Source organism: Xanthomonas hortorum, assembly GCF_011305375.1.
Taxonomy (GTDB): Bacteria; Pseudomonadota; Gammaproteobacteria; order Xanthomonadales; family Xanthomonadaceae; genus Xanthomonas; species Xanthomonas hortorum_E.
In genome coordinates this window covers 57,672-115,342 of record NZ_VCME01000015.1, presented here as the reverse complement: position 1 = coordinate 115,342, position 57,671 = coordinate 57,672, and the positions used below count along the sequence as shown (strand labels likewise).

The 57,671-nt window shown below is 64.0% G+C and carries 46 protein-coding genes (2 of these 46 cut by a window edge); 15 read left to right on the top strand and 31 right to left on the bottom strand.

The genetic code is table 11. From position 1 onward, the window contains the following. A protein-coding gene (locus FFY45_RS14305) for an autotransporter-associated beta strand repeat-containing protein (protein ID WP_176340932.1) crosses the window boundary here: on the bottom strand, positions 1-6,575 show its 5' portion. It extends 4,462 nt beyond the left edge of the window; the window shows 6,575 of its 11,037 coding nt (coding positions 1-6,575); the start codon lies at positions 6,573-6,575; its stop codon lies off the left edge, out of view. 42 nt (positions 6,576-6,617) lie between these two features. Here FFY45_RS14305 and FFY45_RS14300 point away from each other — a divergent pair, with 42 nt between their 5' ends. Both FFY45_RS14300 and FFY45_RS14295 read left to right on the top strand, forming a co-directional pair. Then, complete coding sequence (locus tag FFY45_RS14300; RefSeq protein ID WP_217902582.1) at positions 6,618-7,127, top strand: hypothetical protein; 510 nt, start codon at positions 6,618-6,620, stop codon at positions 7,125-7,127. 201 nt (positions 7,128-7,328) lie between these two features. Then, positions 7,329-9,140: an EAL domain-containing protein gene (locus tag FFY45_RS14295; protein ID WP_176340966.1), complete on the top strand. Its 1,812-nt coding sequence runs from the start codon at positions 7,329-7,331 to the stop codon at positions 9,138-9,140. Positions 9,141-9,149: 9 nt separating this feature from the next. On the opposite strand, the gene FFY45_RS14290 is transcribed toward FFY45_RS14295, so the two are convergent. The 5 genes from FFY45_RS14290 to FFY45_RS14270 all read right to left on the bottom strand — a co-directional run bounded on the left by FFY45_RS14290 (position 9,150) and on the right by FFY45_RS14270 (position 13,459). After that, positions 9,150-9,740 carry a DUF1349 domain-containing protein gene (locus FFY45_RS14290; RefSeq protein ID WP_176340930.1) on the bottom strand — a complete coding sequence of 197 codons (591 nt, stop codon included), beginning with the start codon at positions 9,738-9,740 and terminating at the stop codon, positions 9,150-9,152. Between the two features lie 47 nt (positions 9,741-9,787). After that, the gene (locus tag FFY45_RS14285; protein WP_176340929.1) at positions 9,788-10,708 is read right to left on the bottom strand and encodes a M14 family metallopeptidase; all 921 of its coding nucleotides are present in this window, start codon (positions 10,706-10,708) and stop codon (positions 9,788-9,790) included. Positions 10,709-10,883: 175 nt separating this feature from the next. Beyond that, a complete protein-coding gene (locus FFY45_RS14280; protein ID WP_006451335.1) occupies positions 10,884-11,393 on the bottom strand; it encodes a ferritin-like domain-containing protein in 510 nt (169 codons plus the stop codon). Between the two features lie 482 nt (positions 11,394-11,875). Then, positions 11,876-12,133: a KGG domain-containing protein gene (locus FFY45_RS14275; RefSeq protein WP_023904015.1), complete on the bottom strand. Its 258-nt coding sequence runs from the start codon at positions 12,131-12,133 to the stop codon at positions 11,876-11,878. A 150-nt stretch (positions 12,134-12,283) separates the two neighbouring features. Next, a complete protein-coding gene (locus FFY45_RS14270; RefSeq protein ID WP_176340928.1) occupies positions 12,284-13,459 on the bottom strand; it encodes an NAD(P)/FAD-dependent oxidoreductase in 1,176 nt (391 codons plus the stop codon). A gap of 240 nt (positions 13,460-13,699) precedes the next feature. Between FFY45_RS14270 and FFY45_RS14265 the strand changes: the two genes are divergently transcribed. Genes FFY45_RS14265 through FFY45_RS14240 form a run of 6 tightly spaced genes read left to right on the top strand, consistent with a single transcriptional unit; the run spans position 13,700 to position 19,732 of the window. After that, positions 13,700-14,884: a glycosyltransferase family protein gene (locus tag FFY45_RS14265; protein ID WP_176340927.1), complete on the top strand. Its 1,185-nt coding sequence runs from the start codon at positions 13,700-13,702 to the stop codon at positions 14,882-14,884. Between the two features lie 56 nt (positions 14,885-14,940). Continuing rightward, positions 14,941-15,714, top strand: a complete 774-nt coding sequence (gene rfbF / locus FFY45_RS14260) for a glucose-1-phosphate cytidylyltransferase (protein ID WP_176340926.1) — start codon at positions 14,941-14,943, stop codon at positions 15,712-15,714. Between the two features lie 4 nt (positions 15,715-15,718). Continuing rightward, entirely contained in the window at positions 15,719-16,768 is a 1,050-nt protein-coding gene (locus FFY45_RS14255; RefSeq protein ID WP_176340925.1) for an NAD-dependent epimerase/dehydratase family protein, read from the top strand. After that, the gene (rfbC, locus tag FFY45_RS14250; RefSeq protein WP_176340924.1) at positions 16,765-17,346 is read left to right on the top strand and encodes a dTDP-4-dehydrorhamnose 3,5-epimerase; all 582 of its coding nucleotides are present in this window, start codon (positions 16,765-16,767) and stop codon (positions 17,344-17,346) included. The genes FFY45_RS14255 and rfbC overlap by 4 nt, the downstream gene beginning before the upstream one ends. Beyond that, on the top strand, positions 17,343-18,644 hold the full coding sequence (locus FFY45_RS14245; RefSeq protein WP_176340923.1) for an NAD(P)H-dependent oxidoreductase: 1,302 nt from the start codon (positions 17,343-17,345) through the stop codon (positions 18,642-18,644). The genes rfbC and FFY45_RS14245 overlap by 4 nt, the downstream gene beginning before the upstream one ends. Positions 18,645-18,688: 44 nt before the next feature. Further along, on the top strand, positions 18,689-19,732 hold the full coding sequence (locus tag FFY45_RS14240; RefSeq protein ID WP_176340922.1) for an acyltransferase family protein: 1,044 nt from the start codon (positions 18,689-18,691) through the stop codon (positions 19,730-19,732). 61 nt (positions 19,733-19,793) lie between these two features. Here the strand turns inward: FFY45_RS14240 and cobA are convergent, their stop codons facing one another. The 7 genes from cobA to FFY45_RS14205 form a co-directional block, all read right to left on the bottom strand. Then, positions 19,794-20,540, bottom strand: coding sequence for a uroporphyrinogen-III C-methyltransferase (gene cobA, locus FFY45_RS14235; protein ID WP_176340965.1), 747 nt, complete (start codon positions 20,538-20,540; stop codon positions 19,794-19,796). A 69-nt stretch (positions 20,541-20,609) separates the two neighbouring features. After that, on the bottom strand, positions 20,610-23,345 hold the full coding sequence (locus FFY45_RS14230; RefSeq protein ID WP_500692577.1) for a nitrate reductase: 2,736 nt from the start codon (positions 23,343-23,345) through the stop codon (positions 20,610-20,612). 59 nt (positions 23,346-23,404) lie between these two features. Continuing rightward, entirely contained in the window at positions 23,405-23,770 is a 366-nt protein-coding gene (gene nirD, locus FFY45_RS14225) for a nitrite reductase small subunit NirD (RefSeq protein WP_084217878.1), read from the bottom strand. Beyond that, a complete protein-coding gene (gene nirB, locus FFY45_RS14220; RefSeq protein WP_176340920.1) occupies positions 23,767-26,220 on the bottom strand; it encodes a nitrite reductase large subunit NirB in 2,454 nt (817 codons plus the stop codon). Before nirB ends, nirD begins: the two co-directional genes overlap by 4 nt. Positions 26,221-26,243: 23 nt before the next feature. Continuing rightward, complete coding sequence (locus tag FFY45_RS14215) at positions 26,244-27,413, bottom strand: nitrate/nitrite transporter (protein ID WP_176340964.1); 1,170 nt, start codon at positions 27,411-27,413, stop codon at positions 26,244-26,246. 900 nt (positions 27,414-28,313) lie between these two features. Then, positions 28,314-29,378, bottom strand: coding sequence for a CmpA/NrtA family ABC transporter substrate-binding protein (locus tag FFY45_RS14210; RefSeq protein WP_176340919.1), 1,065 nt, complete (start codon positions 29,376-29,378; stop codon positions 28,314-28,316). A gap of 4 nt (positions 29,379-29,382) precedes the next feature. Then, entirely contained in the window at positions 29,383-29,955 is a 573-nt protein-coding gene (locus FFY45_RS14205; protein WP_176340963.1) for an ANTAR domain-containing response regulator, read from the bottom strand. A gap of 82 nt (positions 29,956-30,037) precedes the next feature. Here FFY45_RS14205 and FFY45_RS14200 point away from each other — a divergent pair, with 82 nt between their 5' ends. Next, the gene (locus FFY45_RS14200) at positions 30,038-31,036 is read left to right on the top strand and encodes an NAD(P)-dependent oxidoreductase (protein ID WP_176340918.1); all 999 of its coding nucleotides are present in this window, start codon (positions 30,038-30,040) and stop codon (positions 31,034-31,036) included. Between the two features lie 28 nt (positions 31,037-31,064). On the opposite strand, the gene FFY45_RS14195 is transcribed toward FFY45_RS14200, so the two are convergent. The 3 genes from FFY45_RS14195 to FFY45_RS14185 are packed head-to-tail and all read right to left on the bottom strand — an operon-like array spanning position 31,065 to position 33,280. Continuing rightward, positions 31,065-31,427, bottom strand: coding sequence for a hypothetical protein (locus FFY45_RS14195; RefSeq protein WP_176340917.1), 363 nt, complete (start codon positions 31,425-31,427; stop codon positions 31,065-31,067). After that, on the bottom strand, positions 31,411-31,980 hold the full coding sequence (locus tag FFY45_RS14190; protein ID WP_176340916.1) for a molybdenum cofactor guanylyltransferase: 570 nt from the start codon (positions 31,978-31,980) through the stop codon (positions 31,411-31,413). The genes FFY45_RS14195 and FFY45_RS14190 overlap by 17 nt, the downstream gene beginning before the upstream one ends. Before the next feature lie 46 nt (positions 31,981-32,026). Continuing rightward, the gene (locus tag FFY45_RS14185; protein ID WP_176340915.1) at positions 32,027-33,280 is read right to left on the bottom strand and encodes a molybdopterin molybdotransferase MoeA; all 1,254 of its coding nucleotides are present in this window, start codon (positions 33,278-33,280) and stop codon (positions 32,027-32,029) included. A 194-nt stretch (positions 33,281-33,474) separates the two neighbouring features. Here FFY45_RS14185 and FFY45_RS14180 point away from each other — a divergent pair, with 194 nt between their 5' ends. Beyond that, entirely contained in the window at positions 33,475-33,750 is a 276-nt protein-coding gene (locus FFY45_RS14180) for a hypothetical protein (RefSeq protein ID WP_176340914.1), read from the top strand. Here FFY45_RS14180 and xth read toward each other — a convergent pair. Continuing rightward, entirely contained in the window at positions 33,743-34,723 is a 981-nt protein-coding gene (gene xth / locus FFY45_RS14175) for an exodeoxyribonuclease III (RefSeq protein ID WP_176340913.1), read from the bottom strand. The genes FFY45_RS14180 and xth overlap by 8 nt on opposite strands. 194 nt (positions 34,724-34,917) lie before the next feature. Further along, a complete protein-coding gene (locus FFY45_RS14170; RefSeq protein WP_043889779.1) occupies positions 34,918-35,133 on the bottom strand; it encodes a hypothetical protein in 216 nt (71 codons plus the stop codon). Between the two features lie 103 nt (positions 35,134-35,236). Between FFY45_RS14170 and moeB the strand changes: the two genes are divergently transcribed. Continuing rightward, on the top strand, positions 35,237-36,379 hold the full coding sequence (gene moeB / locus FFY45_RS14165; RefSeq protein ID WP_176340912.1) for a molybdopterin-synthase adenylyltransferase MoeB: 1,143 nt from the start codon (positions 35,237-35,239) through the stop codon (positions 36,377-36,379). A 158-nt stretch (positions 36,380-36,537) separates the two neighbouring features. On the opposite strand, the gene FFY45_RS14160 is transcribed toward moeB, so the two are convergent. The 8 genes from FFY45_RS14160 to ndk all read right to left on the bottom strand — a co-directional run bounded on the left by FFY45_RS14160 (position 36,538) and on the right by ndk (position 44,608). After that, the gene (locus tag FFY45_RS14160) at positions 36,538-37,758 is read right to left on the bottom strand and encodes a molybdopterin molybdotransferase MoeA (protein ID WP_168959510.1); all 1,221 of its coding nucleotides are present in this window, start codon (positions 37,756-37,758) and stop codon (positions 36,538-36,540) included. Positions 37,759-37,968: 210 nt separating this feature from the next. Then, positions 37,969-39,366 (bottom strand): ribosome biogenesis GTPase Der, encoded by a 1,398-nt coding sequence (gene der / locus FFY45_RS14155; protein ID WP_006448726.1) that lies wholly within the window; start codon positions 39,364-39,366, stop codon positions 37,969-37,971. Positions 39,367-39,376: 10 nt separating this feature from the next. Continuing rightward, a complete protein-coding gene (gene bamB / locus FFY45_RS14150) occupies positions 39,377-40,594 on the bottom strand; it encodes an outer membrane protein assembly factor BamB (RefSeq protein ID WP_074057500.1) in 1,218 nt (405 codons plus the stop codon). Further along, positions 40,594-41,232, bottom strand: a complete 639-nt coding sequence (locus FFY45_RS14145) for a YfgM family protein (RefSeq protein WP_176340911.1) — start codon at positions 41,230-41,232, stop codon at positions 40,594-40,596. The genes bamB and FFY45_RS14145 overlap by 1 nt, the downstream gene beginning before the upstream one ends. A gap of 70 nt (positions 41,233-41,302) precedes the next feature. Next, a complete protein-coding gene (locus FFY45_RS14140; protein WP_176340910.1) occupies positions 41,303-42,163 on the bottom strand; it encodes a RodZ domain-containing protein in 861 nt (286 codons plus the stop codon). Next, entirely contained in the window at positions 42,160-42,948 is a 789-nt protein-coding gene (pilW, locus tag FFY45_RS14135) for a type IV pilus biogenesis/stability protein PilW (protein ID WP_104549383.1), read from the bottom strand. The genes FFY45_RS14140 and pilW overlap by 4 nt, the downstream gene beginning before the upstream one ends. A 10-nt stretch (positions 42,949-42,958) precedes the next feature. Then, positions 42,959-44,164: a dual-specificity RNA methyltransferase RlmN gene (gene rlmN / locus FFY45_RS14130; RefSeq protein WP_439333537.1), complete on the bottom strand. Its 1,206-nt coding sequence runs from the start codon at positions 44,162-44,164 to the stop codon at positions 42,959-42,961. 18 nt (positions 44,165-44,182) lie between these two features. After that, positions 44,183-44,608, bottom strand: coding sequence for a nucleoside-diphosphate kinase (gene ndk, locus FFY45_RS14125; RefSeq protein ID WP_006448732.1), 426 nt, complete (start codon positions 44,606-44,608; stop codon positions 44,183-44,185). A 219-nt stretch (positions 44,609-44,827) separates the two neighbouring features. Between ndk and FFY45_RS14120 the strand changes: the two genes are divergently transcribed. The 3 genes from FFY45_RS14120 to FFY45_RS14110 all read left to right on the top strand — a co-directional run bounded on the left by FFY45_RS14120 (position 44,828) and on the right by FFY45_RS14110 (position 49,269). Further along, the gene (locus FFY45_RS14120; protein ID WP_006448733.1) at positions 44,828-45,460 is read left to right on the top strand and encodes a TetR/AcrR family transcriptional regulator; all 633 of its coding nucleotides are present in this window, start codon (positions 44,828-44,830) and stop codon (positions 45,458-45,460) included. Positions 45,461-45,485: 25 nt separating this feature from the next. After that, a complete protein-coding gene (locus tag FFY45_RS14115; protein WP_176340909.1) occupies positions 45,486-47,906 on the top strand; it encodes a 3-hydroxyacyl-CoA dehydrogenase/enoyl-CoA hydratase family protein in 2,421 nt (806 codons plus the stop codon). A gap of 157 nt (positions 47,907-48,063) precedes the next feature. After that, positions 48,064-49,269: an acetyl-CoA C-acyltransferase gene (locus FFY45_RS14110; protein WP_176340908.1), complete on the top strand. Its 1,206-nt coding sequence runs from the start codon at positions 48,064-48,066 to the stop codon at positions 49,267-49,269. A 98-nt stretch (positions 49,270-49,367) separates the two neighbouring features. Here the strand turns inward: FFY45_RS14110 and crcB are convergent, their stop codons facing one another. The 5 genes from crcB to FFY45_RS14085 form a co-directional block, all read right to left on the bottom strand. Continuing rightward, positions 49,368-49,769, bottom strand: coding sequence for a fluoride efflux transporter CrcB (gene crcB, locus FFY45_RS14105; RefSeq protein ID WP_176340907.1), 402 nt, complete (start codon positions 49,767-49,769; stop codon positions 49,368-49,370). Positions 49,770-50,075: 306 nt separating this feature from the next. Next, complete coding sequence (locus FFY45_RS14100) at positions 50,076-51,365, bottom strand: replication-associated recombination protein A (RefSeq protein ID WP_217902588.1); 1,290 nt, start codon at positions 51,363-51,365, stop codon at positions 50,076-50,078. A 159-nt stretch (positions 51,366-51,524) separates the two neighbouring features. Continuing rightward, positions 51,525-52,196: an outer membrane lipoprotein periplasmic chaperone LolA gene (lolA, locus tag FFY45_RS14095; protein WP_162498276.1), complete on the bottom strand. Its 672-nt coding sequence runs from the start codon at positions 52,194-52,196 to the stop codon at positions 51,525-51,527. Between the two features lie 64 nt (positions 52,197-52,260). After that, positions 52,261-54,186: a DUF3857 domain-containing transglutaminase family protein gene (locus tag FFY45_RS14090; protein WP_176340905.1), complete on the bottom strand. Its 1,926-nt coding sequence runs from the start codon at positions 54,184-54,186 to the stop codon at positions 52,261-52,263. 282 nt (positions 54,187-54,468) lie between these two features. Beyond that, positions 54,469-56,826 carry a DNA translocase FtsK gene (locus FFY45_RS14085; protein WP_006448849.1) on the bottom strand — a complete coding sequence of 786 codons (2,358 nt, stop codon included), beginning with the start codon at positions 56,824-56,826 and terminating at the stop codon, positions 54,469-54,471. A gap of 282 nt (positions 56,827-57,108) precedes the next feature. Between FFY45_RS14085 and trxB the strand changes: the two genes are divergently transcribed. Then, on the top strand, positions 57,109-57,671 hold the 5' portion of the coding sequence (trxB, locus tag FFY45_RS14080; RefSeq protein ID WP_115038962.1) for a thioredoxin-disulfide reductase. 406 nt of this gene lie beyond the right edge of the window; the window shows 563 of its 969 coding nt (coding positions 1-563); its start codon is at positions 57,109-57,111; its stop codon lies off the right edge, out of view.

Sequence of the window (57,671 nt, the reverse complement as noted above, 5' to 3'; positions counted from 1 at the left end):
AACACACCCGTGTTGCTGGGTGTGCCGAGGAACGCATCGATGCTGGCATTGGGCGCCAGGTTCAACATGCCCGTGGTCAACACCGCACCGCTGGTCACCACCAGACGGCCGCCATCGTTAACGGTGACCGGTGCAGCGACCTCGCCGCTACCGCTCAGCGTGCCGCCCGTTGCGACGGTCACACCGCCAGTGCTGGCCAGAATGCCATCCACATCCAGCGTCCCTGCAGTGATCTGCGTGGCGCCGCCGAGCGTGCTGGTGCCGGTGAGCTGCACCGTGCCCGTGCCCACTTTCTCCAGATTGCCGGCATCGCTCAGGCTACCTGCAAAGGTGCTGCTGACGTTGTTGACGCCCAGCTGCAGCGTATTGCCGCCAAGGATCGCAACATTCCCCTGCCCGGTCAGCGCACCCAACGCCGTGTTGCTGCCCAACGAGAGCCCGGCGCCTGCCGCGACATCCACTGCGCTGGCATTCCCCAACGCACCAGGTGCAGCGGTCGCCAGCACACCGGCCTGCACCGCCACCGGGCCGGTGAAGCTGTTGGGGCCGGACAAGGTCAGTGTGCCCAACCCGTTCTTGGTCAACGCACCGGCACCGCTGATGGCGCCGGCCAGTGCCAGATCGTCTGCACTGGCAATGGTCAGATCGGCACCGAGATTGACTGCATTGCCCAAGGCCAGCGCAATCGCGTTGCTCAAGGTGGAATTGCCCAGCACAGACAGGCTGCCGACACCCAACGCGCTGTTGCTGCCAACCGCCAACGTGCCTGCGTTCAACACGCTGCCGCCGACATAGCTGTTGGCGCCATCCAGCGTCAGCGTGGACGCACCGTTCTTGATCAGACTTCCCGCACCGCTGATCGCACCGGACAAGGTCAGATCGTTACTGCCAACCAGATTGAGCGCACCGCCTAGCACTACCGCATTGCCCACTGCCAATGCTTGATTGCTATCGAGGTTGGTGCCGGCTGCCGCAGTCAACGTGCCGGTGCCCAGTGCCTGCGCGTCGCCGAGCACCAGGGTGCCGCCGCTGAGTGCCGTACCGCCGGTGTAGCTGTTGGCCGCGTCGAGCACCAGCGTGCCGGTGTCGAGTTTCTCCACGCCACCAACGCCGGAAATCGCGATGTCGATCGTGGCAGTTGCACCCGGGTCCACACGCACTGCGGTCAACGGTGCGACCACGTCCAGCGCACCGGCGCCGGCATCGGTCAACTGATACCCGTCGGTGACGAACTGCAGGCCACCGATACTCTGCGTGCCCTGCACGCCCACCGCACCTGCGGTACCGGCAAACACCGCAAAATCGCCCTGCCAGGTGCTGTTGGCGGTGCCATCCTGACTGGTCCAGTTGGTGGCCGCGCCCCAGGTGCCGGCGCCACCATCGACCGTGCCATTGGCCGTGGTCTGCACGCCGTCCCAGAACTGCACGATGCTGCCCGGCGCGGTGACCACCAGATTGAGCTGCTGGCCGATGGCGGTCTGCAAGGCGAGCTGGCTCAGATCCACGCTGCCGGGAATCACGCCGAAGGCCAAGCCGTTATTGGTGAGCAGGCCGGTGTAATCGATCAAGCGATACACGCCGGTGCCGAAGCCACCGATGTCGGTGATGTTGAGCGTGCCGTCCAGGGTGAGATCGCCGTTGACTGCGAGCAGACGCGTGTTGCTCGGCGCGGCCAGTGCGACATCGAGAAACGCACCCGATGCCAGCGACAAGCCACCCACGCTGAGCGAGGAGCCACTGGTCAATGCAAGCCGGCCGCCATCGCCGATGGTCACGCCACTGGCCACACTACCGTTCGTGCCGGTGCCCGTCAGCGTGCCGCCGAGCGCCACGTTCAACGCGCTGGTGCCGAGACTGCCGATCACATCCAAGGTGCCGCCACTGACTTGCGTGGCACCACCGATCGCACTGGTGCCGAGCAAGCGCACCGTGCCCGCGCCGACCTTGTCCAGATTGCCGCCACCGCCCAGGCTGCCGGCAAAATCGCCGCCGCCCAATTGCAGCGTGCCGCCGGCATCGGTGTCGACATTGCCGGCACCACTGAGTGCGGTGATCAGGCCGCCGTTGGTCAGATTCAACGCTGCGCCCGCCGCGACATCGACGTTGCTGGCATTGCCCAGCGCCGCGCCGGTGCTGGCCACCAGCGTGCCGGCCTGAATCGCCAACGGGCCGGTGTAGCTGTTGCTGCCATTCAAGGTCAGGGTCCCGGCGCCGGTCTTGATCAAATCGCCTGCACCGCTGATGTTGCCGCTGGCCAGCATGTCTGCGCCGTTGTCCACGGTGAGCGCTGCGCCAAGTGCGATGTCGTTGCCCAAAGCCACCGCAATCGCATTGCTCAACGCCGCGTTGCCGATGACCGACAGGCTGCCGGTACCGAGTGCATCGTTTGCACCGACTGCAATGGTGCCCGCAGCCAATGTGGTGCCGCCTGCGTACGTGTTGCCTGCATTGAGCGACAACGTGGTGGCGCCATTCTTGATCAGGCTACCGGTGCCGCTGATGGCACCGTTCAACGTCAGATCGTTGCTGCCGATCAGGGTGAGCTGATCATTCAACTGCACCGTGTTGCCCAGCGTCAGCGCTGCATTGGTATCCAGTTCCGCAGCGCCGCCGACCAGCAGGCCACCTACCCCCAACGCAGTGTCGTTACCCAGCACCACACGCCCTGCATCCAGCGCAACGCCGCCGCTGAAGCTGTTGGCGTTGTTCAAGGTCAGCGTGGCCGCGCCTTGTTTATCCAGACTGCCGATGCCGCTGATCACGCCATTGAGCGTGGTGTCCTGCGTGCCGGGCAGCGTCAACGCGCCGTTCAATGCGAGCGCATTGCCCAGTGTCACTGCGGTGGTGGCATCCAGCGTGGTGCCAGCTGCCGCAGTCAGCGTGCCTAATCCCAGTGCGGTATCGCTGCCGACCAGCAACGCGCCGCCCTGCAATTGCAGGCCGCCCACCCAGGTATTGTTGCCAGTGAGGGTGAGCGTCTGGGGGCCGTTCTTGATCAAGCTGCCGGCGCCATCGATCACACCATCGAGCGTGAGGTCCTGGCCATCGATGCCGAGTTGACCGGCAACGTTGAGCGCGTTCTGCAACGTCACTGCAGTGCTGGCAGTGAGTTGCGTCCCATCGGCAGCAGTGAGTGCGCCGGTGCCCAGTGCAGTGTTGCTGCCGACCACCAAGGTGCCGGTGTCCAGCACAGTTCCACCGGTGTAGAGATTGTTGCCGGAGAGCGTAAGCGCACTAGCACCCTGCTTGATCAGGCTACCTGCGCCACTGACGATACCGGTCACGCCAAGATCGTTGTTGCCGGTAAGCGAGAGCGCGCCGTTCAGGGCGACATCGTTGCCGATCGTGGTTGCGGTGGTGGCTTGCAGTTGCGTGCCATCGGCTGCCGTCAGCACGCCGCTGCCCAGTGCAGTAGCGTTGCCGATCAGCAACGCGCCTGCATTGAGATCCACGCCGCCGGCAAAGGTGTTTGGTCCACCCAGGGTGAGTGTGGCGCCGCCGTCCTTGATCACCCCACCCACGCCGCTGACAACGCCGTTGAGCGCAAGATCCTGGCTGCCGCCGAGTTGCAGATCCGCTTCCAGTGCCACGTTGTTATCGACGATGCGTGCTGCGGTGCTATCGAGCAGACCGCCGCCGATGGTCAGGGTGCCTGTGCCCAACGCCGTATCGCTGCCCAGTACCAGACTGCCTGCAGACAAGCGCGTACCACCGGCATAGGTGTTGTTGCCGGCCAATGTCAGACTGGCCGGGCCGAGCTTGTCGAGACTGCCGGCGCCGGTGATCGCACCATTGAGCGTCAGCGCATTGCTGCCACCCACGTTGACCAGGCCAGCCAGTACAATCGCATTGGCGAGCGTGCTCACCGTGGCGTTGTCCAAGGTGGTGCCGGCGGCAGCGCTGAGTGCACCAACGCCGAGTGCGGTGTCGCTGCCCACCGTGAGGCGACCGGCACCGAGCGTGGTGCCGCCGGTGTACAGACTGTTGCCGCTCAATGTCAGGTCGCCACTGCCGGATTTGATCAGGCTGCCCGCACCGCTGATATCGCCACTCAGGGTCAGTGCCTGCGTGCCATCGAGGCTGAGCGCGCCGGTGGTCAGCGCAATATCGTTGGCCACCGTGGTAGGCACCGTGCCCTGCAGACTGGCATTGCCGGTGACGGTCAATGCACCGCTGCCGAGTGATCCGTCATTGGTCACCTGCAGGACGCCGGCATTGAGCAGCGTGCCGCCGGCATAGGTATTAAGCCCACCGAGCGTGAGTGTGCCGGTGCCGAGTTTGTTCAACGTACCGCTGCCGCCAATCGTGCCCGTCAAGTTCAAGGCAGTGCCGTTGCTGCCCACGCCCATGGTGTCGGTCAACGTAATGGCATTGCCTAGCGTTGCCGCTGTGGTCGCATCGAGTACGCCGCCACTGGCGGTCAGCGTGCCGGTGCCCAGCGCCGCGTTGGAGCCGACCACCAGCCGCCCGGTGCTCAGCGTGGTACCGCCGGTATAGGCATTACTGTTGGTCAGCGTGAGGTCGCCCGCACCGCTCTTGATCAAACTGCCGCCGCCAGTGATGGCACCGCTGAGCGTGAGCGCCTGCGCGCCGGTCCAGTTCAACGGACCTGCGAGGTTGATGCCGTTGGCCACCGTCAACGCAGCGCCGGTGCTCAGGTTGGCCGGGCCGGTGACATTCAATGCGCCCGTTCCCAGTGCGGACGCCGTGCCGAGCTGCAACGCGCCCGACGCCAGCGTGGTTCCGCCGGTATACGTGTTGGTGCCGTTGAGCGCGAGCGTGCCGGTGCCGGTCTTGTTGATGCCACCGGCACCGGCAAGCGTGCCGTTCAAGGTCAGCGCGTTGCTGCTGGCACCCAGGCCCAGGGTGTTGGTCAGCGCAAATGCATTGTTCAATGTCAGCGGAGCAGTGGTATCCAGTAACCCGCCCGCTGCGGTCACCGTGCCGGTGCCGAGCGCACCGGAGGTTTCCAGCAGCACGGTGCCAGCACCCAGCGAGGTACCACCGGCGTAGGTATTGGTGCCGCCAAGGGTCAGCGTGCCGGTACCGACCTTGGTCAGCGCGCCTGTTCCGCTCACAACACCGCCGAGCCGCACGTTGTTGGCACCACCGATGCTGACGTTATTGCCGAGTACGAACGCATTCGGCAAATTGACTGCAGCACTTGAAAGCACGCTGCCGCCGGTTGCGTTGACGGTGCCACTTCCCAGCGCGCCGTTGTTGCCGACGGTCAGCGCGCCACCGAGCAGGTTCACGCCGCCGGTAAAGGTATTGGCACCGGTCAAACCCAAGGCGCCGGTGCCGGTCTTGGTCAGCGCGCCGGTGCCGGTGATTGGGCTGGCGACGGTCAAGCCGTTGGCGCCTTGCAAGGTCAATCCACCTGCACCCAGCGCGATGCCGCCGGTGGGATTCAGCGTCAACCCTGCGGCGGTGGCCTCCAGTGCACCGCCATTGGCAGCGATGCTGGTGCCGAGCTGGGCAGGGTTTGCGAACTGCAGCACGCCGCCATTGAGCGCGCTGCTGCCGAAGTTGCTGCCGCCACCGACCGACCAGGTACCGCTGTTGACGCGCAGGCTGCCGAAATTGATGTACTGCGCCGTGCTGAGCGATCCAACACCGGTACTGCCAGTGCCGGTGCCGGTTGCCGAGTTCTGCAGGATCAGCGTATTGGTGCCGCCTGCACCGCCATCCACCACGCCGGTCTGCGCGAAGCTCAGCAAGCCGCCGGGACCCAGCAGTTCAAGCGCCAGTCCACCGCTGCTGTTGACGCTGCCGCCCGTCACTGCAGTGAAGCTGTTGGTGCTGCCGGCCCCCAGCGACACGCTGCCGTTGATGGTGCCCGAGTTGACGAAGGTATTGCCGGTGGCCGAACTCTGGAAGCCCACACGTCCGTTGATGGTGCCCGTATTGACCGCATTGACGGTACCGCCACCGCTGACCGCAATCACCGGCGTATCGGAACTCAGGACCGACAGATTCAACAATGCACGGCTATCGATCAGGCCTGCGTTGTTGATCTGCACAACGCCATTGCTGGCCGAGGTGATGCCCAGCGCCATGCCGTCGAGATTGAGCAGGTTGGCACCAAGCAGGCCGCCGGTGCCGTATATCGTGCCGGTGCTTAGGTTATTGGCAGTGACCAACGTGGAACTGGCATTGCCCATGGTGACGCCGGTGCTCAACACCGACAACAAGCCAAGCACGGAAGGGTCGACCGTGCCGCCATTGTTGAGCGTGGCATTGGTACCACTGAGCGCGATGGCGGTGCCACCGAGCAACCCGGCAGTCATTTGCGTGCCGGCTGCGACATTGACCGTCAAGTTGTTTGCGCCGCTGGCAAAACTATTGCTGGTGATCGGCAATCCGGTGCAGGTGACGGTTGCGCCCGCCGCAGGTAGCGCCGGTGTACATGCTCCCCAGGCCAGAGCGGGTGCGGCGGCCCCCACCGCCAACACAACCAGGCTCGACAAACAACGACGGGTTGCCCCGGACTTGCGCCGCCGACGCACCAACTCATGCGTTACGACCCAATTGCCAATCGCCGCGTTCCAGACCAGCGCAAATGCACGATTCATTTCATTTTCCCCTGATTGCCGTACAGAGACCGGCGTGTGCCCATGCACGCGCCTTCAAAGACGAGAGTTGACCAATGGTTGAGTCGGTTTAAAACAGGACGTACTGCTTCAGACCTGGGTAGTTCAAGCGTGAAGGAGATTAATACCAATCCCGATAAAGAACATGCTGCGATTAATAGGCGAAGCGGCACGGCTGAAACTGTGCGGAATATCACTAACCATAAACTCATCCGCTACACAAACAAAATCTGTCGACTGGTTTGCTCGGGCTCGCTAGAGGTAGTGACGTGCCTCATCCGCATTGGCGCACGCTCCATGCACCACCCGCTTCACCGTGAAAATGCGAATTTATCCACGATCTATGCGGAATATGATTGGATGAGCCTGGTAGTTAAAAGCAGACAGATGCGCGCGCACGGCCTTGCTAGCGAACCGAACAACAGGCATAGAATTTTATTAAAGGATGCTGCGATGCAAAAATTCGTATATGCAGCCGGCAACCAAGAGACTTGTATTGCAATCGTTTGGAGAATCACTACAATCGTTTTCTAGATTAATACCAATGAACATTGCCCTCAGAACTCAGCCGAACGAGTATCTCCAGCGAGCGAAACTTATTGAAACAACGCTTGCAGATCCTGCTGATGTGATACCGTTTTTTCGTGCATTACATCGGGCATGGGATGTGGATCAGATCCCAGATGTTCGTCACCTGCCGATGACTCCGGTTTGTTTCTAGTAGCCATGCAGTGTGTGATCTTCAACACGGACTCTGATGACATGACGCTTGCTCTGGACAACAAAACGCAGGAACGGCATGCCGACTGGTCAGGAGTGCCGATCGACCTGGGCGGGATGGAGCCGCTCGATCAAATCGCACGCCTGGTCTGCCATGCATTGGTAGCGCCCGCTGCTGCGCTGACCATTACCGAAGGCGGCCGCTTGCGTGTACTGGCGGCGCGCGGCATCAGCATCGGCCATGTCGAACAGGCCATCGCGTCGTGCTGCCAGGTCAATGCCGCCGCCAACGGCGTTTCGGAGTTGATCGGCCACTCCGCGCTGGCACCGATTCAGCTCGGCGATGCAGCCTTCCCAGGATTGCCTGCGCGCTTCATCGCCTGTGTGCCGGTCGGCACGCCGCAAACCGGTGTCTCCGGCACGCTGTGCGTGATCGATACGCGTGAGCGCCATCTGGCCAGCCAGGAGCATCAGCAACTGCTGATGTTCGCCAACGTGGCGGCGGCGCAACTTGAATTGCAATTCGGCGCCGGCCGTCGCGAGCCGCATAGCGGCCTTCTCAATGCGCGTCAGCTGCAATCGGATCTGGATGCCCTCGCCTTCGGCAGCCACTGCGTGCCGACCATCGCCTCGTTCATCGAGGTCTACGACACCCAGGCCGCCAACGAAGCGCGCCAGGCGCTGGGCATGCAACCGTTGGAAGAGCTGATACGGCACGCCAGCTACGTGCTGACCCGCGCACTGCGTGGCAAGGCCACCGTGTATCACGTGGCACCGATGCGGTTTGCGTTCTTTTTGTTGAACTCTGCGCCCGACGAGATGGAAGACCTGTTGCTCGATCTGCGGGACATGCTGCATCAGCCGATGGATGCGGCCGGCGTGCCGATGTCGTTGACCTTTCACGCCGGTGTTGTGCGCTTTGCACCGCAGCAACCCGACACCAACGATGTCATGCGCAAGGGGCTGGTGGCGTTGGGCGATGCGATCAACAACCACGCCATCGTGTGCTGGTACAGCGCCCTGCACGACGATGCGATTCAACGCTCTTACCGCCTGGCATTGGACGCAGAACGTGCATTGGACGCCGGCGATTTCCGGCTGGTGTTTCAGCCGCGCATCGACCTTGCCGACCTGTCGGTGACCGGTTTCGAAGCACTGCTGCGCTGGCACCACGCCAGTCTTGGCCCGATCGGCCCGGACGAATTCATTCCGCTGTTCGAAAAGACCGCCTTGATGTGCACCGTCACCAACTGGGTGATCGAAACTGCGCTGGTGCAGCTGGCCAAGTGGCGGGCGCAGGGGCTGGATTTCTCGATCTCGATCAATCTGTCCTCACGCGATTTCGGCAACCTCAATCTGGCTGCGGATGTCATCAATCGCTGCAGGGAACTGGCGATCCCCACCTCGCGGATCGAATTGGAAATCACCGAAGGCCGCTGGTTGCGCAGCAATGTGGAAGCAGTCCCTCGGCTACGCGCACTGCGCGATGCCGGCGTCAGCGTGGCCATCGACGATTTCGGCACCGGCTACAGCAACTTCGGTTACCTCACCGAGTTGCCGGTCAACGTGCTCAAGCTCGATCGCTCGCTGGTCACCGGCATTGCCACCAAGGCCGGCATGCAGATGCGCGCCGAGGCGGTGGTGCGGCTGGCCAATGCGCTGGGCTACCGCACCGTGGCCGAAGGCATCGAACATGCCGACGAAATCGCGCTGTTGCGTAGCTGGGGATGCGACGAAGCGCAGGGCTATCTGCTTTCCCGCCCGATGGAAGCGCACCTGGTGGCCGCTTACGTTGCGCAGGCGCTGGCCGCGCAGCGACTGCCGTGAGCGCAGCGTTCAACTCAGATCGTGCAGCGCCTTGCCCAATGGTGGACCCAGCGTCCAGTCGGAGAAGCGCACCTTCAACCCCGCGCGCTCCGGCGTGCAGCACATCGGCCCGACCCGATAGGCGTCGGCCACCGGGAACGGGCAGAGCCTGATCAACGGCCAGCTGCGTCCATCGGCAGAGATCTGCAGCCGCAACACACCCTCGGCAACGGTGGCGCGGATCCAGAAATCCTTTGGATCGGCTTCGTAGGGACCGGTCGCCCAGTCCGACACCGGATTGGTCAGCACGCTGCTGAGCATTGCGCGCCCGTCGCTGAGTTCGATGCCCGCCTTGACCCAGCGCTGCTTGTCCACGCGCACCATGATGCCGGCTTGGTCGTAGAGCGATGCGTATTGGGCGCGCACGCGCAGCTGCGCGGTGAAACCCGCTGCAGCCGTGACACCCAGAAAATGCCCGCTATCGCGGGTAAATCCGTAATGGGTCTGGCGCCAGAAGTCGGTGGCCTGGTCGGTCACCACCTCCAAGGTGTCGCCATCGATCTCCACTGTCTTCGGCCGGTTGAGCCAGATGCCACCGTGCCAGGCCGTGTCATGCGGCATGCTGATCTCCGAATTCGTTGTGACCTGCTTTTCCCGGCTCCGCGTCTTCACGCATGCGCCAGCGCGTAATCCAGTGACGCACAGATCGCCGCCACCTGCGCCGCATTGCATTGCGCAGGCGTTGCACGCGGGCTGTCCGGATACACCTCGGTGGTGGTGCGATAGCGCGCCTGCGTCACGCCGGCGCACAAGCCCAGACGCCGCACCGGATAGTTGATGACACCATGGCCCACCACAGGTGCGCCGATGAGTTGGCCCTGCGCGTCGGCAGGCGCAATGTGGGTGATCTGCGCCACCGCCGCAATCACGGCCTGCTGAAATTCCGGCTGCGGATCTTCGCTGTCGCCGACCAGATAGAAACCATCCGGAATAGTGCCCGACACGTACGCAACACCGTCGCGCGCGGCCAACGCCGGGCGGAATTCGGTTTCGTCGCTGTCGGTGGTTTCGTGCAGATCGATATGCACGTGCATCTGCCCAGGCAGTGCGGCGAGTAGCTGCATCAACGCGGCCGATTCTGCTGCAGGACTGGCCTGGCGAAAGGAACGATTCGGATCGATTGCATCGGCATTCCAGCGTTGGATGCGCTCATACCCCCACGGATTGATGCAGGGTGCCACCAGCAGGTTGATCCGGCCCGCGTAGTGGCCGGCGCGTTGCTGCAGGAACTGCAGTGCGCCCTGCACGCCACTGGTTTCGTAACCATGCACACCGCCGGTGACCAGTGCACACGGCAGCGCAGGGTCCCAGTCGGCAGTGCGCAGTGCGATCAACCGATAGTGTTCGGTTGCCGCGCCGATCGTTGCGTAGTGCACGCGTTCAAAGCGCGCATCCATGCGCTCGATGGGCTGCACGACATCGTCGGCATAACTGCGCTGGCGCAGCTGGCGTGCACGCCATGCACTGCGCTCTGCCTCACCCCAGGGGTGCCCTGCACTGCCGATCGGATAAGCCGTGTGCTCTGTCATCACTGCAACCGTTTGTCGAAAGACCGACAAGGGTAAGCGTTGCGAACAAGCCGGTCCATGGCAGTGCCGGATCGCGCATGCTGCCGCGCCCAGGCCTGTGTCGGAACAAGAAAGGCCCTGCATCGCAGGGCCTTTTGTGTTTACCGGTCCACGGCGCGGCGGCTCGCGTTGCGGCTCACTTCTTCGCAATGACGCCCGGGGTTGCATCCCGCACCAGGAATTCTTCGGTCAGCTGCGGCAGATAGTCCAGCAACCAGTCGGCCATTGCATGTTCCTGCTCCAGTATCTGCTCGCACACGCGCTGGGTTTGCACATCGCCTACCGTCCTGGCTGCACCGAGCAACGCGGTATAGGTGGCGATCTCCAGATTCTCGAACACATAGCCGGCCATCGCACCCTTGACGATTTCGTCGGAGGTGGTCATGCCGCCCATGGCCTGGCCGAACGCGGCCATCTTGCCCATGGTGTCCTTGATCACCGACGGCGAACCGCCAAGGCGCTCGATACAGGAATCGACTAGGCGCTGCTGGCCCAGCGTCTCTTCCAGGTGCTGCTCGAGACGTGCCTTGAGCTGGGGATAATGCTCGATGCGCGCCGCCTGGGCCTTGAGCATCTGTTCGGCCTGCTGCTCCATTGCATGCGCATCGCGCAACCAGTCCATCAAATTTTCTTGGGGTTCGGCCATGCGACATCTCCGGTTATGTGCGAGGACTCCAGCGTGGCGCGCACCGCATGAAAGACACGGCTGCACCAGGTGAGCGCGCAGTGGGACGTCTACATGTAATTGACATCACGACCCAGCGAATTGGCCGGCACGAGTGAATCAGGGTCTGGCCAGCTCTGCAAATCCTGCAGACACTGTCAGCGGTGCGACAGGGAGGGTGAAGAATTTCCCTGCAATCGATGGCAGCGCCGCACAAGGTGTGCAAAATTTTCCTCACCCCTGCCGATGCGTTGCGCACCAACAGGTTCAAGACCACACCTTTGCAATCCAATCGCTATCAGGCGACCTCAAGCGATGGGGTGCTGCAATCGTTTGTGCCTGCAGACCTCGAATGACATCGCGAAGTGCCTTCCCAAAACGTAACAGGCCCTGCATCCAGCTGACGCAGAGCCTGTCGTGCTGCAATCCGCACCGGCACGCCATCGGCGCGCCGAACGGCGGCTTTAGACTGCTTCTTCCTGCGGCTTGGCCTGCTTGGAACGGCCACCTTTGCTGCCGATACGCGACATATGATCGCGGTCGCGGCTGACTGCCTGGCCACCCTTGCGACCCGCTTCACGTGCTTCGTCGCTGGTGAATTCGTGCGCATTGCCGCTGGCGTGGGCAGCTTTTCCACCGCTGCTGGCCAACACGCGGCGCTTTTCAGGATCCAATGCGGCAAAGCCGCGCCGGCTACGAGTAACGTTCTGTCCGTCTTCCACTGTGCCTCCTCTCGATGCTTCGTTGGTACGCCATTGGGTAATGGGGTCAACGCAACAATCGTGCCAACCCGCAAATGCAGGCCACACGGTGCACGTACATGGGGTGTCGGAAAAAACGGCTGCGCTCGCTGTGCAAATCTTGCACTCCTGTCAGCAGGACGTGCCTGCCGCTTGCGGCGATGCGTGGGTAGCGCTACCAGTGCTGGCCTGCAATGGGCGATCTTCCAGCAACGCGGCCACGTGCGCGGCGATGCTCAGGCAGCAGGTCAACCCCGGCGATTCGATGCCGAACAGATTCACCAGCCCGCCGATGCCGTGCAGGCCTGGCCCATCAATGCGGAAATCGGCGGCCGCCTCGCCGGGCCCGCTGATCTTCGGTCGTACGCCGCAATAACCAGGCTGCAATGCGCCCTCCGGCAAGCCAGGCCAGTAACGCCGTATCGCCGCAACAAAGCTGTCTGCCCGCGTTGGCTCGCAGTGGTAATCGGGCGCACTTACCCACTCCACATCAGGGCCGAAGCGTGCACGCCCGTGCAGGTCCAGGGTGAGATGCACGCCCAGGCCGCCAGGTTCGGGCAGCGGATAGATCAATTGACCAAACGGTGAGCGGCCGGCCAACGTGAAGTAGCTGCCCTTGGCGAAGTAGGCCCGCACCTGTGCACGCGCGGGCAAACCATCGGTGCGGGCAGCCAGGGGTGGCGCGCCATGGCCGGCCGCATTCACCAGCCAGTTGCAGGTGAGCGACACCGGCGCATGGCCGTCACCTGCAATCGAAAGACGAAATCCCGCTGCACCTGGCTCGACGTATTCCACCGTCGTGCGCAGCGCCACGGTGGCGCCGTGCGCTTCGGCATCGCCCTGCAATGCCAGCATCAATGCATGGCTGTCGATGATGCCGGTGGCGGTGGACTCCAGAGCGGCAACGCAACGCAGCTGCGGCGCGCGCTCCCGCACTTGCGCCTGACTGAGCGGCACAACACCGTGCGCACCACTGGCCACCGCGTTGTGATGCAGCCGGTCGAGTTGTTCGCGTTGCGCGTGATCGCACGCAATGATCAATTTGCCGCAACGCCGATACGGCACATGACGTTGCTCGCAATAGGCATACAACACGGTATTGCCGCTGACGCACAACTGCGCCTTCAACGACCCGGCCGGGTAGTAGAGACCTGCGTGGATCACCTCACTATTGCGCGCACTGCTGCCAGTGCCGATCGCGGCCTGCGATTCCAGTACCAACACCGCACGCCCCTGCAGCGCGAGGTGACGCGCAATCGCCAGCCCAATCACGCCTGCGCCCACCACCACACATTCAACGTCGTGCATGTTCGGCCTCAAACCATCGGCAACTCAGCGGGCTTACACCATAGCGCACAGGATTGTCGCGACCGGTATCACTCTTTTCTCACTATCTGCTCTTATATTTAGGTCGGGTTATGTTGAACCGCACAGTGATGCAAGGCGACGAACGTTTTCCTGGCCTTGGTCTGGGGCGTGCGTTGTTTCACCCACCCGAGTAAAAGCAGTCGCGGCCGGTTGGCAGGTGCGATCACCGAAGGAGTATCGATGGACGCAACGCGCTCGGTCCTGCTGGCCTCCAATTACCAGGCCTGGCCAGAGGCCTTCAATGGGCAGGCCTATGCCTTGCTCAATGTCATCGGCAGCCTGGAACATGCAGACCTGCTGTGCCCGCCCGCAGCGGAGTACACCAGCGGGCGCGGAGTCAATCCGGGTGTGTCGTATCTGCTCAACGAACTGAAGCATCGCGGCGCCTCTGCGCTGCATCGGTTGAGTGGGCGGCCTGCCCTCTCCAATGCACAGCCACGCAAAGTCGAGCAGGACTACGACCTGTTTTTCTACGTGTGCCAGTTCCCCAGAGAGCTGAGCGCGCTCGGACGCATGGACGGCTGGCGCAAGCGCTGCCGCACGCGTGTGGTGTACCTGCTGGAAACCTGGCCTGAGCTGCTGGAATCGCAAAAGACCGAATTGAAACTGCTCGATCAGTTCGATCATGTCTTCGTGCTCAATGCCAGCTGCGTGGATGCGCTGCGTGGCTACACCAGCACACCGGTGTCGTTTCTGGCCAGCGCGTGCGACACCTTGTTGGCAACCCCACTGCCGCGTGCGCCACAGCGCTGCATCGATGTGGTCAGCATTGGCCGGCGCGTGCCGCAGGTGCATGCACAATTGCTGGCGCATGCACAGGCCAACCCAGGATTTTTCTATCTGCACGACGTGCTACGCGGCGGTGCGGTGCAGGACTGGGCTGCGCACCGCCTGCAATCGAGCGCCATGATCAAGCGCGCCAAGTTCTTCATGGCCCACGACTTTACTGTCGACACGGCAGGCTTCTTCAAGGGTGTGAAAAAACAGGCCTTGGCCACGCGCTATTTCGAAGGTGCCGCAGGCGGCGCGATCGTGCTGGGCTCTGCGCAGGGCTGCCCGGAATTCCGGCAGTTCTTCGATTGGGACGATGCGGTTATCGAGCTGCCATCAGACGTCCGCGATATCGGCCAGTTTCTGCACGATCTGGAACAGCAGAGCGACCGGCTGGAGCGCGCGCGCCTGCATAACACCGTGCAATCGCTACGCCGGCACGACTGGGCGCACCGGTGGGCGCAGATTCTGCAGACGCTGCAGCTGCCTCGCCCGGCATTGATGGCCGAGCGTTTTTCCATGCTCGACAACCTGGCGGCCATGGCCGAACACACTGCCTGCCCGCCGGCACCCGTGCTGAGCATGACCGCATAACGTTGCATCGCAGTGCGTCGGCATCACGCAAGGTTCCAGCCCCAAAGGACGTATCAATGAAAGCAGTCATTCTGGCTGGCGGACTGGGAACGCGCATTTCCGAAGAAACCGCCGTCCGCCCCAAGCCCATGGTGGAAATCGGCGGCAAACCGATCCTGTGGCACATCATGAAAATCTACGCGCACCACGGCATCCAGGATTTCGTCGTGTGTCTGGGGTACCGCGGCGAAGTGATCAAGGATTTTTTCATGAACTATCACATGCGCGAATCGGATGTGACCTGCGACCTCGGCAGCAATACGACCACCTTGCATAACACCCGCGCCGAACCCTGGCGGGTGACGCTGGTGGACACCGGTGCGCAGACCATGACCGGCGGCCGGCTGCGCCGCGTGCGCGAACATCTGCGTGGCGAATCGGCGTTCTGCATGACCTACGGCGATGGTGTGGCAGATGTGGATATCGGCGCAGCCATCGCACTGCATCAGCGCGAAGGCCGGCTTGCCACGGTCACTGCCGTGCAACCGCCCGGCCGCTTCGGCGCGTTGCGGGTGGAAGGCGAACACGTCACCGGCTTCCGCGAAAAACCGCTGGATGGCGACGGTTTGATCAACGGTGGTTTTTTTGTGCTGGACCCACGCGTGATCGACGTGATCGAAGACGACACTACCGTGTGGGAGAACAGCCCGCTGGAAACGCTGGTCGACCGCGACGAGTTGAGCGTCTATCGCCACGACGGGTTCTGGCAGCCGATGGACACACTGCGCGACCGCAATCATCTCGAAACCCTCTGGTCGTCCAATCGCGCGCCGTGGCGCGTGTGGGAGTAACAGCATGCGCATTCTGATCACCGGCAACATGGGCTATATCGGGCCAGTAGTGGCCGCCCATTTGCGACAACGCTATCCGCAGGCCTGGTTGGTGGGGCTGGATCGCGGCTGGTTCGCGCATTGCCTGTCCGACCCGCGGCGCCTGCCGGAAGTGGTGCTGGACCAGCAATGGTTCGGCGATGTGCGCGACCTCACCGCGCAGCAACTGCAGGGTTTCGACGCGGTGGTGCACCTGGCGGCGATCTCCAACGATGCGATGGGCAAGCGCTTCGAGCTGGTCACCGACGCGATCAACTGCAAGGCGAGCGTTGCCGTGGCACATGCCGCCGCACAGGCCGGCGTGCGCCACTTCGTGTTCGCCTCCAGCTGCAGCGTGTATGGGGCAGCCGCCGATGGCACGCCGCGCTCGGAAACCAGCGCCATCGCCCCGCTGACCGCGTATGCGCATTCCAAGATCGATACCGAACGTGCGCTTGCGCAGCTGGACACCGACATGGTGATCACCTGCCTGCGTTTTGCCACTGCCTGCGGCGCCTCGCCACGCCTGCGGCTGGATCTGGTGCTCAACGATTTCGTCGCCAGCGCCGTCGCCAACGGCACCGTGGAGGTCCTGTCGGATGGCTCGCCGTGGCGACCGTTGATCCATGTGCGCGATATGGCGCGCGCCATCGACTGGGCATTGAGCCGTACAACGCTGGCCGGTGGGCAGTTTCTGTTCGTCAATGCCGGCTCGGCACGCTGGAATGTACAGGTACGCGATTTGGCGCATGCGGTCGGTGTGGCGATTCCCAGCGCAACGGTGTCGATCTCCAGCAACGCGCCGGCCGACAGCCGCTCGTATCGTGTGGATTTTTCCCTGTTCGAACGTCTGGCTCCCGAGCATCAACCGCAGGAAACCCTGCGCTCCACCATCACCGAACTCCGCGACGATCTGCAGCGCGCTGGCTTCACCGATGGCGACTTCCGCCAGAGCTCGAACTTCATCCGGCTGCGCATCCTGCAGCAGTTGGTCGATGCCGGCACCCTCGCAGCGGACCTGAGGGTGGCTGCATGATCTTTCACCCTACCCCGTTGGCAGGCGCGTTTGTAATCGAGCCGCAGCAACGTGGCGATGCGCGCGGTTGGTTTGCAAGGGTGTTTTGCACCCAGGAAATGGCCCAGGCCGGCCTGGTCGATCAGTTCGTGCAGGTCAACAATTCGTTCAACGCGCAGGCCGGCACCTTGCGCGGCATGCACTACCAATTGCCGCCTGCCGCCGAGGTCAAGATCGTGCGCTGCATTCGCGGTGGGCTATGGGATGCGATCGTGGATCTGCGCCCGGATTCGCGCACCTACCTGCAGTGGTACGGCACCGAATTGACTGCAGACAATCGCCTGGCGCTGTACGTGCCGCGCGGCTTTGCGCATGGCTTCATCACCTTGCAGCCGCAGACCGAAGCCTTCTACTTCGCCAGTGCGATGTACACGCCGCAGGCCGAGCGCGGCTTGCGCTGGAACGATCCACGTCTGGGCCTGCAGTGGCCGCTCGAGCCGCAGCTGGTGTCCGACAAGGATGCCGCCTGGCCAGACTTCAACGAACACCAGCACGGCATTGCGCAGCTTGCCGGGCATACCCAGAAGGAGCGCGCATGAATATCGATCGTCTCTTGCAGGCACGCGCCGATGCAGGTCGCCCATTGCGGGTTGGCCTGTACGGTGCGGGCTTCATGGCACGCGGCATCGTCAACCAGATCGCGCACTCGGTGCCGGGCATGCGGGTGTCGGTGATCTGCAACCGCAGCGTGGACAAGGCGCTGGAGGCGTACCGCCAGGCCGGCCAGCATGCACGTGTGGTGGATGGCGCCACCGAATTGAAGCGCCAGATGGCTGCCGGCATTCCTGCCGTGACCGATGACCCTGCATTGGTCTACGAATGCGACGCACTGGATTGCCTGATCGATGCCACCGGCGCCATCGAGTACGGCGCGCACATCAGCCTGGGCGCCATCGCCCATGGCCGCCACATGGTCACGATGAATGCCGAGCTCGACGGCACCGTCGGCCCGCTGCTCAAGCGCAAGGCCGATGCGGCCGGGGTGATCTTCAGCGCCTGCGATGGCGACCAGCCCGGCGTGCAGATGAACCTGTATCGGTTCGTGCGCTCGATCGGTTTGACGCCGCTGCTGTGCGGCAACATCAAAGGCTTGCAGGACCCGTATCGCACACCGGCTACACAAGCCGGCTTCGCCGCGAAGTGGGGCCAGGACCCGCATATGGTCACCAGTTTTGCCGATGGCACCAAGATCAGCTTTGAACAGGCGATCGTGGCCAACGGCACCGGTATGTCGATCCTGCAGCGCGGCATGACCGGCTATGAGCATCGCGGGCATGTGGACGCATTGACCAAGCGTTACGACATCGAGGCGTTACGTGCAGTGGGCGGCGTGGTGGATTACGTGGTGGGCGCCCTGCCCTCGCCCGGCGTGTTCGTGCTGGCCAGTCACGAGGATGCCAAACAGCAGCATTACCTCAATCTCTACAAGCTCGGCGAAGGCCCGCTGTACAGCTTCTACACGCCGTATCACCTGTGCCATTTCGAAGTGCCGTTGTCGGTGGCGCGCGTGGTGCTGCTCGGCGATGCGGTGCTGCAACCATTGGGTGCGCCGCTGGTGGAAGTGATCGCCACCGCCAAACGCGATCTGGCCACTGGCGAAACCATCGACGGGCTCGGCGGCTACATGAGCTACGGCCAGTGCGAGCGCGCCGATAGCACCGCAAACGCACGGCTGCTGCCGATGGGCGTGGCCGAAGGCTGTGTGCTGCGGCATGCGGTGGCCAAGGACCAGGTGCTGACTTACGACGACGTGCAGCTGCCGGCCAACCGCCTGATCGACCGGCTACGTGCGGAACAGGCCAGCGTCTTTGCCGACGCTGCGGAAATGGCCGCCTGAGCGCAGGGACATCGGCCTGCGTCCGCGTGCCGATGCCGCAGCCGATGGCAGCGCTGCCTGCCCGTCCCACCATCCGCGTCCTGCAGGCCGGGCGTGCGCTGGCCGCGATGATGGTGGTACTCAGCCACAGCGTGCTGCCCACCACGCACCTGGTGCAGCCGTTACCCGCATGGCTGGCTGCGGCATTGGCGCACGGCTATCTGGGCGTGGATTTTTTCTTCGTGCTGTCGGGCTTCATCATCTACTACGTCAACCACGCCAGCGCGGGCACGCCAGGCTGGAGCCGCGACTATGCCGGCAGCCGCATCAGCCGCATCTATCTGCCGTACTGGCCGGTGGGTGTTGCGTTGGCGCTGACCTACACGCTGCGGCCCAGCCTGGATGATGGCGACATGGGTTGGTCGTGGTTTGCCACGCTGACCCTGCTGCCGGTCGATGGAGCCTCCGCCCTGGGCGTGGCGTGGACGCTGAGTTACGAGCTGATGTTCTACGCGCTGGCGTGGTTGTTCTTTCGCAGCGGGCATCCGTTGCGGTGCGCAGTGCTCTGGGCAAGCGTGACGCTGCTTTACGCGGCAGTTGGCGCACCGTTTGCACAGCCGGTCGATCTGTCCTGGCGTGCACTGCTGCTGCATCCCATCACCCTGGAATTCGTCTTCGGCATGCTGGCCGCACGCGCGGTGCTGAGCACTGCACCATGGACTGTCTGGGTCAGCAGTGCTGTCGCGGTCGTCGCGTTGCTGTGCTTCGTGATCGATGGCATGCAACGCATGCATTCGCCGCTGCTCGGCCTGGCGATCGCCGGCGTATTGGTCGGCCTGGTGCGGGCCGAATGGCGCGGCTGGCTACGCATCGGCCCGACCCTGCTGTTGCTCGGCAATGCATCGTACGCCATCTACCTGGTGCATATGCCGCTGATGTCGCTGGTGGCGCGCACCACACGCCGACTCGGGCCGCTGGCCACCTGGCCGGTGAACCTGCTGCTCAGCGTGAGCGCCGCACTGCTGCTCGGCGTGGTCTATCACCTGTGTTATGAGCGCATCGCCTTGCGGCATGCGCGTCGCCTGTTGGCACGTCGCGTTGTGCAGTGAGCATCTTTTTCGCGATGAAGCGGCGCGCACCACGCTGCAAACCCCCGCTTTGAAATCGCGCTCAACCCACCGCCTGCTCCAACATCACACCGAAACGATCATCGCACTGCACTGCCGCCTCGGATAACGCAGCGCCGACCAGCAGCAAGGTCGGCAAACCCGGTAGCAGTGCCGCAGCGGTGCTTCCAAGCTCGCCCAATGTAGTGAGCCGGCGTTGCTGCTCGGGCCGCGTAGCGGCCTGCACGATGGCCGCCGGCGTGCTTGCGGGCAGATGCGCCAGCAACGCACTGGCCAATGCATCGGCGCGCCGCAGCCCCATGTAGATCCCCAGCGTCGTGCCGCTGGCAGCAAGCGCGCCCCAATTCGGCTCGCCGTGATCGTGCGTATGCGCGGTGACGAAAGTGATGCCGTGGCAATGGCTGCGGTGGGTCAACGACACTTCCAGCGCGGAGGCGGCGGCGAATGCGGCACTGACGCCGTTGATGATCTGCACACCCACCCCGGCGCGGCGCAGGAAGCTGATTTCCTCCCCTGCGCGCCCGAACAGGAGTGCATCGCCCCCTTTGACGCGCACCACGCGCAAGCCTTGCAAGGCGTAGCGCCGCATCAACCGGCAGATGAAGTCCTGTGGCGTCGATCTGCAACCACCGCGCTTGCCGACCCGGATCACCCGCGCCTGCGGTGCGAGTTCGACGATCTGCGGGTTGGCCAGATCGTCCAGCAATACCACTTGCGCGGCAGCAAGCGCCTTGACCGCCTTGATCGTGAGCAGTTCCAGATCGCCGGGGCCGGCAGACAACAACACCACATCGCGCGTGCAGGAATGACTGACGGACATGAGAAAGATCTCGCAGTGTGTGGAGGTAAGGACGTGCGCTCAGGCGAGCCGTGGTTGCCGGCACAGCCGGGTGAGTTGCGGAACACAGGAGCCGCAGACGCTGCCGCAGCCCAGGCGTTGTTTGAGCTGATCCAGATCGGCGCCGTCGTCGATGGCGGCATGAATCGCAGACGTCGACACCTGCATGCAGGTGCACACGATCGGGTCGCTCGGCGTGCGTTGCGTCTGCGCGAACACCGCCAGCCGCGGACCACGCCACGCCTGGCCTGCCAATGCGGTAGCAAGCAAGGCGTGATTGGCTTCACTGGGCTGCGCAGCAGTGAGCAGCAAGCCATCGATATGGCTGTGACCGTCCTGCATGCGCCAGCCGACGCGGCGCATCAGGCCGCGGCGCAGATCGCGGTATTCCAGGACGTCCACGCCGGACGGCAGTTGCAAGGCGGCCACCAGGCGATCGATCCATTGCGCCTCCGGTGCGTGTTCGCAGGCGGCATGCAACACCGCCCAGTGCCCGCCCGCCTCCGCCAGCGGCTCGGCATGCAGCCGCAGCGATGCATAGCCGCAGTCGCGCAACAGCGGCTGCAGCGTCTGTTGCAAGGCCAACGCATTACCGCGCCGGGCCGCGAGTAGATGCCAGCCGAACACGGCCTTCTCCACCCGCACTGCGGCGTGCTTGAGCTCGGGCTGCTGCGAGCGCGCATCCACCGCCGGGCTGCACACTTCATTGATGCCGCCACTGGACAGGCTCTGCCCGCTCCAATGCATTGCGGCGAACACGGTACCCGAGCGCAGTTCGTCGGAAAGTTCCAGCGGCAACACCAGCGCGCCGCGCTTGCTCGCAATCTGCACCAGTTCGCCGGCGACCAGACCGCGTCGCGTTGCATCGTCCGGATGCATGCGCAACGCCGGTTCCGGACTATGCGCAAACGCCGCAGGCACGCGTCCGCTGCGCGACATGCCATGCCACTGGTCGCGCAGGCGGCCGGTCAGCAGCCGCATCGGAAAGCGTGCCGAGGTTGGCTCGGCCACCTTGCGATACGGCGTGGCGTGGAAGCGCGCACGCCCATTACTGGTGGCAAACACGCCATCGGTATAGCGCCGCACCTGCCCGTGCGCGGCACCGGCAGGAAACGGCCATTGCTGCGGCCCGCAATCCAGCATCGCGTAATCCAGCCCGCCGATATCCAGATCGCGGCCCACCGTCAGCGCACGATGCTCGTCGAAGATCTGCGCAGTGGTATCGAACGCGAACAAGCCTGCGCCATCGGCAGGTGCCAGACGTGCTTCGAGACGGCGTGCCACCTCGCGCGCGATCCACCAATCCGCACGCGCCTGGCCAGGTGCTTCCACCGCCTTGCGCACGCGCGTGATGCGGCGCTCGGAGTTGGTCACGGTGCCGTCCTTCTCGCCCCAACTGGCTGCAGGCAACAGCACATCGGCATAGGGCACGGTGTCGGTGCCGGAAAACGCGTCCTGCACGATCACCAGCTCGGCCTGTTCCAGTGCGGCGCGGATGCCCTCCACCTCCGGCATCGAATGCACGGGGTTGGTGCAGACAATCCATACCGCTTTCAGCGTGCCGGCACGCAGGCGCTCGAACAACTGCACCGCGGGCGTGCCTGCAGTGGCGCTCAGACGGCCGGCAGGCAAGTTCCACAGGCGTTCCAGTTCCGCACGGTCGTCGGCATTGCCGATCTCGCGATGCGCCGCCAGCATCGTCGCCATGCCGCCGACCTCGCGCCCACCCATTGCATTGGGTTGGCCGGTCAGCGAAAACGGTCCGGCGCCAGGCTTGCCGATCTGCCCTGTCGCCAGATGCAGATTGATCAGGGCCAGATTCTTGTCGGTGCCATGCGCGGATTGATTCAAGCCCATGCAATACAGCGACAACGCCGCCGGGCTGCGCCCGAACCACTCGGCCGCCTGCACCAGGTCCTCATGCGAGATACCGCAGATCTCGGCGCTCATGCGCGGGGTGTATTCGCGCAGCATGTGCTTGAGGGCGTCGAAATCCTCGGTATGCGCCGCAACGAAACGCGCATCCACCAGACCCTCCCAGATCAGGTGATGCAGCATGCCGTTGAACAGTGCGACGTCGGTTCCGGGCTCGATCGCCAGGTGCAGGTCGGCCATGGCCGCGGTGTCGGTGCGACGCGGATCGATCACGATCCAGCGAATCTCGGGGTTGCGTGCGCGCGCAGCTTCCAGCCGGCGAAACAGCACCGGATGCGCATACGCCATGTTGCTGCCGGCAAACAGCACGGTCTGCGCCAGTTCCAGATCTTCGTAACAGGTCGGCGGACCATCAGCGCCCAGGGCAAGCTTGTAGCCGGTGACCGCGCTGGACATGCACAGGCGCGAGTTGGTGTCGATATTGTTGGTGCCGAGCAGGCCCTTGGCGAGCTTGTTGAAGACGTAATAGTCCTCGGTCAGCAATTGCCCGGAGAGATAAAACGCCACCGCATCCGGGCCATGCTCCTCGATGATCGCTGCCAGTTTGCTGCTCACATGCTGCAGGGCTTGATCCCAGCTCACCGCCGCCCGCGGTGCCTGCCGATGACGACGCAGCTCGGGTTCAAGCACGCGCCCCTGCGTACTGGCGACGGTCTGCGGCAAGGCCAGGCCCTTGCTGCACAAGCGCCCATGATTGGCTGGATGCAGCGGGTCGCCTTCGATCCCGACGATGCGCTCACCATTGGTGTCGTGCTCGCTGTGGATCAGTACCCCGCAGCCAACGCCGCAGTAGCAGCAGGTCGAACGTGTGATGCGATGCATCGGCGAGGATGCGTGCGGCTGCACCGCCTCGCCGCTTGATGCGGGCTGCAGACCTTCGCTCATGCGGCTGGCTCGGCGATTGCGTCGGGTTGCGACACCGGCTGCAACACGATCCACACCGCGTCGGCTTCCACCTTGACCGGGTAACGCGGCGCGCAGCCCACATCCGGTGCGCAGGCCTGGCCGCTCTGCAAGGCAATCGCCCACCCATGCAACGGGCAGGTCACGGTTTCGCCGGCGACAATCCCTTGCGACAACGGGCCGCCCTTGTGCGGGCAACGGTCGCGCAACGCGAACACCTGATCGCTGGCGGTGCGGAACAAGGCAATCGGCGGGATGCCGTCGATATCGAGTACACGTGCGCCCAATGCAGGCAATTCCTGCAGCGCGCAGACGCGGATCCAGGCGTTTTCCTGCATGCTCATTCCTCCACCGTTGCGGCCGGCGCGGCGATACGCAGCGTTTGGTATTCCTGTCGCCGCTCGCCTGCGATACGCGCCTTCCACGGGTCGACCAGGCCTTCCAGCGAATACAGCAAGCGGTCGTACAAGGCACGGCGATTGGCCGCGTCATCGACCACTTGCTCGCGGATATAGTCCAGCCCCACGCGTGCAATGTAGTGCACGGTGCGATCCAGGTAGTAGGCTTGCTCGCGATACAGCTGCAAGAACGCGCCGGTGTATTCGCGCACTTCCTCGGCGGTGGTCACCTTGACCAGAAAGCGCGCCACTTCGGTCTTGATGCCGCCATTGCCGCCGATATGCAGCTCCCAGCCCGAGTCCACCGCGATGATGCCCACGTCCTTGATGCCGGATTCGGCGCAGTTGCGCGGGCAACCGGACACTGCCAGCTTCACCTTGTGCGGGCTCCACATATTGGCCAGCATGGTTTCCAGATCGATGCCCATCTGCGTGCTGTTCTGGGTGCCGAAGCGGCAGAACTCGCTGCCCACGCAGGTCTTCACCGTGCGGATCGACTTGCCGTACGCATGCCCGGATTGCATGCCCAGATCACGCCACACATCCACCAGATCCTCTTTCTTGACCCCGAGCAGATCGATGCGTTGGCCGCCGGTCACCTTGACCATCGGCACCGCATATTTGTCGGCAACATCGGCAATGCGGCGCAGCTCGCTGGCATTGGTCACTCCGCCCTTCATCTGTGGAATCACCGAGAAGGTGCCGTCCTTCTGGATGTTGGCGTGCGCCCGCTCGTTGATGAAACGCGACTGCGGGTCGTCGATGGCCTCATGCGGCCAGGTCGACAACATGTAGTAGTTGATCGCCGGCCGGCAGGTCGCACAGCCGTTGGGCGTGCGCCATTCCATGAAGGCGTAGGCCTGCGCGTGGGTCAGCAATTTGTGTTCGCGAATGGCGCGCCGCACTTCGCCATGACTCAGATCGGTGCACGCGCAAACCGCCTTGGTTTTCGGGGTTTCCTGAAAGTTGGAGCCCAGGCAGTTCATCAGGATCTGCTCGACCAGCCCGGTGCACGAGCCGCACGAACTCGCCGCCTTGGTGTTCTTCTTGACGTCATCGACAGTGAACAGGCCTTGCTCGCTGATCGCTTTCACGATCGTGCCCTTGCACACGCCATTGCAGCCGCAGACCTCGTCGCTGTCGGCCATCGCACTGGCACGGTCCTGGCCGCCGGTTCCGGCATCGCCCAGCGCGCTTTCGCCGAAGATCAATTGATCGCGCTGCGCCTGGATCGGTGTGCCGTCCTTGAGCAACTTGAAATACCAGCCTCCATCGCTGGTGTCGCCGTATAGACACGCGCCGACCAGTACGTCATCGCGGATCACCAATTTCTTGTAGACCCCGCCGGCCGGGTCGGACAGTACGATCTCCTCACAGCCATCGCCGCCCATGAAATCGCCGGCCGAAAACAGATCGATCCCGGTGACCTTGAGCTTGGTCGAGGCCACCGAACCGCGATAGATGCCGATACCGAACTGCGCCAGATGATTCGCGCACACCTTGGCCTGCTCGAACAACGGCGCCACCAGACCGTACGCAATGCCCCGATGATTTGCGCACTCGCCCACCGCATACACGCGTGGGTCGAAGCTCTGCAGACTGTCGTTGACCACGATGCCACGCGAACAGTGGATGCCGGCCTCTTCGGCCAGCCGCGTGTTTGGGCGGATGCCCGCTGCCATCACCACCAGATCGGCCGGGATCTCGCTGCCATCGGCGAACCTCACGCCGATCACTTCGCCCTGCGCATTGCCCAGCAGCGCACTGGTCGCAGTACTCAGCTTGAACTCCAGCCCGCGTGCACGCAGCGCCTGCTGCAACAAACCACCAGCCACCGGGTCGAGCTGACGCTCCAGCAACCAACCGGCCAGGTGCACCACGGTCACGTCCATCCCGCGTACTTTCAACCCATTGGCCGCTTCCAGACCGAGCAAGCCGCCACCGATCACCACCGCGTGCTGCTTGCTGCGCGCGGTCTCGATCATCGTGCGCGTGTCCTGGATATCGCGGTATCCAATCACGCCCTTCAAGTCGTTACCGGGAATCGGCAACACGAACGGCACCGAGCCGGTGGCGATCAACAAGCGGTCGTACTCGGCCTCGGTGCCATCGGCAGCGATCACACGACGGCGCACGCGATCGATGCGCGTGACTTCCTTGTTCAAGTGCAGGTGAATCCCGTTGTCCTGATACCACTGCAACGGATTGAGCACGATATCGTCGAACTCCTGCTCGCCGGCCAACACCGGCGAGAGCAGGATGCGGTTGTAGTTGGGATGCGGCTCGGCCCCGAACACGGTGATGTGATACATGCCCGGCATCAGCTTGAGCAGTTCCTCCACGGTGCGGATGCCGGCCATGCCATTGCCGATGACGACGAGTCTGGGTTGCTTCATTGCCTGGATTCCTGTCGACATGTTCAGACGCGCGCCGCGCCAGCGCTGGACCATTCGCTACGCCATTGCGTCTTGACCCCGGCCAGCAACGCCCAGCCACCGAGTGCGAAGGCAGCAAACAACCACATGCCGATCGCATAGCTGCCGGTGTGCTGCTTGAGCACGCCCAAGCCTGCAGCAAGCGCAAATCCACCGATGCCGCCGGCCATGCCGATCAGGCCGGTCATCACCCCGATATCCTGCGCAAACCGCTGCGGAACCAGCTGAAATACCGCGCCATTGCCAGCTCCCAGGCATAACAAGGTCAACACAAACAACGCCAGCGTCACCATCGCGCCGCCGGCACCGAAACCTGCGATGCCCACCAACACGGCAACCAACAGATACACCGTGAGCAAGGCACGCGTGCCGCCAACGCGGTCGGCAATCACACCGCCCAATGGACGCATCACCGAACCCGCCAACACGCAGGCAGCCGTCGCCCACCCTGCAGTGCGCGCATCGAAGCCGAACTGATCGTGGAAGTAGCCAGGCAAGGCACTGGCAAACCCGGAAAACCCACCAAACGTCACCGAGTAGAAAATCATGAAGCGCCACGCATCGCGGTTGCCCACCAGCACGCGGCCATAGTCGGCCCAGCGCTTGCGCGCGACCGGCGCGGGTGCTTCTTTCGCGATCAAGACGAACACGATCAGCGTCAGCAGTAATGGAATGCACGCTAGCCCAAACACGTTCTGATAACCGAACGCCAACGCCAGCATCGGTGCGAACAATGCAGCCAGCACCGTACCCGAATTCCCCGCACCGGCGATGCCCATCGCGGTGCCCTGATGCTCGGGCGGATACCAGCGCGAGGCCAGCGGCAGCGCCACGGCGAACGAGGCGCCGGCAATGCCGAGCAGCACGCCCAGCAACAACACCTGCCCCATGCTATGCACGCCCAACTGCCATGCACCGAACAACGAGGCAATCACCGCAAGTTGAGCGACAACGCCAGCGCGCTTGGCACCGATGCGGTCGGCCAGCATGCCCAGCACCAGCCGCAACACCGCCCCGCACAAAATCGGCACCGCTACCATCAAGGCACGCTGCTGCGTATCCAGTCCCAGCGCTTGCGCGATCGGCACCTGCAGCGGACCAAGCAGATACCACACCATGAAGCTCAGGTCGAAATACAGAAAGGATGCGAACAAGGTGGGCGTGTGCCCGGATCGCCAGAACGAGCGCTGCATAGAGACCTCTTCGAATGCGATGGCCAAAAAAAAACGGCGCCCCCCGGTAAAACCGGAAGGACGCCGTTGTCCTGGATGCATGCAGATCGCCGTTGATCCACTGCATCGTGTTCGTGTTGTTGCAGGCACGCCGTTGCACCTGCACGTAATCACTACGCAATCAACGTGCCAACTTGCTCACCTGAGCATCACGACGATACAAGTCATTGAAAAATAGTGGTTTGGATGCAGCGCGTCCGACTTAACGACGGCCTGTCGACACGCCAGTGCAGCCCACCATTCCCGTCTTTCGTGCAGCAATGCACCAACAGCGTGCGTCGTGTACCAAGTGCTCTGCCGCTTGGCACGCCCGATAGCGCCGAACAAAACTACAGCGCGGCTGGCGCTAGGAAGCCTGATCTAGGACGCGTGGACACCGATCAAATATCTAGGTCAAAAGCCGAGTTAGTCGAGCGCGCGGTGCCCTCGCCGCTCGCGGGACACGCCGTGAATCCGTCCGTGGAGGCTCGGTGGCGGCATCCATGCCGCCACACGGTCCCGCAAGCGGCGAGGACACCGCACAAGGAAGTTTGCAGGCTGTTTTATTGAGAACTCTGCACACCGAGCATCTCGACCGGTCCTTGCCCGCCCACCGTCGCGGGACCTTACGCGGCATGGATGCCGCGTAACAGGGTCGTACTTGCGGCGTGTCCCGCGATGGTGGGCGGGCAAGGGCCCTGCAACCAAGTCGAAGATCAACCGCTCTAAAACCGACACAGACCTCAGGTGACTACGGGCATGTATAGGAATAAGGAGTGCATGCTGTTTGCCTTGCCGACAACGTGTTCTAAGCTGGCGGCTGCACAGTCGTAGTCATCCGCCCTAGAGCGCATCGAACAACCGATTACTGCGGTGATCGTCCCCCGGCACAGCTACACCCACGCGGGCTGCCGCGCGCCGATAGTTGTCCAGCCGATGTATGTCGCGCAGCCGTGCGATGTCGTCGTCGTGGATGTCATGCCAGCCCCAGCGCTGAAACTGGGTCAGGAACCACTCGCCATCCGACAGCCACGGCATGTTCACCGCACCATTGCGATGAAAGGCCAGCGCCGTCGCATCGTTCGCATGCATCTCGATATCGGCGTCCAGACACGCCGCCAGATGCGCAGCCGACACACCGATATGCTGCGGCTCGGCCAACCACTGCGCACATTGCGCGCGATTGGCGGGCGCCGCATCCAGCCAGCGGCAGGCCTCCAGCACGCTGGCGGTCAGCCGCTCGGTCAACTCCGGTTGCAGCGCAGCGAACTCGCGCCGGCAGGCAAGCACTTTTTCGGGATGCCCCGCCCACAACTCGCCGCTGCGGATCACGCGGCGACCGCTGCCCTGCGCCTCGGCCACTGCGGCCCACGGCTCGCCGGAGCAATAGCCATCGACCAGCCCGCTAGCCAAGGCCTCGGGCATCTGCGGCGGCGGAATGCTGAGCACCTCCACATCGCGCATCGGGTCCACCCCGCACGCGGCCAGCCAGTAATACAGCCACAACGCATGCGTACCGGTGGGAAAGGTCTGCGCAAACACCGCACGGCGGCCCAGACCGGTCAGCACCTGCGGCAACGCGTGACCATCGGCCAAGGCCTGCGCGAGCGCAGGTGCCAGCGTGATCGCCTGGCCGTTGTGGTTGAGCGTCATCAACAACGCCATCGGGCATTGCGGCCCGGCAATGCCGAGATCGATCGCATACACCAGGCTGGCCAGGGCATGCGCCGCATCGACCTCGCCGGCCAGCAGACGGTCGCGCACGCCGGCCCATGACGCTTGCCGCTGCAGCTCCAATTGCAAGCCCTGCGCGCGGTCCAGGCCCAGCCGTTGCGCCGCGATCAGCGGTGCGCAATCGATCAGCGGCATGTAGGCCACGCGCAATACGGGGAGATTGGCTTGGTTCATGTGTTCATCCCAACAGCTCGGCCATGGCCACGATGCGTCGCGCCACTTCGGCTAGTTTCACGCCCTGCTTCATCGCTTGATGGCGCAGCGCCGCGTAGGCGTCGGCCTCGCTCAGGCCACGTTTTTCCATCAGCAGGCCCTTGGCGCGATCGATCTGCTTGCGGTCCTGCAAGGCTTGCTGCACATCGTCCAGGCGCTTGCGCATGCTGGTTTCCTGCGCGAATCGGGCAAGCGCCACCTGCACGATCGGCGCCAGCCGCGCCGGTGCCAGGCCATCGACCACATACGCGGTGACACCTGCGCCGACGGCCGCATGGATCAACGCATCGTCGCCGTCGCCGGAAAACATCACCACCGGGCGCGGCGCATGGGCGTGCAGCATCGACAGTTGCTCCAAGGTATCGCGCGAAGGCGAGTCCACATCGATCACCACCACATCCGGCTGCTGGCTCTGCACCGCATGCAGCAACGCACCGACCGAGGCCACATCGTCGAGCACCGTATAACCGGCACGCGTCAATGCCTGGCGCAGTTCGCCAATCGGCTTTTCGGTATCGTTGACCAGCAAAACACGCATTGGCGGCGGCGAGGCGTGGACGTGGCTGGATGGTGCCATGCAACATGCTGTCGGTGCGAGTCATCTTTTCGGAGTCCGTCTGATGCCGTTGTTCCCGTTGTTCGCAAACCTGCAAGCGCGCCCCGTGTTGGTGATCGGCGGTGGCGAGGTCGCCACGCGTAAGGTGCTCGCCCTGCTCAAGGCCGGCGCGCAGATCCGTCTGTATGCGCATGCGCTCTCGCCCGAACTCGATGTGTTGATGCAAGCCGGTCGCTTCGAGCAGTTGGGCGGCGAATTCGATCCAGCCTGGATCGACGACGTGTGGCTGGTGGTCGCCGCCACCGACGACGCAGACTTGAATCAACGTGTCGCCACTGCCGCCGGCGCGCGTCAGCGCCTGGTCAATGTGGTGGACGATGCGGAGCTGTCGACCTACCAGGTGCCGGCGATCGTGGACCGCGACCCGCTGGTCATCGCCATCTCCTCCGCGGGCGCCGCCCCGATGCTGGCACGGCGTCTGCGCGAACGGCTGGAGCGCGAGCTGGATGCCTCGGTCGGCCGCTTCGCTGGACTATTTGCGCATCACCGCGAGCGCATCCGCAGCCAGTTCCCCGATATGAATCGACGCAGGCGTTGGTTCGACCGCGTCATCGATGGCGACGTGCCGTTGCTGCTGCAAGCAGGCAACGATGACGCAGCCGAAACCGCATTCACCGCGGCACTGGACGATGCTGGCGCGGTGCCGGCGCGTGGCAGCGTGCAACTGGTTGGCACCGGCCCGGGCGATCCCGGCCTGCTCACCTTGAAAGCGCTACGCGCGATGAATCTGGCCGACGTGCTGCTGATCGGCGACGACATCCCCGATGCGGTGCTGGAACTGGCGCGTCGCGATGCCTCACGCCGCGCCTTGCCGCGCGATACCGATGCACAACGGCATCTGTTACTGGAACTGGCGACAGAAGGCCTGCACGTGGTCGCGTTGCGCAGCGGCGCCGGCTACAGCAACGCCGATGCTGCTGCGATTGAAGCAGCGCTGCATGCGCGGGGCCTGGCGTGTGATCGTGTGCCCGGCATTGCCATGCACATGCACGCCAACGCATAAGCGGCACGCACGTACGGCCGCAGCTGGATCACGCTTTTGGAAATCGCTTACGCGCACTGTCGCGCACGTCGATATCGAAGGTCACGCGCAACGCCGTGTGTTCGGCATGGCCAGCCCCGGCATCGAAGCTGAAGCTCAATCCTTCGCGGCTGGGCAACTGCCGTGCATGCTCCTCCAGCGCATCGCGCGGCACCGACAACTGCCAATGATCGGTGGCGCAGTTGCAGGCCGCGTGACCGCCGGTCAGGCTCACACTGTGGCGCACCAATCGCGCGCCCTGCCCGCTCGGCAAGCGGCTTTCGTTATCGACCGTGCGCCCGGCAAGCAACTCGGCCAATTCGGCTTCGTCGATGCGAAAGCGCAGCTGCTGACCTTCAATCTGGATTTTCATGACTGAGCTGACTCCACTGCTCGGGCGTATTGCAATTGACGAACGCGCCGCGTTCGCTGGCGGTGACAGCCACGCGATGGCACTGCAGTGAACGCTGCAAGGCGCGCAGCGAGCGTGACGATGCAGCGCCACACATCAAGGCCGATAGCGCATCACGCACAACGCCATCCACGCACAGACGCATCGGCAACATTTCGTCTTCGAAAGCGACGCAGCGTTGCGGTGGTGGCGCCAGCAGTCGCTCCAGCAATGGCCTGGACAGCAGCGGCATGTCGACTGGCACCACCACAAGTGTCGTTGCGTCGGCCACACGATCGATCACGCTGGCCAGGCCGCCCAGCGGCCCCAGATCGGGCTGGGCATCGGCAATCCCTGCATAGCCAGGACGAGCACCACTGATCACTACATCAAGCGCGCCGGCATCGCGCAGCAACGCCTGCATATGCGCAACCAGCGGACGCCCGCGCCACGGCAGCAGCGCCTTGTCCTGGCCCATGCGCGAGGAACGGCCGCCGGCCAGCACCACTCCGATCCACGGGTGTGTGGCGGTCATGCCGCCTGCTCGCAGGCACTGCGTCGCGCTGCGTGCCGACGCACGCTCATGGCGCGATCGCGGGCGCAGCAGGCTGCAGATGCCCCAGCCCGAACACCTGCGCCGTCGTACTGGGCGCGGCGCCATCGTCCTGCGGCTCCAGCACCGCCCACACATTGGCCTGCAGCAACGGCGCCACGCGAAACGACTCTTGCTGCGGAAGGATCTGCACGCAGAGCACACCGGCATCGCTGCAGTTCAAACGTGCGCGCAGGTGCTGCCGCCAGATCGGTCGTGCATGCATCGGTGTGTGCAGCGCAACCCGCAAACCGCGCTCCGCAGGCATGCCCAGCAAACCACGCAAGGCCGGCTCGACAAAAAAGCGTAGCCCGGCAGCGCTGGCCATCGGATTGCCCGGCAAACCGAAATACAGCGCGCCGTCTGCAAAGCGCGCCAACAACACCGGCTTGCCGGGCCGCACTGCGACTTTGTGAAACAGCAACGCCGCACCATGTCGCGCCAACGCATCCGGCACGAAATCGTAGCGACCACGCGACACCGCACCGGTGCTCAGAATCACGTCGGCTTCCGCATGTCGCGCCTGCGCGAGCGCCGCATCGAAGGCGACATCGTCATCGCCCACTTGCCCGCGCCACACCACTTGCGCACCAGCGGCCTGCAATTGACTGAGCAGATAGCTGCTGGTGCCATCGCGGATCTGGCCGGGCTGCAGCGGCTGCGCAGGATCACCGACCAACTCGCGGCCGGTCGCGATCAAGGCCACACGCGGGCGCCGCACCACCTGCACACCCGCGCAGCCCAGCCCGGCCAACAGCATCAGATGCGCACCGCGCAGTACCGTACCGGCCTCGATCACGCGATCGTGCAAGGCCACGTCTTCACCGCGCCGGCGAATGTGCTGGCCGGCACGCACATCGGCGCGCAGCCGGATGCGGCTGGGGCGTGCGCCGTCATGTGCCAGCAGCTCCACCTGTTCGATCGGCACCACTGCATCGGCACTTGCAGGCAAGCCGGCACCAGTCATGATTCCCCACGCGGTGCCGGCCGTAATGCCACCCGCATCGGCACCTGCGGCAACGGTCCCTTCGATCACGTGCTCGCTGTCGGCAAGCGCGCCGCAGCCGGCAGTGACCAGCGCAAATCCATCCATCGCACTGTTATCGAAAGCCGGCAGCTCGGCCGGGCTCGACAATGCCTGTGCCAGCACGCGGCCTTGCGCGTCCGCACTGTCCGCCCACTCGCTGGCAAGCGTGGCGACCTGCTGATGGATCAGTGCAAGGGCTTCGGCGTAGCTGATCATGAGCAAGGCGACTGCCGACCGATGGATGACCTGGCTAGGATACCGGCCTCCAGCGCGGCTGGTACAGGCACGCCGCGACGGCTGATGCACGAGTGAACGATCACGCGATCACCACAGCGCTCGACGCTGCTCGAACGCATCGTCAACACGCTGCGCCGCACACTTGCAGGTAGTTCTTTCATCTTTAGCACGCCATGCAACTCGTCGACCTCGTTGGCTGGCTCGCCAGCGCCGTTCTGATCGCCACCTTGATCCGCCAGATTTACAAGCAATGGCAGTCGCCTGCGGCACAGGGTGTCTCACGCTGGTTGTTCGTCGGTCAGATCAGCGCCTCGGTGCTGTTTATTGTTTACAGCTATCTGGTCGGCAACGCGGTATTTATCGCCAGCAACGCACTTATCCTGTTGACCGGCATCACCGGCTATGTGCTGCAACGGATCAAGCATCGCCAGCAGCGTGGAATCAGCTGACGCGCTTGGCGGCCTTGCGCGTCTTGGCAGTGCGCTGCATCGGCTTTTTTGCCGCGGTCGTTTTCGCGGCGGCCTTCGATGCGACCTTGTTGTCTGTCTTGCGCGCAGGCGTTTTTTTCACAGCCGCACGCTTGCGCGGCTTCGACGCAGCCTCGGTATCCACCACTGTCTCTGCAGCTGCATCCGGCACACGCACGCTGATCCAGGTGGGCGCATGGTCGCTGGCCTTCTCCAGGGCGCGCACCCACTTGTCCACGCCGGCATCCTGCAAGCCGGGCGCCAGCGTGCGATTGAGCAGTAGATGATCGATGCGCAAGCCGCGGTCACGCGCGAAGTGCTGGCGAAAATAATCCCAGAAGGTGTAAATCGGCGTCTCGCCGTGCACCGCCAGCAGGCTGTCGGTCCAGCCTTGCTGCAACAGCGCTGCATACGCCTGGCGACTCTCCGGCTGCAGCAGCGCATCCTTGCGCCAGCCCTTGGGGTCGTAGATGTCCGCATCGGTCGGCACTACGTTGAAATCGCCGATCAAGGCCACCGGATGCGGCAAGTCCACCAAGGTTTTGGCATGGCGGATCAAGCGCTGAAACCAGGCGAGCTTGTAATCGAACTTCGGCCCCGGCTGCGGATTGCCGTTGGGCAGATACAGACAGGCCACCACCACGCCATGAATCGCAGCCTCCAGATAGCGGCTTTGCCTATCGCCCGGGTCCCACGGCAGGCCGCGACGAATCTCCACCGGGTCCGCGCCACGTGCAAGCAGGGCCACACCATTCCACGACTTCTCGCCCTGCCAGATCACCCCATAGCCGGCGTCACGGATCGCCTGTTCCGGAAACGCCTCCTGCGTGGCTTTCAGCTCCTGCAAGCCGACGATGTCCGGTTGCTCGCGCTGCAGCCATTCCAGCAGATGCGGCAGCCGGCTATGGATGCCATTGACGTTGAAGGTGGCGATCTTGCGTGTGGTGGCTGACATGGGGATGCGAGCGGCCCTCTGCGTAGGGTAACGACAATGACTGCAGCCGCATGAAGCCGATGCTCAAGCGAGGTGAAGCCTCTGCTTACCCCGCCCATGTGAAGGCCATGCCGCACAGTTAGCTCAGCAGTGAATGCCGAAGCAGCAAGCACCGCCGAACCAGTTTTATCGGCCTTGCAGCACGAAACGCTTAGTCAAGCTCCAGGGTCCGCAGGCCCAAGCTGATGGGCCGCCAGCATCTCGTCGATCCGCTTGACGATCTGTGCGGCTTGTTCTGTCGAATCGGCCTTCGCTGTGATCGTCTCCGCACGTGCATGGAAGACATCCCAGAAATCATCCGGGTGCTGGCGTCGGATATCGGGCAATTCGTCGGCGAGGTGTTTCAGTTGCGCATCGATCTCAGGTGTCATGACTGTCTCCTTTTGCCTCCACGCTACCGCGACCTCGGTGAGCCTGATGCCAACGCCGCCAGCCAGCACATCGCCGTATCGGTGTTTGCGCGACAATAGCGGCATGAGCAGCCACGACATCACTCCCGCCGACGCCCGCGCTCGTGCCATGCAGGGCGCCTTGTTGATCGATATCCGGCAACTGCACGAACGCGCCAGCGGCCAGGCCGAAGGCGCACTGGCCATCGTGCAGAGCGATCTGGAAACTGCACCCGCACGGCATCTGCCCGAGCACACACGCGAGATCGTAGTGATCTGCCAAAGCGGCAAGCGCTCTGCGCAGACGGCCGAAGTGCTGCGTGCGCACGGCTATAAAGCGGTGTCTTCGGTACTCGGCGGAACCACCGCGTGGACGAACGACGGCCTGCCGCTGGTGCGCCCCACGCTGCCGCCGGACGAACAGGATTTTCTAGAGCGCTATTCGCGCCATCTACGCCTGCCGCAGGTCGGTCTGGAAGGCCAGCAGCGGCTCGCGCGCGCACGCGTGTTGCTGGTCGGCGCGGGCGGGCTTGGCTCGCCGGCCGCGTTTTATCTTGCTGCTGCTGGTATTGGCCATCTGCGCATTGCCGACGACGATGTGGTGGATCGCAGCAATCTGCAGCGCCAGATTCTGCACACCGAAGACAGCGTGGGTATCGCGAAAGTCGCCTCGGCTGCGCAGCGCATCGCCGCACTCAATCCACGCGTGCAGGTCGACGCGCTGCAGACACGCGTCACCGCCAGCAATGTCGAAGCATTGCTGCAGGACGTGGATGTGGTGATCGACGGTGCGGACAATTTTCCTGCGCGGTATCTGCTCAACGATGCCTGCGTCAAACTCGGCAAACCGTTGGTCTACGGCGCAGTGCAGCAGTTCGAAGGGCAATTGAGTGTGTTCGATGCCGGCCGCAACCGCGGTCATGCGCCCTGCTATCGCTGCCTGTTTCCCGAACCGCCACCGCCGGAGTTTGCGCCCAGCTGCGCCGACGCCGGCGTTCTCGGCGTGCTGCCTGGCGTCATCGGATTGCTGCAAGCCAGCGAAGCGATCAAGTTGCTGCTGGGCATCGGCGACAGCCTGGCCGGGCGCCTGCTCAGCTTCGATGCCTTGGCCATGCGCTTTCGCGAAATCCGTCTGCCACCCGATCCGCATTGCCCGGTCTGCGCGCCTGGCACCGCGTTCCCCGGCTATGCCGACTACGCCGCGTTCTGCGGCAGCGCAGTCGGCTGAAAGCGGCACTTAAATCGACTGCGCAGCGTCAGCCAGGCCTGAGCGGGCGTCATGGCACACCGCCCGGCCGCAGCGCTTCGACCTGCCACCTACACGCTTGCCGCACACGCGCGTGAGAGCTATCGCCACGTGTTGTTCGCCACTGCTCCAGTGAGCGATCAAAGCGCGTAAGGAATCACCCGCACGATCTCGCCTGCCTCGAAGCGCCGTGCCGGCTCCGGCAACACGATCAGTGCATTGCTATCGGCCGCACCACGCAACAGATGCGATGCATCGCCGCGATGCGGCAGCGCGGTCAACCGCCCGTCCTCGCCGCACTCCAGGCGCCCGCGCAAAAACTCCAGGCGTTCGTGACGCTTTTCCCACGGGCCTGCCAGCGCTGCATGCCACACCGGACGCGGTTCGCTACGCCCCTGCAAGCCATCCAGCAGCGGCACACCGTAGGCGATCAGCGTCGCCAGCACCGACACCGGATTGCCCGGCAAACCCAGCACCAGACAGCGGCCGATCTGCCCCAGCACCGCCGGCATGCCCGGGCGCATGCGCACGCGCCAGAAGTGGATGCGGCCCAGTTCGCCAATCAGCTGCGGCAGATAGTCTTTTTCCCCGGCCGAGACGCCGCCGCAGGTGATCACCACATCGAATGCAGCGGCTGCATCTTCCAGCATGGTGCGAATACGCTGCGGATCATCCGGCAGGGTCGGCCATGCCGTCGGTGCGTAGCCCAGTGCCCGCAACTGCGCCATCAGCATGTCGCGGTTGCTGTTGTAGATCTGCCCCGGCCCTAGCGGCATGCCCGGCTCTACCAGCTCGTCACCGGTGGCCAGCACCGCAATGGTCGGACGCGGCGCCACCGCAAGCCGCGACAGCCCGAGCGCCGCCGCCAGCCCGATGCGGGCAGGCGTCAACACCTGTCCGGCCTGGATCACCAGATCGCCCGCACGCACGTCGCTGCCGGCCAGACGCACCGCCGCGCCCAACGCAGGCATCGTGCGGAAACGCACAACACCATCGCGCTCATCCGCATCTTCTTTCGGGATCACGGTGTCGGCGCCATCGGGCAGCGGCGCGCCGGTGGTGATGCGCAGGCATTGCCCCGCGCTGAGCGTGCCGGTCCAACGCTCGCCAGCGAATTGTTCGCCGACCAGTTGCAACGACGCATCGCCGCCAGCGACATCGGCATGCCGCAACGCAAAGCCGTCCATCGCGCTGTTGGCGAATGGCGGTAGTGCCAGCGGTGCAATCAGATCGGCAGCGGAAATCCGCCCGTCGGCACGCGAGGTGGCGATGTTTTCATCGGGCGGGCGGTTTTGGGCCGCAACGGCCTGCAGAATCTGCAGCGCCTGCGCATACGGAATGCGGGAGGGATAGTCGGTCATGGCGCGCAGGATACCAGTGCGCCAGGCTGGCTCAGAACGGCGACCCGAACGATCACCTGTCCGTCAGAGAGCACGGCCGGCACTCCGGCCAGCACGAACCGCGCGAACATGGCAGCTTCCAGGCGCGTTACTCAACCCAAGCTGGAGCTAGCACGCCACGCATGCCAGCTCGTCGAAGATGACACGCCACGCCCGGCGCGGCAGCCCTGCCTACTTGCCCTTGACGTGCTTCATCAAACGCCGCTTGCGCGCCACCTGCCGCTCGGTGAGCGTGTTCTTCTTGCCCTCGTACGGATTGGCGCCTTCGCGGAAGATGAAACGCACCGGCGTGCCGACCAGCTTGAAACGCTTGCGGAAGAAGTTTTCCAGATAGCGCTTGTACGACTCCGGCAACACTTTCAGGCGCGTGCCATGCACGATGAAGGTCGGCGGATTTGCGCCACCCGGATGCACGTAACGCAGTTTGGAGACGTGACCACGGATGCTCGGCGGCGGATTGGTCTCGTAGGCGATTTCCAGCGCCTGGTTGACTTCGCTGGTGCTGAATTCATGCGTCGCTGAGGCATGCGCGCGGTGGATCGCCTGAAACAGTTCGCGCATGCCCGAGCCGTGCAGCGCGGAAATCCGCACCGCCTCGGCCCAGCTGACAAAGCCCAACTTGCGCGACAGCAGGTCTTCGGCCTGCGCACGCTGATAGTCGCTCTGCCCGTCCCACTTGTTGATCGCCACGACCAACGCGCGGCCAGCGTCCAGGATCGCGCCAAGAATGGTCGCATCCTGATCGGTGACGCCTTCGCCGGCATCGAGCATCAGCACCGCGACCTGGCATTGTTCGATCGCCTGCAACGTCTTGAACGCGCTGAATTTCTCCACCGCCTCCTCGACCTTGCCACGGCGACGCAGGCCGGCCGTATCGATCAAACGGTATTGGCGTCCGTCGCGGTCCATGTCCACGGCGATCGAATCGCGCGTGGTGCCCGGCACTTCCGAGGCGATCATGCGCTCTTCGCCGAGCAGGCGATTGACCAGCGTCGACTTGCCCACATTCGGGCGGCCGACAAAGGCGATGCGCACACGCGCCGGGTCGGTATCCAGCAGCTCGCCGGCACCTTCGGCAGGCAAGCGTGCACCGACTTCTTCGAGCAGCTCGTCGATGCCCTGCCGATGCGCGGCAGACAACGCCACCACATCGGAGAACCCGTAGCGCGCGAACTCCGAGCGCACGGTTTCTTCGTCGGTGCCGTCGATCTTGTTGATGACCAGCACGGTCGGGCGTGCCAGCTTGCGCAGCCAGGCCAGGATCTCGTCGTCGAGCGAGGACGCGCCTTCGCGGCCATCGACCACGAACAGCACCAGATCGGCTTCGCCGGCAGCGGCACGCGCCTGACGCGCGGTGGCGCCGGCAAGCCCTTCCTCGTCGCCGGCGATACCGCCGGTATCGACGACGATGAAGGGGCGCTCCTCATCGAGACGGCAGACCCCGTAGTTACGGTCGCGGGTGACGCCGGGCTGGTCGTGGACCAGCGCGTCACGGGTGCGCGTCAGCGCATTGAAAATGGTGGACTTGCCGACATTGGGCCGTCCAACCAGGGCGACCAGGGGCAGCATCGCAAAGTCCTTATTGTGCCAACCGGAAGGCGGTGATATCGCCATCGGTGTTTTGTACCAACAGAATGCCATCCACGACGATCGGCTGCGCCAGCAGCGTGTCGCGTCCAGCGCGAGCGCGCGCGGCCAGTGCACCATCGCTGAGTTTCAGCCAGTGCAAATAACCCTTGTAATCGCCAACCACGGCATAATCGCCCTGGATGGCCACACCGGTCAGGGAGCGACGTGCAAGCGCAGCCTGCGACCACATCGCCGCACCGCTGCTCTTGTCCAGGCCCCACACCGAACCGGCGTTATCCGACACCACCACCACGCTGGACGACACGCCAACGCCACCGGCGCCGCCGTGATCGCGCGTCCACAGCGGACGGCCACTCGGGCCTTCCAGTGCGAGGGTTTCGTTCTTGAAGCTGGTTGCGTACAGCGTGGTGCCGTCGAGTACCGGTGCGCCATCCACGTCGGACATGCGCTCCAGCTCGGTACGGCCTTCCGGCACGCCGATGGCCTGTTCCCACAACGGGCGACCGTCCTGCAGCGCCAGCGCACTCAAGGTGCCGCTGTCGTTGCCGACGAACACCACACCCGGGCCGGTCACGATCGGCGCATTGCCGCGCACCGACAGGGTCGGACCTTCCTCGGCATGGAACCAGCGGCGCTCGCCGGTCGTCGCGTCGAAGGCGCTGACGCGACCGTCGTTGCTACGCACCAGCACCAAACCCTGCGCAATGGCCGGTGCAGCGATGACCTCGTTCGGTACCTTGGCGCGCCACTTTTCCGTGCCATCGGCCTGGTTCAGCGCAATCACATCGCCAGACAGCGTACCGATCACCACCAGGCCTTCGCCAACCCCGGGACCACCGGACAGGCGCTGCTTGAACTTGCGATCGTTGCGCTCTTCTTTCTTGGGCTTGTATTCCCACACGCGCTTGCCGGTCTGCAGGTCCAATGCCTCCACGCCACCGGTGATCGCCGAGGCGTACACCTTGCCATCGGCCACGGCCGGACGCTGACGCACGCCGATATGGCCCTCGCCCTTGCCCACGCCGGTGGACCACAGCTTGTCCACCTTGACCGAGGGCTCGAACTTGACCAGTTCGGCAGGTTCCTGCGCCTTCTTGGCAGCAGCATCCTTCCCGGCAAACCAGCCCTTGACCGTGCTGCAACCCGCCAACGACACGCCCATCAGGGCGATCAATGCAATGCGCTTGTACATATCAACCTGCTTCATCAAATCGGCTCCGCCGGATCGGGCACTTTGCCGCCCACATCCATCAGCTTGGTTTCCAGCAAACGGCGCTGCGGCGAGGCCACATCCACCGTGGTCAGGGCCTTGGCGTAGAGCGCACGCGCTTCATCCGGCTTGCCCTGCACAACCAGCGCATCGGCGCAGATCTCCAGACTGGTGTGATCCTGCGCATCGGCCAGCAGCCTGATCGCTTCGTCCGGCTTGCCGCTTTCGGTCAACACGCGCGCAAGGCGCTGCTGTACAACCTGCTTGAGCTCGCCTTCGGCGGGCACGTCGCGCAATGTCTTGATCGCTTCGGCGTGCTTGCCGGCATCCACCTGGGCCTTGGCCAGACGCAGCGCAGCCAGCTCGGCGTAAACGCCGCCCTTGCCGTCGTCGAGCGCCACGATCTCTTTGGCGGCCTTGTCCAGGTCCTTGCCCTGGATCGACTTCACCACCGCCTCGTAACGGGTGTTGGCTTCCACCGATTGGGTGTTGGTGTGCTTCTGCCACCACTGCCAACCCAGGATCAGGGCCAGGCCAACAACGACGCCGCCTACCAGACCCGCGCCATTCTTTCTCAACCAGGAACGAACGCGTTCGCCTTGTTCGTGTTCGTCCAGCAGATCGTCGATCGCCATGCGTACTCTCGCTCCGTCGTCCCGGAGGCGCGGAACATCAATAGGGAAAAATGAAAAACCGCAGTCCGCTTCACTCGGAAGCAGGTACCACGGAGCCGTCGGAGGATACCGCAAAACGGGCCACGTTAGCGCGCTGGAACGGTTTCAGATCGACGATACTGCCGCCTTGCTGAACCTCTACCGCCGACGCATTGCCCAGCACGATGCGACCCACCTGCCCCGGCGAATAGCTGCGACGTTCGCCGGCACGGACCAGCGCTTTTTCGACCGCGCTGCCATCCGGTGACAGAATCTGCACCCAGCTGTCGCCGCTGAAACTCAACGACAAACTGCCGCCACTGGCGGCCGCAGCTGCAGGCGTCTCCACGTCGGGCGTGGCCCGCGGCACGGGCGTCATCGACGCGATATACGGCGCAGGTTGCTCGCGTGGCGCATTGGCCGGCTGCGTTGCACCCGCGGCGGGTGTGCCGGTGTTTGCCGCTTCCGGCATGCTGTCCAGCGACACCGTACTCGGCGCGCTGCCATCCAGGTGCGAGCGGGTCGCATACCAGACCGGCACGGCAAACACACCGGTGATGACGACATACATTGCCTTGCGCGCGGTGCTTTCGAGAATGCGGCGCGCACGCGGGGTATGCGTATGGCTGACCAGGGTGACCGGTTCGACCGGCGCAATGGTCGCCTGCAGCAACAGCGGCTCCAGGTCCACATGCAGCAGACGCGCATAACTGCGCAGCTGGCCGCGCACGAAGACCGGCGCGCCCAGACGCTGCCACTCTTCCTGCTCCAACGAACGCACCACGTGTGCCGGCATGCGCAACTTGCCGGCGACATCTTCCACGCTCAGACCTGCTGCTTCGCGCGCTTCGCGCAAATGCTGTCCGCAGCCCTTTTCCTGCTCGAAAGGGTTCGGATGGGAATCATTGATCACAATGCATTGGCCCCGGGGTTGGCGGTCGCTGCGTCAGGGAATTCCTTGACCAACCGCTGGTGGTAACGGCCGGCGGCTACCTTGTCGCCGAGCCCTTGCTCAATCTGAATGGCGAGTTGTAACACGGAAGCAGTGACCGGTGCAGCCGCAAGACGTCTTTCGATAAACGCGCGGGCTTCGAAATAATTGCGGCGCCCCGCTTCGGAACGTGCCATCGACTCGAGTGCATACGGATTAGCCGGATCCAGTTCGAGTGCTTTGCGCAGATCGCTGACAGCGCGCTCCGGCTGCCCGGCCTTGAGCGCGCAACCGCCTGCATTCCCCAGTGCCGAAGCAGGAGATGCGTAGGTGCGGTCGGTCAATGCACGGTCGAACCAGATCAGCGATTCGGCCGGCGAACCATTCGCACACAACCACGCACCGTAGTTGTTCAACACATCGCCACGCTGCGGGGCGAGTTCTGCCGCGCGACGATACGACGCACCGGAGCCGGCCACATCGCCTCTGGCGCCTTGGATCAGCGCCAACATGCCAATGGCATCCACCGACTGCGAATCTTTTTTCAACGCCGCGCGGACCTGCTCTTCGGCAGCGGCATAGTCACCGGTTTGCAGCCGGTTGCTGGCCAGGCCGAGTTTTTCCTGCACTGCCAGGCGGCTCTTGGTCGCCGTGTTGTCGCGGAACGAATACACCGGTGCGACTTCTTCCACGGTCTTGACCGACCCGGCCTTGGCATTACGACCACCGCAGCCGACCGCGCCAAGCGCGATCGCCACGGCCGCCATTAACGCGAGATCACGCTGCCGCATCGCGATCGGCCTGGCCTTCCAGTGTGCGCAGGAAATCTGCCTGCCGACGGGTACGGTCCATGACCTGCCCCTTGAGCTGCCCGCAGGCCGCGTCGATGTCGTCGCCACGCGTGCGGCGAACCATCGTCAGCACCTGCGCGTCGAGCAGGATCTTCTGGAAAGCCCGGATCTCCGTCTCGCCAGAACGCTCGTAGCGCGTGCCTGGGAACGGATTGAACGGAATCAGGTTGACCTTGCCCGCATCCTTGGACTGCACCGCATTGTCGAACTGACGCATCAAGCGGGCCAGCTGACGCGCATGCTCCGGCTGATCGTTGATGCCCTTCATCAAGGTGTATTCGAAGGTGACCGAATCGCGCTTCTTGTTGCCGCGCAGATAGCGCGCGCACGACTCCATCAGCTCGGCGATCGGGTACCTCTTGTTCAAGGGCACCAGACTCTCGCGCAGCGCGTCGTTGGCCGCATGCAGCGAAACAGCCAGCGACACATCGCTTTCGGTCGACAGCCGGTCAATCATCGGCACCAGGCCGGAGGTCGACAGCGTCACCCGCTTGCTGGCAAGGCCATAGCCCAGATCGTCGCGCATCACGCTCATCGCGCGCACGACGTTGTCGAAATTCATCAGCGGCTCGCCCATGCCCATCATCACCACATTGGTGAGACGACGCTGCTGGTGCGGCACGTTACCCAGATGGCGCGCCGCCACCCACACCTGCCCGACGATCTCGGCGGTGGTGAGGTTGCGGTTGAAGCCCTGGGTGGCGGTCGAACAGAAGGTGCAGTTCAAGCCGCAGCCGACCTGGGAGGACACGCACAGCGTGCCGCGGCCCTTGTCGGGGATATACACCGTCTCGATCGCATTCTTGCCGTCGGTGCCCATGGCCAGCAGCCACTTGTGGGTACCGTCGGTGGAAGGCTTGTCGAACACAACGGTCGGGACGAGGACCTCGGCGTGCTGGTGCAATTTCGCACGCAGCGCCTTGCCGAGGTCCGTCATCTGGTCGAAGTCGGTGACGTAGCGATGGTGAATCCACTTCATCACCTGATGGGCACGGTAACGCGCTTCGCCGAGCGTGTCGGCGAAGAAGCGCTCCAGTCCCTCGCGGTCGAGGTCGAGCAGGTTCTGCTTGCGCAGTTCCGGGGTACGGACAGGGACGTCCTGCAGCACGGAGGGGATAACGACCTCATTCACGATTCGACTCTCTCGGCCTCAGCGCGAGACCACTTCAGTAGCGGCAAAGAAATACGCGACTTCGTTGGCAGCGTTCTCGACCGAGTCCGAGCCGTGGGCGGCGTTGGCATCGATCGAATCGGCGAAGTCGGCGCGGATGGTGCCCGGCGCAGCGTCCTTGGGATTGGTCGCGCCCAGCAGGTCACGGTGTGCAGCAACGGCGTTCTCGCCTTCCAGCGCCTGGATCACCACCGGGCCGGAGATCATGAACTCGACCAGCGCGTTGAAGAACGGACGCTCGCGGTGCACAGCGTAGAAGCCTTCGGCTTCGCGACGCGACAGCTGCTTGTACTTGGCGGCCACGATCTTCAGGCCGGCCTTTTCGAAACGGCTGTAAATTTCGCCGATGACGTTCTTGGCGACGGCATCGGGCTTGATGATGGACAGGGTGCGCTCCAGCGCCATGGGAAGATCTCCGTTGGGCGGGCCACTTGAAGACCCGAGGTTATCATGAAAAAAACCCGCGTCAAAACGCGGGCTTAGGCTTCTTTGCGATGGTCAATTCTATCTCTTAGTGGAGACCTTTGCACACCGCCTCCTGAATCGTGCTGCATTGCCACATGACCGGCGCAGTCTCCAGCCCGTAGACTCAAACAATCGTTTGATTGAGTTCCACCCCTGCACATGCCCAAGCCCGCTCACTTCTCCACCAAGGACCGCATTCTCGGCGCGGCCGAGGAGCTGTTCGCACAGCATGGCTTCGCCGGCACCTCGCTGCGCCAGCTGACCACCCAGGCCGACGTCAATATCGCCGCGGTCAACTACCACTTCGGCTCCAAGGAAAACCTGGTCAACGAGGTATTCCGCCGCCGCATGGACGAGATGACCACCGCGCGGCTGCAGCAGCTGGAAGCCGCCAAGCGTGCGCATCCGGGCGAACTCACCGCGGTGCTGGCGGCCTTCGTCGAGCCTGCCCTGGCGATGGCGCAAGACCGCCAGAGCGGCGGCGCGTTCGTGCGCGTGATCGCACGTGCCTACGCCGAAAAGAACGACAACCTGCGCAAGTTCCTGTCCGATCACTACGGCCATGTGCTGCGCGAATTCGGCAAGGCCATCGCCGCCTGCGTGCCGGGCCTGAGCAAGGAAGAGCTGTACTGGCGGCTGGATTTTCTGGCCGGTGCGCTGACCTATGCGATGGCCGACTTCGGGCTGATCAAGCGCCCGGCCGGGGTCAGCGAGGCCGACCACCGCGCGCGTGCCGCGCGCGAACTGATTCGTTTCGCGGAACCCGGTTTCCGCGCTCATTCCACACCGTAAACGTTCCACCAAGAGGCTAATTGCTATGTCCAATCCGTTGCTAGTCCGTCGTGCCGCCGTGCTCGGTGCCGGCGTCATGGGCGCGCAGATCGCCGCGCACCTCACCAACGCCGGTGTCGACACCGTGCTGTTCGACCTGCCTGCCAAGGAGGGTCCGGCCGACGGCATCGTGCTCAAGGCCATCGCCAACCTCGGCAAGCTCAGCCCCGCCCCGCTGGCCAGCAAATCCCTGGCCGAAGCGATCACGCCGGCCAACTACGAGAGTGGTCTCGAACAGCTGCGCGATTGCGATCTGATCATCGAGGCGATCGCCGAGCGCATGGACTGGAAGCAGGACCTGTACAAGAAGATCGCCCCGTTCGTGGCCGAGCATGCGGTGCTGGCGTCCAACACCTCTGGTCTGGGCATCAACAAGCTCTCCGACGTGCTGCCAGAGCAATTGCGCCACCGCTTCTGCGGCGTGCATTTCTTCAACCCGCCGCGTTACATGCATCTGGCCGAGCTGATTCCGGCCAAGGGCACCGACAAGGCCGTGCTGGAAGGGCTGGAAAGCTTCCTGGTCACCACGCTTGGCAAGGGCGTGGTGTATGCCAAGGACACGCCGAACTTCATCGGCAACCGCATCGGCGTGTTCTCGATCCTGGCCACCATCCATCACACGCAGGAATTCGGCCTGGGTTTCGATGAAGTGGACGGCCTGACCGGCCCGCTGGTCGGGCGCCCGAAGTCGGCGACCTACCGCACCTCGGACGTGGTCGGCCTGGACACCATGGCGCACGTGATCAAGACCATGGGCGACACCCTGCCCGAGGATCCGTGGCACCAGTATTTCAAGTCGCCGAAGTGGCTCGACGCGCTGATCGCCAAGGGCGCGCTCGGCCAGAAGGTCGGCGCCGGCATCTTCCGCAAGGTCGGCAAGGACATCGTGGTGCTGGACCTGCAGAATTTGAAGAGTCTGGCCAAGGATGGCCAGGCTTCTGCGGAGGGATCCGCAAGTCCTTACCGCGCCGCTGATCGCACTGCCGCACCGGAAGTGATCGAGATCCTCAAGATCAAGAATCCGGCCGAAAAGTTCGCCAAGCTGCGCGAAAGCCAGCACCCACAGGCGCAGTTCCTGTGGGCCAGCTTCCGCGACCTGTTCCACTACAGCGCCTATCACCTGGCCGACATCGCCGAGACTGCGCGTGACGTGGATCTGGCGATCCGCTGGGGCTACGGCTGGTCGCTTGGCCCGTTCGAAACCTGGCAGGCCGCCGGCTGGAAGCAGGTGGCGCAGTGGATTGCCGAAGATATCTCCAACGGCAAGAGCATGAGCAGCGCACCGCTGCCGAACTGGGTGTTCGACGGCCGCGATGGCGTGCATGCGGCCGAAGGCTCCTACAGCCCGGCGCACGATGCCAAGTTGCCGCGTTCGGCGCTGCCGGTGTACAAGCGCCAGCGCTTCCAGGATCCGCTGCTAGGCGAGCAGTTCTCCCCGGGCGAGACGGTGTTCGAAAACGACGGCGTGCGCATGTGGCACGACGGCGACGATATCGCGGTGGTCAGCTTCAAGACCAAGATGAATACCGTCTCCGATCACGTGCTCAACGGCTTGCAGGAAGTGGTTGGCCGCGCCGAGAAAGACTTCGCCGGGCTGGTGATCTGGCAGCAGAAGGAGCCCTTCTCCGCCGGTGCCGATCTGGCCGGCGCGCTGGGTCTGCTGCAGGCCGGCAAGGTCGATGCGTTCGAAGCATTGGTCGCCAACTTCCAGGCTACCAGCCAGCGCATCAAGTACGCGCAGGTCCCGGTGATTTCGGCCGTGCGCGGCCTGGCGCTTGGCGGCGGTTGCGAGTTCCAGATGCATAGCGCCAAGACCGTGGCCTCGCTGGAAAGCTACATCGGCCTGGTCGAGGCCGGCGTCGGCCTGCTGCCGGCCGGTGGCGGCCTGAAGGAAATCGCCGTGCGCGCATCGATTGCCGCCGGCCCGGGTGGCGATGTGTTCGCCGAGCTGAAGAAGACCTTCGAAACCATCGCGATGGCAAAGGTCTCCAACTCGGCGGTCAACGCCCAGGAACTGGGCCTGCTGCGCGCCACCGACAAGATCGTGTTCAACAGCTTTGAAGCGCTGCACATCGCCAAGGCCGAAGCGCGCGCACTGGCCGAAGGCGGCTACCGCGCGCCGCTGCCGGCACGCCGCATCCAGGTCGCCGGCGACGTCGGCATCGCCACCTTCAAGATGCTGCTGGTCAACATGCTGGAAGGCCGCTTCATCAGCGAATACGACTATGAAATCGCCACCCGCATCGCCACGGTCATGTGCGGCGGCGAAGTCGATCGCGGCGCGCTGGTCGACGAAGAATGGCTGCTCAAGCTGGAGCGCAAGCACTTCGTCGAACTGGCCCAGCAGGAAAAGACCCAGGCGCGGATTGGGCACATGCTCAAGACGGGCAAGCCGTTGAGGAACTGAGAATCGGGAGTGGGGAATCGGGAATGGGTAAAAGCCAACCGACTCCCCGCTTCTCTTTATTTATTCTGCCGGGCGATGAAGATGGCAAACTCAGGCGAATCCGCACTTGCGATTCCCGATTCGCCATTCTCGATTCCCGGCTATCGGAGATAGCCAAATGAGCAAGCAGATTCAAGAAGCCTACATCGTCGCCGCCACCCGTACCCCGGTCGGCAAGGCGCCCAAGGGCGTGTTCCGCAATACCCGTCCCGACGACATGCTGGCGCACGTGTTGCGTGCGGTGGTGGCGCAGGCGCCGGGTATCGATCTGTCGCGGATCGACGACGCCATCATCGGCTGCGCCATGCCCGAGGGCGAGCAAGGCATGAACGTGGGGCGCATCGGCGTGCTGCTGGCCGGCCTGCCTAACACCGTGGCAGGCCAGACCATCAACCGCTTCTGTTCGTCCGGCATCCAGGCCGTGGCGATGGCGGCCGACCAGATTCGTCTGGGCAATGCCGACCTGATGCTGGCGGGCGGCACCGAGTCGATGTCGATGGTGCCGATGATGGGCAACAAGGTCGCCATGTCGCCGAACGTGTTCGCCGACGACCATGTCGCCATCGCCTATGGCATGGGCATCACCGCCGAGAAAGTGGCTGAGGAATGGAAAGTCTCGCGCGAGGATCAGGACGCGTTTGCACTGGCCTCGCATCAGAAGGCGATTGCCGCGATTGCCGCCGGCGAGTTCCGCGACGAGATCACTCCGTACGAAATTCTCTCGCACCAGCCCGACCTGCAAGGCAATGTCATCGCGCTGCGCAAGCGCCTGGTCGACACCGACGAAGGCCCACGCCCGGACAGCTCGCTCGAAGGCCTGGCCAAACTGCGCCCGGTGTTCCGCAACGGCCAGTTCGGCGGCAGCGTCACCGCCGGCAACTCCTCGCAGATGAGCGACGGCGCCGGTGCGGTGCTGCTGGCGTCGGAGCAGGCGATCAAAGATTACGGCCTGACCCCGCTAGCCCGTTTTGTCAGCTTCTCGGTGGCAGGGGTGCGCCCGGAAGTGATGGGCATCGGCCCGATCGCAGCGATTCCCAAGGCGCTCAAGCAGGCCGGCCTGACCAAGGACCAGATCGACTGGATCGAGCTCAACGAAGCCTTCGCCGCACAAGCGTTGGCGGTGATCCGCGACAGCGAACTGGATCCGTCCAAGGTCAACCCGCTGGGTGGCGCGATCGCTCTGGGCCACCCGCTGGGCGCGACCGGCGCGATCCGTGCCGCAACGCTGGTGCACGGCCTGCGTCGCCGGCAGCAGAAGTACGGCATGGTCACCATGTGCATCGGCACCGGCATGGGCGCGGCAGGCATTATCGAAGCGTTGTAAGCCACTGCCTGGCGCGCGATCGGGATGTGGTCACGATCGCGCTTTACATCGATATGCAGTGATCGAGAGGGTGTGTGAAAGCACGCCCTCTTTTACTTTCAGCGCGCCACCAGCCATTGACCGGTGCGTGCACCCAAAAACACCAAAGCCAAGCCGGCCACCAGCGTGATTGCCAGATACACGCCGATCATCGTGGAGCGATCGGTACGCGCAAACACCAGGCATTCCATCATCAACGACGAGAACGTGGTCAGCCCGCCGATCACACCGACGATCAACAAGGCCCGCAGCGGCCAGCTCGATGGCCCGCGCGCATCAAGCCACACCAGCAGCACACCGGCGACGAACGAACCGACCAGGTTCACGGTCAGGGTGCCCCATGGAAATCCTGTGCCGAAGCGCTGCAGCAAGGACGCGCCAATGGCAAAGCGCAGGCCCGATCCGAGCGCGCCGCCGGTCATCGCCAGCAGCAATTGCTGCCACCACACCGGTGCGTTCATGCGCGCGTTCCGCAATGGATTGGCTGCGTGTGCAAGTGCGTGTCGTGCATTGTCATTCCTGAAAGCTAGCTGCGAACAAAACGTGGCGAGCTCGCATCAAGTCATCGAACGGCGCGCTCTAACCGGATTGTACGAGTGGTGACGCCGCACCGAGCATCGGCCGCGTCCGCTCAGTAGCCGCGTGTTCGTTTTCTCGCTCGCTTCCAGTCGAGAAACACTCGCCGGGCACTGAACGCCGCGCAGGCTAGGTTGGCAAACACGTCCCTTGACCGCAGGCGGCGTGCAGCTATCTAGCGTTGTCACCGCTCATCCCGCCGGCTTGCGGGCCTTCTCAGCCCTGGCCTGCTCGCGCGCCGCGCGCAAACGATCGAGCTTCTCCTTGAGCTTGATCTCCAGCCCACGCGGCACCGGGTTGTAAAAGACCCGCTCGCCCATCGCATCGGGGAACCCGGTCTGATCCAGCGCAATGCCGCCTTCGGCGTCGTGGTCGTACTGATAATCCTGCCCGTAACCGAGCGTCTTCATCAGCTTGGTCGGCGCATTGCGCAAATGCAGCGGCACCTCTTGGGTGCCGGTGGCGCGTACTTCGGCCTTGGCCTGATTGAAGGCCGCGTAGCCGGCATTGGACTTGGCGGTGCTGGCCAGATACAGCACCAGTTGCGCGAACGCCAGCTCGCCTTCCGGGCTGCCCAGGCGCTCGTAGATGTCCCAGGCTTCCAGCGCCATGCTCTGCGCGCGGGGATCGGCCAGGCCGATATCTTCGATCGCCATGCGGGTCAGCCGCCGCGCCAGATATGCCGGGTCGCAGCCGCCATCGAGCATGCGGGTCAGCCAGTACAGCGCGGCATCGGGATTGGAACTGCGCACCGATTTGTGCAGCGCCGAGATCTGGTCGTAGAACTGCTCGCCGTTCTTGTCGAAGCGACGGGTGCGGTCGGCCAGCACCTGCAGCAGCGTCTGCGGGGTGATCTCGCCGCCCTCGCCCGTCGCCAGTTCCGCAGCGATCTCCAGCAGCGTCAATGCACGGCGCACATCGCCGTCGGCCGCGCTGGCGATTTCCAGCAGCGAGGCATCGCTGACCCGAATGGTCTCCTGCCCCAGCCCGCGCTCCGAATCATGCAAGGCCCGCTGCAAGGCCTCGACGATGTCCTGCGGCGAGACGCCTTCCAGCACATGTACGCGGCAACGCGATAGCAATGCAGAGTTCAATTCGAAAGATGGATTTTCGGTGGTCGCACCGACAAACAGGATCGTGCCGCGCTCGATATGCGGCAAAAACGCGTCCTGTTGCGCCTTGTTGAAGCGATGCACCTCATCGACGAACAACACCGTGCGGCGCCCGCTGGCAAAGCGCTGCGCGGCCTCGGCCAATACCTGGCGCACTTCCGGCAATCCCGACAAGACCGCCGAGATCGCCTTGAATTCGGCATCCGAGTAATGCGCCAGCAGCAGCGCCAGGGTGGTTTTGCCGCAACCGGGCGGCCCCCACAGGATCATCGAATGCACGCGACCGGATTCCACCGCGCGTCGCAATGCGCTGTCGGGTGCCAGCAGGCGTTTCTGCCCGACCATCTCGTCGAGGGTGCGCGGACGCATGCGCTCGGCCAGCGGGCGCAGATGCTCCCCGTCTACGCTGAGCAGATCGGCTTCGGGAGCGATGGGGAGCTTGGTTCGTGCCACGCGTCATTGTATCGCGTAAGCAAACGGCCTTCTGCGAAGAAGACCGTTGTCAGTGCGGATGCGTCGAACGAGGGCTTACTGCGCGTCGCCGACCACGTCCACACCCTTGCCAGGCGTATAACGGAAGGTGTCTGCAGCGAAAGCCGGATTGCGCTTCCAGCCGCTGAAACTGATCGCGGTGCGCTGGCCGACTGCGTCCACAACCTCCATCTTGGCCAGACCCTCCTTGCCGAATCCCAGCGAGGCCATCTGGAAGCTGGCTTCGGTATCCACCTTGGGCGTCAGCGACAACCATTGCAGCCCGCCACGCGGCGCGGCCTCTTCGCTGACGTCGTATTGCTTGTCCAGGCGTGCCGGATCGATCAAGGCGACCAAGGGGCTGTTCTGTTCTTCGCTGCCCTGCGCGCGCACGGTGACCTGCTCCAGGTCCGGGTCGAACACCCACACCTTCTTGCCGTCGGCAACGATCAGCTGCTTGTAGGGCTTGGCGTATTCCCAACGGAATTGGCGCGGCGCCGACAATGCCACCCGCCCGCTCGAGCTTTCCTTGACCCGGCCATTGGCATCGGAGACCTGCTGGCTGAACTGCCCGTCCAGCCCTTTGAGGCCGCGCGTGAACGTATCCAGTTCCTGACGTGCACCGGCAAATGCGGTGCTGGCGAACAGGGCGGTGGCGAGGACGGCATAACGGAGCTGGCGATGCATCGCGGTCTTCCAAAAGGGAATGCGTGGATTCTGATACTTCATAGATGAATGGGCGAGCGCTGGCGCCTGCCGCGCTCGGATCGCGGTTGCGACAAACCAATCCATCTCACTGCGCCGTCTGCACCCTGGACAGATCGCCATACACGATCTGCCCGCGAAACCCGCGCCGCACCTGCTGGTAGAGCTCGCGGAATGCGCGGTAATCCAGCGGCTGACACAGCGCCTGCGGCCCACGCACTGCGGCACGCTGCAACCGATGCACCGCGGTCACCGTCTGCCCTTGGCGCGTCCAGTCGACAGCGTACTCGCCAGCCGCATTGCGAAAGGTGCTGCTGCGCGGGATCGCGATGATCGGCACCGTCGCCGGGAAGCTCACCACATAGGTTTCTTCGCGCACGCTGTCGTTGCAGTAGAACGGAGTCAGATTGTCTTCGGCCGAGGTGGTCGTATAGATCCCGCGTGTCGATTCGGCACCGGGCATATCGGGCAAGGTCATGCCGCCGACCACCGAAAAATCCACCGCATCGTTGGCCTGGAACGTGTAGCGGTAATTGAATGGGGCATCCAGATCCAGCGGGTCGCCCTGGATCAGCAGATCGCCGGTACCGTCGAAGCCGGACTGGGCAATGATCGATTCTTCGATGCGATTGCGGTTCTGCGCGTTGAGTTGCACGAACATCGCGCGCAAGCCCACCTCGCCGGTCTTCCCGCTATCCAGCGTGGTCATGCCTTGCAGGCCGCCTTGCGGGGTGAAGCGATACTCGGTGCGCGCGGCGTAGCGGTTGACCTTGCGGTCGTTGGGCGGGGTGTGCGTGACCTTGCCGTCCAGCGTATGCACCACCGGCGCACCGAGGTCGCCGGCCGGCAGCTGGCCGAAGCGCGCATAGGGGTTGGTCGAATCCACGTAGAGATCGAACGCCGGGATATAGGTGATCGCATGGTTGAAACGACCAAGCACCGGAATCGGCGGCAACGTCGGCCCGCCCTCAGCGCCGATCAGCACCGGCGTGCTGGCAATGCCCTTGGCGGCCAGCAAGGCTTCCAGGATCACGGTGTGATCCTTGCAGTCGCCATAGTGGTTGGCCAGGATGCTGTCGGCGCTGTTGGGCTCCAGCCCGCCGTTGCCCAGATACACCGCCACGTAGCGAATATTGCGCGCTACCCAGGCATACAACGCCGCCGCCTGCGCACGCCGGTCGTCGATGCCACGCGTCACCTCGTCGGCCAGCGACTGGATCGCCGGCGTCACCGCCGCGGCGCGGCCGCCTTTGACGTGGTAGGCCAGCCCCATCTGCGACCAGCTGTCGAAGGTGCTGGCCATCAAGGTCGGGCTGAACTCCCAGGTCGCCGCGCTCCAGTTCTGGTTCTTCATCGGCGTGGCACGCTGGTAGCGCCATTCCCAGCGCGCCTGATCGCCGCGCACCACCGGCTTGGTGCCGCCCTGCAGCCCGCGCACCGACAAATGCATCGGCAGCGACTTCGGCGCCACCAGCGTGACCACCGCATCGTCGTACTGCGCGAACACGCTGAAGGTTTCCCACAGGCTGAAATAACCGGGGAAGTACGGGGCGTTCTGCGCACGCCGCACGCGATAGACGATGCGCGCACCCGGCGCCAGATTCGGGAACACCACCACCTTGACCTTGCGGTCGGCGTACATCGCTGCCGCCGCGCTGGAATAGCTTTCCTGGGTGTAGATCTTGTCGGCCGCCACGTCCTGGCGCAGTCCTTCGGCGGTGACGGTATAGGCCTGCAGCACCTCCAGGGTTTCCATCTTCTCGCTATAGCTCAGCCGCACCTGGCTGAACTGCTCCACCGCCGATTTGGTCTTGAGCAGGATCTCGTATTCGTCGGTTTCCACGCTGCTGGCGTCGGCACGTACTTCGTAGTCGGCGCGATAGCGCACGAAACTGTAGTTGGTGTCGGCCTGCGTGCGTGCCGCAGCGGCGGCAGGCGCGGCCTGCTGCTGGGCCTGAGCCAGCAGCGGCAATGAGATCAGCAGCAGAAGCAGCAACACAGGACGACGCAGCATGGGTCTCGATCACGACGGGCCGGAGCGGCCCTTGCTCAACAGGGTAGCCGGTGTGCGCCGCAGCGTCAGGCACCGGCCTCCAACATCGCCGCATCCATGTGTCTGCGGATACGCGCACGCAATCCGGATAAGAGCGGCCGACAAAACCAAGCAGCAACCTGCTTGGTGCGGTGTCCTCGCCGATTGCGGGACGCGGCCTCTCGCCACGGTTTGTTAGCCAACCCTAAGCCCGAAACGCGGCGCCACGCGTAAGCCGACACGCGCCGGGTTGCCGGTTGCCGATTACTTGGGTGGCGGCGGTGCCAGCACGGTGCGGTCGCCATTGTGCTCGGGCTGGCTGACCACGCCGGCCGCTTCCATCGCTTCGATCAAACGCGCGGCGCGGTTGTAGCCGATCTTCAAGCGCCGCTGCACGCCGGAGATCGAGGCACGCCGGGTTTCGGTGACGATGCGCAAGGCCTCGTCGTACAACGGGTCGGACTCGTCGCCGCCACCGCCGCTGCTTTCGGGCAAGCCGGTCGCACCCACCACGGTGCCATCGCCCATGGTCTGCACCTCGTCCAGTACGCCTTCGACATACGACACCGGCCCACTCGCTTTGAGATGCTCGACCACGCGATGCACTTCTTCATCGCTGACGAAGGCACCATGCACGCGGTCCGGCAGCGCCGTGCCCGGCGGCAGATACAGCATGTCGCCGTTGCCCAGCAACGCCTCGGCCCCGGACTGGTCCAGGATGGTGCGCGAATCGATCTTGGAACTGACCTGGAACGCGACGCGGGTTGGAATATTGGCCTTGATCAAGCCGGTGATGACGTCCACCGACGGCCGCTGCGTGGCCAGAATCAGATGGATACCAGCCGCACGCGCCTTCTGCGCCAGACGCGCGATCAGCTCTTCGACCTTCTTGCCGACGATCATCATCATGTCGGCGAATTCGTCGATGAAGATCACGATGAACGGCAGCGACTCCAGCGGCCGCGGCGCCTCCCCCAATTCGGGATTGGGCTTGAACAGCGGGTCCATCATCGGCTGGCCGGCGTCGATGGCGTCCTTGATCTTCTTGTTGAAGCCGGCCAGGTTGCGCACGCCCACCGCGCTCATCAGCTTGTAGCGGCGTTCCATCTCGGCCACGCACCAACGCAGGCCGTTGGCGGCCTCCTTCATGTCGGTGACCACCGGCGCCAGCAGATGCGGGATGCCCTGATAGACGCTCAGTTCGAGCATCTTCGGGTCGATCATCAGCATCCGCAGTTCCTTGTGCGAGGCCTTGAACAGCAGGCTCAGCACCATCGCATTGACCGCCACCGACTTACCCGAACCCGTGGTACCGGCGACCAGCAAATGCGGCATGCGCGCCAGATCGGCCACCGTCGGGCGCCCGGCGATGTCCTTGCCCAACGCAAGCGTCAACGGGCTCGGCGACTTGTCGTATTCCTTGGAGCGCAACAGTTCGGACAGAAAGATCATCTCGCGGGTGACGTTGGGGATCTCCAGACCCACCACCGACTTACCCGGGATCACGTCCACCACGCGCACCGACTTGACCGACAACCCGCGCGCGATGTCCTTGTCCAGCGAACTGATCTGGCTGACCTTGATGCCCGGCGCCGGCTCGATCTCGAAGCGGGTAATCACCGGACCCGGATAGGCCCCGACCACCTGCGCCTCGATGCGGAAATCCTTGAGCTTGAATTCGATCTGCCGTGACAAGGTTTCCAACGTTTCTTCCGAATAGCCCTTGGCCTGCGGCTTGGGGTCGTCCAGCAGGGCCAGCGGCGGCAGGTCGGAGCCATCGGTGCTCACGCCCTGAAACATCGGAATCTGGGTGTCGCGCTTGGCGCGCTCGCTCTTTTCCACTACCGGTGCCGGCGGCGGCTCGATCTTGACCGGCTCACGCTTGGCCTGCTTGACCGCATCGACCTTGCGCACTTCCTCGCGCTCTTCGCGCATCACGCGGGTCTGCTGCCACTCGGTGGCTTGGTGGGTCTTGCGCTGCATCAGCGGCCCCAACGCCAGCACGCCCTTACCGATACGTTCCATCAGCGCAAACCACGACAACCCCGTGGCCAGCGTGATCGACACCAGCAACAACACCATCACGAACAGGTTCGCGCCCAGCGCACCGAACCCGGCGCTCAGCGAATTGCTGACCAACCGCCCCAGGATGCCGCCGGCCCCGGCCACATCGCCGGTGAACAGGCGCAGGTGCAGGAAGCCGGTCGAAGAAATCAGAAATCCGACCATGCCGACCAGGCGCAGTGCTGGCCCCAGATCGGCCTCGGCCTGCCCTTCTTTGTCCATGCCGAACAAGGCGATCCAGGCCACCGCGCCCAGCACCACCGGCAGCAGAAAGGCCACATAACCGAACAGCTGCAGTAGCACGTCGGCCGTCCATGCACCGACCCGGCCGCCCATGTTGTGCACCGGCGCGACCACGCTGCCGGTCTGCGACCAGCCCGGATCGGCCGCCGAATAGGTGAACAGGCTGGCCAGCAGATACAGCAGCAACGGCGCCACCGCGATCAATGCCAGATCGCGCCAGAGCTTTTGCCGACGCGGATTGTCCGCCACCGCCGTCTTGCGCGAGGACGGTTTGCCCTCTGCGGGCTTGCTGCGTTCGGGAACCTGCTTTGCCACCTGTAGCCAGACCTTAGAAATATGCTGTTAGTGATTGATAATAAACGACTGACGCCACAGTTTCAGCTGTTGAACTTCACCGCTTGTCTTGGCACCAGCCAGTCAACGAAAAACGCCGCACAAGGCGGCGTCGACTACGCGTGCTGGGTGGACCATGCCATCTGCGGTTCATGCAGTTCCATCGCGCCGCCTTGATTCACCGGGTGGGGACCGCCACTCTATGCCGCCACAGGGGCGCGAATTCATGCGCCAGCCCTGCCTTTTCCTAGATCGCGAGTATACATGAGCGCCTCATCTGCCAGTCCCGCCAAGCATTCCCGCCTGCTGATCCTGGGCTCCGGCCCGGCCGGCTGGACCGCCGCGGTCTATGCCGCGCGCGCCAACCTCAAGCCGGTGGTGATCACCGGCCTGCAGCAGGGCGGCCAGCTGATGACCACCACCGAGGTCGACAACTGGCCGGGCGACCCCCATGGCCTGATGGGCCCGGACCTGATGAGCCGCATGCAGGCGCATGCAGAGCGCTTCGAGACCGAGGTGATCTTCGATCACATCCACACCGCCGATCTCTCGCAGCGCCCGTTCCGGCTGAGCGGCGACAGCGCCGAGTACACCTGCGATGCGCTGGTGATCGCCACCGGTGCCACCGCCAAGTACCTGGGCATCCCCAGCGAAGAAGCCTTCAAGGGCCGCGGCGTGTCTGCCTGCGCCACCTGCGACGGGTTCTTCTACAAGGACCAGGACGTGGTGGTGGTCGGCGGCGGCAATACCGCAGTCGAAGAAGCGCTGTACCTGTCCAACATCGCCCGCAAGGTCTACCTGGTGCACCGCCGAGACACGCTGCGCGC

Coding starts and splice junctions, on each gene's coding strand:
- xth (WP_176340913.1), bottom strand. CDS start 34,723: ATGTCAGCCACCACACGCAAGATCGCCACCTTCAACGTCAATGGCATC.
- FFY45_RS14110 (WP_176340908.1), top strand. CDS start 48,064: ATGAGCAAGCAGATTCAAGAAGCCTACATCGTCGCCGCCACCCGTACC.
- pilW (WP_104549383.1), bottom strand. CDS start 42,948: ATGGCGGCCGTGGCGATCGCGCTTGGCGCGGTCGGCTGCGGTGGTCGT.
- FFY45_RS14100 (WP_217902588.1), bottom strand. CDS start 51,365: ATGCGTCCGCGCACCCTCGACGAGATGGTCGGGCAGAAACGCCTGCTG.
- FFY45_RS14230 (WP_500692577.1), bottom strand. CDS start 23,345: ATGCATCGCATCACACGTTCGACCTGCTGCTACTGCGGCGTTGGCTGC.
- moeB (WP_176340912.1), top strand. CDS start 35,237: ATGAGCAGCCACGACATCACTCCCGCCGACGCCCGCGCTCGTGCCATG.
- FFY45_RS14270 (WP_176340928.1), bottom strand. CDS start 13,459: ATGCACGACGTTGAATGTGTGGTGGTGGGCGCAGGCGTGATTGGGCTG.
- FFY45_RS14180 (WP_176340914.1), top strand. CDS start 33,475: ATGCAACTCGTCGACCTCGTTGGCTGGCTCGCCAGCGCCGTTCTGATC.
- FFY45_RS14245 (WP_176340923.1), top strand. CDS start 17,343: ATGAATATCGATCGTCTCTTGCAGGCACGCGCCGATGCAGGTCGCCCA.
- nirD (WP_084217878.1), bottom strand. CDS start 23,770: ATGAGCATGCAGGAAAACGCCTGGATCCGCGTCTGCGCGCTGCAGGAA.
- der (WP_006448726.1), bottom strand. CDS start 39,366: ATGCTGCCCCTGGTCGCCCTGGTTGGACGGCCCAATGTCGGCAAGTCC.
- FFY45_RS14240 (WP_176340922.1), top strand. CDS start 18,689: ATGGCAGCGCTGCCTGCCCGTCCCACCATCCGCGTCCTGCAGGCCGGG.
- FFY45_RS14205 (WP_176340963.1), bottom strand. CDS start 29,955: ATGCGTGTTTTGCTGGTCAACGATACCGAAAAGCCGATTGGCGAACTG.
- FFY45_RS14290 (WP_176340930.1), bottom strand. CDS start 9,740: ATGCCGCATGACACGGCCTGGCACGGTGGCATCTGGCTCAACCGGCCG.
- FFY45_RS14160 (WP_168959510.1), bottom strand. CDS start 37,758: ATGACCGACTATCCCTCCCGCATTCCGTATGCGCAGGCGCTGCAGATT.
- FFY45_RS14265 (WP_176340927.1), top strand. CDS start 13,700: ATGGACGCAACGCGCTCGGTCCTGCTGGCCTCCAATTACCAGGCCTGG.
- FFY45_RS14285 (WP_176340929.1), bottom strand. CDS start 10,708: ATGACAGAGCACACGGCTTATCCGATCGGCAGTGCAGGGCACCCCTGG.
- FFY45_RS14200 (WP_176340918.1), top strand. CDS start 30,038: ATGCCGTTGTTCCCGTTGTTCGCAAACCTGCAAGCGCGCCCCGTGTTG.
- crcB (WP_176340907.1), bottom strand. CDS start 49,769: ATGAACGCACCGGTGTGGTGGCAGCAATTGCTGCTGGCGATGACCGGC.
- FFY45_RS14145 (WP_176340911.1), bottom strand. CDS start 41,232: ATGGCGATCGACGATCTGCTGGACGAACACGAACAAGGCGAACGCGTT.
- bamB (WP_074057500.1), bottom strand. CDS start 40,594: ATGAAGCAGGTTGATATGTACAAGCGCATTGCATTGATCGCCCTGATG.
- rfbC (WP_176340924.1), top strand. CDS start 16,765: ATGATCTTTCACCCTACCCCGTTGGCAGGCGCGTTTGTAATCGAGCCG.
- nirB (WP_176340920.1), bottom strand. CDS start 26,220: ATGAAGCAACCCAGACTCGTCGTCATCGGCAATGGCATGGCCGGCATC.
- FFY45_RS14280 (WP_006451335.1), bottom strand. CDS start 11,393: ATGGCCGAACCCCAAGAAAATTTGATGGACTGGTTGCGCGATGCGCAT.
- FFY45_RS14185 (WP_176340915.1), bottom strand. CDS start 33,280: ATGATCAGCTACGCCGAAGCCCTTGCACTGATCCATCAGCAGGTCGCC.
- FFY45_RS14120 (WP_006448733.1), top strand. CDS start 44,828: ATGCCCAAGCCCGCTCACTTCTCCACCAAGGACCGCATTCTCGGCGCG.
- FFY45_RS14190 (WP_176340916.1), bottom strand. CDS start 31,980: ATGACCGCCACACACCCGTGGATCGGAGTGGTGCTGGCCGGCGGCCGT.
- FFY45_RS14090 (WP_176340905.1), bottom strand. CDS start 54,186: ATGCTGCGTCGTCCTGTGTTGCTGCTTCTGCTGCTGATCTCATTGCCG.
- FFY45_RS14195 (WP_176340917.1), bottom strand. CDS start 31,427: ATGAAAATCCAGATTGAAGGTCAGCAGCTGCGCTTTCGCATCGACGAA.
- rfbF (WP_176340926.1), top strand. CDS start 14,941: ATGAAAGCAGTCATTCTGGCTGGCGGACTGGGAACGCGCATTTCCGAA.
- FFY45_RS14115 (WP_176340909.1), top strand. CDS start 45,486: ATGTCCAATCCGTTGCTAGTCCGTCGTGCCGCCGTGCTCGGTGCCGGC.
- lolA (WP_162498276.1), bottom strand. CDS start 52,196: ATGAAGTATCAGAATCCACGCATTCCCTTTTGGAAGACCGCGATGCAT.
- ndk (WP_006448732.1), bottom strand. CDS start 44,608: ATGGCGCTGGAGCGCACCCTGTCCATCATCAAGCCCGATGCCGTCGCC.
- FFY45_RS14300 (WP_217902582.1), top strand. CDS start 6,618: ATGCACGCGCCTTCAAAGACGAGAGTTGACCAATGGTTGAGTCGGTTT.
- FFY45_RS14210 (WP_176340919.1), bottom strand. CDS start 29,378: ATGAACCAAGCCAATCTCCCCGTATTGCGCGTGGCCTACATGCCGCTG.
- FFY45_RS14170 (WP_043889779.1), bottom strand. CDS start 35,133: ATGACACCTGAGATCGATGCGCAACTGAAACACCTCGCCGACGAATTG.
- FFY45_RS14255 (WP_176340925.1), top strand. CDS start 15,719: ATGCGCATTCTGATCACCGGCAACATGGGCTATATCGGGCCAGTAGTG.